This is a genomic window from Flavobacterium quisquiliarum (assembly GCF_019308285.1).
GTDB lineage: Bacteria > Bacteroidota > Bacteroidia > Flavobacteriales > Flavobacteriaceae > Flavobacterium > Flavobacterium quisquiliarum.
In genome coordinates this window covers 115,344-173,014 of the sequence record NZ_WWEM01000013.1, presented here as the reverse complement: position 1 = coordinate 173,014, position 57,671 = coordinate 115,344, and the positions used below count along the sequence as shown (strand labels likewise).

The 57,671-nt window shown below is 33.0% G+C and carries 56 protein-coding genes and 1 tRNA gene (2 of these 57 cut by a window edge); 25 read left to right on the top strand and 32 right to left on the bottom strand.

Translation table 11 applies throughout. The annotated features are described in order from the left end of the window. The 3 genes from GSY47_RS05800 to ribD form a co-directional block, all read right to left on the bottom strand. Positions 1–302, bottom strand: partial view of an IMPACT family protein gene (locus GSY47_RS05800; RefSeq protein ID WP_179002399.1) — the start only. It extends 331 nt beyond the left edge of the window; only the first 302 of its 633 coding nucleotides appear in the window; the start codon lies at positions 300–302; its stop codon lies beyond the left edge, outside the window. A 192-nt stretch (positions 303–494) separates the two neighbouring features. Further along, the gene (locus GSY47_RS05795) at positions 495–1,097 is read right to left on the bottom strand and encodes an HAD family hydrolase (RefSeq protein ID WP_179002398.1); all 603 of its coding nucleotides are present in this window, start codon (positions 1,095–1,097) and stop codon (positions 495–497) included. After that, positions 1,090–2,139, bottom strand: coding sequence for a bifunctional diaminohydroxyphosphoribosylaminopyrimidine deaminase/5-amino-6-(5-phosphoribosylamino)uracil reductase RibD (gene ribD / locus GSY47_RS05790; RefSeq protein ID WP_179002397.1), 1,050 nt, complete (start codon positions 2,137–2,139; stop codon positions 1,090–1,092). The genes GSY47_RS05795 and ribD overlap by 8 nt, the downstream gene beginning before the upstream one ends. A gap of 131 nt (positions 2,140–2,270) precedes the next feature. On the opposite strand from ribD, the gene GSY47_RS05785 reads away from it, so the two are divergent. Both GSY47_RS05785 and prmC read left to right on the top strand, forming a co-directional pair. Further along, positions 2,271–2,756: a GNAT family N-acetyltransferase gene (locus tag GSY47_RS05785; RefSeq protein WP_179002396.1), complete on the top strand. Its 486-nt coding sequence runs from the start codon at positions 2,271–2,273 to the stop codon at positions 2,754–2,756. Between the two features lie 88 nt (positions 2,757–2,844). Then, positions 2,845–3,711 (top strand): peptide chain release factor N(5)-glutamine methyltransferase, encoded by an 867-nt coding sequence (gene prmC / locus GSY47_RS05780; RefSeq protein ID WP_179002395.1) that lies wholly within the window; start codon positions 2,845–2,847, stop codon positions 3,709–3,711. Positions 3,712–3,899: 188 nt separating this feature from the next. Here the strand turns inward: prmC and GSY47_RS05775 are convergent, their stop codons facing one another. After that, complete coding sequence (locus GSY47_RS05775; protein ID WP_179002394.1) at positions 3,900–5,144, bottom strand: ABC transporter permease; 1,245 nt, start codon at positions 5,142–5,144, stop codon at positions 3,900–3,902. 198 nt (positions 5,145–5,342) lie between these two features. Between GSY47_RS05775 and hisS the strand changes: the two genes are divergently transcribed. The 12 genes from hisS to GSY47_RS05715 all read left to right on the top strand — a co-directional run bounded on the left by hisS (position 5,343) and on the right by GSY47_RS05715 (position 16,409). Continuing rightward, positions 5,343–6,770, top strand: a complete 1,428-nt coding sequence (gene hisS / locus GSY47_RS05770) for a histidine--tRNA ligase (RefSeq protein WP_179002393.1) — start codon at positions 5,343–5,345, stop codon at positions 6,768–6,770. 277 nt (positions 6,771–7,047) lie between these two features. After that, a tRNA-Trp gene (locus tag GSY47_RS05765) sits at positions 7,048–7,118 on the top strand. Positions 7,119–7,609: 491 nt separating this feature from the next. Next, positions 7,610–8,188, top strand: coding sequence for a nucleotide exchange factor GrpE (locus GSY47_RS05760; protein WP_179002392.1), 579 nt, complete (start codon positions 7,610–7,612; stop codon positions 8,186–8,188). 94 nt (positions 8,189–8,282) lie between these two features. Beyond that, positions 8,283–9,392, top strand: coding sequence for a molecular chaperone DnaJ (gene dnaJ, locus GSY47_RS05755; protein ID WP_179002391.1), 1,110 nt, complete (start codon positions 8,283–8,285; stop codon positions 9,390–9,392). 161 nt (positions 9,393–9,553) lie between these two features. Beyond that, a complete protein-coding gene (locus GSY47_RS05750) occupies positions 9,554–10,483 on the top strand; it encodes an ABC transporter ATP-binding protein (RefSeq protein WP_179002390.1) in 930 nt (309 codons plus the stop codon). Between the two features lie 78 nt (positions 10,484–10,561). Beyond that, the gene (locus GSY47_RS05745) at positions 10,562–11,878 is read left to right on the top strand and encodes an ABC transporter permease (RefSeq protein WP_219071140.1); all 1,317 of its coding nucleotides are present in this window, start codon (positions 10,562–10,564) and stop codon (positions 11,876–11,878) included. A gap of 100 nt (positions 11,879–11,978) precedes the next feature. Then, entirely contained in the window at positions 11,979–13,142 is a 1,164-nt protein-coding gene (locus GSY47_RS05740; RefSeq protein WP_179002388.1) for a sigma-54-dependent transcriptional regulator, read from the top strand. A 44-nt stretch (positions 13,143–13,186) separates the two neighbouring features. Then, on the top strand, positions 13,187–13,846 hold the full coding sequence (locus GSY47_RS05735) for a DEAD/DEAH box helicase (RefSeq protein WP_179002387.1): 660 nt from the start codon (positions 13,187–13,189) through the stop codon (positions 13,844–13,846). Between the two features lie 83 nt (positions 13,847–13,929). Then, positions 13,930–14,745, top strand: coding sequence for an alpha/beta hydrolase (locus GSY47_RS05730; RefSeq protein WP_179002386.1), 816 nt, complete (start codon positions 13,930–13,932; stop codon positions 14,743–14,745). A gap of 10 nt (positions 14,746–14,755) precedes the next feature. Next, positions 14,756–14,974, top strand: coding sequence for a putative signal transducing protein (locus tag GSY47_RS05725; protein WP_144218269.1), 219 nt, complete (start codon positions 14,756–14,758; stop codon positions 14,972–14,974). Positions 14,975–15,069: 95 nt separating this feature from the next. Then, positions 15,070–15,873 (top strand): Cof-type HAD-IIB family hydrolase, encoded by an 804-nt coding sequence (locus tag GSY47_RS05720; RefSeq protein ID WP_179002385.1) that lies wholly within the window; start codon positions 15,070–15,072, stop codon positions 15,871–15,873. 5 nt (positions 15,874–15,878) lie between these two features. Next, on the top strand, positions 15,879–16,409 hold the full coding sequence (locus GSY47_RS05715) for a GNAT family N-acetyltransferase (RefSeq protein ID WP_179002384.1): 531 nt from the start codon (positions 15,879–15,881) through the stop codon (positions 16,407–16,409). 68 nt (positions 16,410–16,477) lie between these two features. On the opposite strand, the gene GSY47_RS05710 is transcribed toward GSY47_RS05715, so the two are convergent. Next, positions 16,478–17,002, bottom strand: coding sequence for a hypothetical protein (locus tag GSY47_RS05710; protein WP_179002383.1), 525 nt, complete (start codon positions 17,000–17,002; stop codon positions 16,478–16,480). A gap of 486 nt (positions 17,003–17,488) precedes the next feature. Between GSY47_RS05710 and mtaB the strand changes: the two genes are divergently transcribed. Beyond that, entirely contained in the window at positions 17,489–18,823 is a 1,335-nt protein-coding gene (gene mtaB / locus GSY47_RS05705) for a tRNA (N(6)-L-threonylcarbamoyladenosine(37)-C(2))-methylthiotransferase MtaB (RefSeq protein WP_179002382.1), read from the top strand. Positions 18,824–19,004: 181 nt separating this feature from the next. On the opposite strand, the gene GSY47_RS05700 is transcribed toward mtaB, so the two are convergent. From GSY47_RS05700 to GSY47_RS05660, 9 genes are all read right to left on the bottom strand, one after another. Further along, positions 19,005–19,514 (bottom strand): hypothetical protein, encoded by a 510-nt coding sequence (locus tag GSY47_RS05700; RefSeq protein ID WP_179002381.1) that lies wholly within the window; start codon positions 19,512–19,514, stop codon positions 19,005–19,007. Positions 19,515–19,633: 119 nt separating this feature from the next. Then, the gene (locus GSY47_RS05695) at positions 19,634–20,350 is read right to left on the bottom strand and encodes a 3-ketoacyl-ACP reductase (protein ID WP_179002380.1); all 717 of its coding nucleotides are present in this window, start codon (positions 20,348–20,350) and stop codon (positions 19,634–19,636) included. 115 nt (positions 20,351–20,465) lie between these two features. After that, complete coding sequence (locus GSY47_RS05690; RefSeq protein ID WP_179002379.1) at positions 20,466–21,053, bottom strand: LURP-one-related/scramblase family protein; 588 nt, start codon at positions 21,051–21,053, stop codon at positions 20,466–20,468. A gap of 125 nt (positions 21,054–21,178) precedes the next feature. Continuing rightward, positions 21,179–21,529 (bottom strand): hypothetical protein, encoded by a 351-nt coding sequence (locus GSY47_RS05685; protein ID WP_179002378.1) that lies wholly within the window; start codon positions 21,527–21,529, stop codon positions 21,179–21,181. A 9-nt stretch (positions 21,530–21,538) separates the two neighbouring features. Further along, complete coding sequence (locus GSY47_RS05680) at positions 21,539–23,665, bottom strand: vWA domain-containing protein (RefSeq protein ID WP_219071139.1); 2,127 nt, start codon at positions 23,663–23,665, stop codon at positions 21,539–21,541. A 71-nt stretch (positions 23,666–23,736) separates the two neighbouring features. After that, positions 23,737–24,702 carry a hypothetical protein gene (locus GSY47_RS05675; protein WP_179002376.1) on the bottom strand — a complete coding sequence of 322 codons (966 nt, stop codon included), beginning with the start codon at positions 24,700–24,702 and terminating at the stop codon, positions 23,737–23,739. Between the two features lie 2 nt (positions 24,703–24,704). Continuing rightward, positions 24,705–25,205, bottom strand: a complete 501-nt coding sequence (locus GSY47_RS05670; RefSeq protein WP_179002375.1) for an RNA polymerase sigma factor — start codon at positions 25,203–25,205, stop codon at positions 24,705–24,707. A gap of 260 nt (positions 25,206–25,465) precedes the next feature. Beyond that, positions 25,466–26,302: a DUF6929 family protein gene (locus GSY47_RS05665; RefSeq protein WP_179002374.1), complete on the bottom strand. Its 837-nt coding sequence runs from the start codon at positions 26,300–26,302 to the stop codon at positions 25,466–25,468. Positions 26,303–26,318: 16 nt separating this feature from the next. Further along, entirely contained in the window at positions 26,319–26,792 is a 474-nt protein-coding gene (locus GSY47_RS05660; RefSeq protein ID WP_179002373.1) for a hypothetical protein, read from the bottom strand. A 261-nt stretch (positions 26,793–27,053) separates the two neighbouring features. Between GSY47_RS05660 and GSY47_RS05655 the strand changes: the two genes are divergently transcribed. After that, positions 27,054–27,932 (top strand): PPK2 family polyphosphate kinase, encoded by an 879-nt coding sequence (locus GSY47_RS05655; protein ID WP_179002372.1) that lies wholly within the window; start codon positions 27,054–27,056, stop codon positions 27,930–27,932. Between the two features lie 176 nt (positions 27,933–28,108). Here the strand turns inward: GSY47_RS05655 and GSY47_RS05650 are convergent, their stop codons facing one another. Further along, entirely contained in the window at positions 28,109–28,627 is a 519-nt protein-coding gene (locus GSY47_RS05650; RefSeq protein ID WP_179002371.1) for a hypothetical protein, read from the bottom strand. A gap of 190 nt (positions 28,628–28,817) precedes the next feature. Here GSY47_RS05650 and GSY47_RS05645 point away from each other — a divergent pair, with 190 nt between their 5' ends. The 3 genes from GSY47_RS05645 to GSY47_RS05635 all read left to right on the top strand — a co-directional run bounded on the left by GSY47_RS05645 (position 28,818) and on the right by GSY47_RS05635 (position 32,516). Then, on the top strand, positions 28,818–30,203 hold the full coding sequence (locus GSY47_RS05645) for an MATE family efflux transporter (protein WP_179002370.1): 1,386 nt from the start codon (positions 28,818–28,820) through the stop codon (positions 30,201–30,203). An 89-nt stretch (positions 30,204–30,292) separates the two neighbouring features. Next, a complete protein-coding gene (locus GSY47_RS05640; RefSeq protein ID WP_179002369.1) occupies positions 30,293–30,520 on the top strand; it encodes a hypothetical protein in 228 nt (75 codons plus the stop codon). A 61-nt stretch (positions 30,521–30,581) separates the two neighbouring features. Beyond that, on the top strand, positions 30,582–32,516 hold the full coding sequence (locus tag GSY47_RS05635) for an LTA synthase family protein (RefSeq protein WP_179002368.1): 1,935 nt from the start codon (positions 30,582–30,584) through the stop codon (positions 32,514–32,516). An 89-nt stretch (positions 32,517–32,605) separates the two neighbouring features. Here the strand turns inward: GSY47_RS05635 and meaB are convergent, their stop codons facing one another. The 3 genes from meaB to GSY47_RS05620 all read right to left on the bottom strand — a co-directional run bounded on the left by meaB (position 32,606) and on the right by GSY47_RS05620 (position 35,075). Continuing rightward, on the bottom strand, positions 32,606–33,697 hold the full coding sequence (meaB, locus tag GSY47_RS05630) for a methylmalonyl Co-A mutase-associated GTPase MeaB (RefSeq protein ID WP_179002367.1): 1,092 nt from the start codon (positions 33,695–33,697) through the stop codon (positions 32,606–32,608). 271 nt (positions 33,698–33,968) lie between these two features. Then, positions 33,969–34,610 (bottom strand): NAD(P)-dependent oxidoreductase, encoded by a 642-nt coding sequence (locus GSY47_RS05625; protein WP_179002366.1) that lies wholly within the window; start codon positions 34,608–34,610, stop codon positions 33,969–33,971. Between the two features lie 57 nt (positions 34,611–34,667). After that, complete coding sequence (locus GSY47_RS05620; protein ID WP_109194644.1) at positions 34,668–35,075, bottom strand: RrF2 family transcriptional regulator; 408 nt, start codon at positions 35,073–35,075, stop codon at positions 34,668–34,670. Between the two features lie 286 nt (positions 35,076–35,361). Between GSY47_RS05620 and GSY47_RS05615 the strand changes: the two genes are divergently transcribed. Both GSY47_RS05615 and GSY47_RS05610 read left to right on the top strand, forming a co-directional pair. Beyond that, positions 35,362–36,273: an AEC family transporter gene (locus GSY47_RS05615; protein WP_179002365.1), complete on the top strand. Its 912-nt coding sequence runs from the start codon at positions 35,362–35,364 to the stop codon at positions 36,271–36,273. 112 nt (positions 36,274–36,385) lie between these two features. Beyond that, entirely contained in the window at positions 36,386–37,024 is a 639-nt protein-coding gene (locus GSY47_RS05610) for a peroxiredoxin (RefSeq protein WP_091492334.1), read from the top strand. Between the two features lie 180 nt (positions 37,025–37,204). On the opposite strand, the gene GSY47_RS05605 is transcribed toward GSY47_RS05610, so the two are convergent. The 3 genes from GSY47_RS05605 to GSY47_RS05595 form a co-directional block, all read right to left on the bottom strand. Beyond that, positions 37,205–39,442 carry a cation:proton antiporter domain-containing protein gene (locus GSY47_RS05605; protein WP_179002364.1) on the bottom strand — a complete coding sequence of 746 codons (2,238 nt, stop codon included), beginning with the start codon at positions 39,440–39,442 and terminating at the stop codon, positions 37,205–37,207. A 170-nt stretch (positions 39,443–39,612) separates the two neighbouring features. Next, entirely contained in the window at positions 39,613–40,959 is a 1,347-nt protein-coding gene (purB, locus tag GSY47_RS05600; protein ID WP_179002363.1) for an adenylosuccinate lyase, read from the bottom strand. A 79-nt stretch (positions 40,960–41,038) separates the two neighbouring features. Then, positions 41,039–41,728 (bottom strand): SIR2 family NAD-dependent protein deacylase, encoded by a 690-nt coding sequence (locus GSY47_RS05595; protein WP_179002362.1) that lies wholly within the window; start codon positions 41,726–41,728, stop codon positions 41,039–41,041. 137 nt (positions 41,729–41,865) lie between these two features. Here GSY47_RS05595 and GSY47_RS05590 point away from each other — a divergent pair, with 137 nt between their 5' ends. After that, positions 41,866–42,528, top strand: a complete 663-nt coding sequence (locus tag GSY47_RS05590) for a TrmH family RNA methyltransferase (protein WP_179002361.1) — start codon at positions 41,866–41,868, stop codon at positions 42,526–42,528. A gap of 156 nt (positions 42,529–42,684) precedes the next feature. On the opposite strand, the gene secA is transcribed toward GSY47_RS05590, so the two are convergent. From secA to GSY47_RS05565, 5 genes are all read right to left on the bottom strand, one after another. Beyond that, entirely contained in the window at positions 42,685–46,032 is a 3,348-nt protein-coding gene (gene secA / locus GSY47_RS05585) for a preprotein translocase subunit SecA (RefSeq protein WP_179002360.1), read from the bottom strand. An 86-nt stretch (positions 46,033–46,118) separates the two neighbouring features. Next, positions 46,119–46,340, bottom strand: coding sequence for a DUF2795 domain-containing protein (locus GSY47_RS05580; protein ID WP_007138072.1), 222 nt, complete (start codon positions 46,338–46,340; stop codon positions 46,119–46,121). A gap of 238 nt (positions 46,341–46,578) precedes the next feature. Next, positions 46,579–47,148: a cob(I)yrinic acid a,c-diamide adenosyltransferase gene (locus GSY47_RS05575; RefSeq protein WP_179002359.1), complete on the bottom strand. Its 570-nt coding sequence runs from the start codon at positions 47,146–47,148 to the stop codon at positions 46,579–46,581. A 64-nt stretch (positions 47,149–47,212) separates the two neighbouring features. Beyond that, a complete protein-coding gene (locus GSY47_RS05570) occupies positions 47,213–47,890 on the bottom strand; it encodes a transglutaminase domain-containing protein (protein WP_219071138.1) in 678 nt (225 codons plus the stop codon). Between the two features lie 33 nt (positions 47,891–47,923). Then, on the bottom strand, positions 47,924–48,610 hold the full coding sequence (locus tag GSY47_RS05565; protein ID WP_179002357.1) for an ABC transporter ATP-binding protein: 687 nt from the start codon (positions 48,608–48,610) through the stop codon (positions 47,924–47,926). Between the two features lie 293 nt (positions 48,611–48,903). Here GSY47_RS05565 and GSY47_RS05560 point away from each other — a divergent pair, with 293 nt between their 5' ends. Beyond that, positions 48,904–49,563, top strand: a complete 660-nt coding sequence (locus tag GSY47_RS05560) for a DUF6565 domain-containing protein (RefSeq protein ID WP_179002356.1) — start codon at positions 48,904–48,906, stop codon at positions 49,561–49,563. A gap of 53 nt (positions 49,564–49,616) precedes the next feature. On the opposite strand, the gene GSY47_RS05555 is transcribed toward GSY47_RS05560, so the two are convergent. The 4 genes from GSY47_RS05555 to GSY47_RS05540 form a co-directional block, all read right to left on the bottom strand. Beyond that, a complete protein-coding gene (locus GSY47_RS05555) occupies positions 49,617–50,396 on the bottom strand; it encodes an O-methyltransferase (RefSeq protein ID WP_179002355.1) in 780 nt (259 codons plus the stop codon). A gap of 19 nt (positions 50,397–50,415) precedes the next feature. Beyond that, complete coding sequence (locus GSY47_RS05550; protein ID WP_091492205.1) at positions 50,416–50,880, bottom strand: FKBP-type peptidyl-prolyl cis-trans isomerase; 465 nt, start codon at positions 50,878–50,880, stop codon at positions 50,416–50,418. Positions 50,881–50,994: 114 nt separating this feature from the next. Further along, positions 50,995–52,857, bottom strand: a complete 1,863-nt coding sequence (locus tag GSY47_RS05545) for an ABC-F family ATP-binding cassette domain-containing protein (protein ID WP_179002354.1) — start codon at positions 52,855–52,857, stop codon at positions 50,995–50,997. Positions 52,858–52,906: 49 nt separating this feature from the next. Then, on the bottom strand, positions 52,907–53,872 hold the full coding sequence (locus tag GSY47_RS05540; protein WP_179002353.1) for a T9SS C-terminal target domain-containing protein: 966 nt from the start codon (positions 53,870–53,872) through the stop codon (positions 52,907–52,909). A 135-nt stretch (positions 53,873–54,007) separates the two neighbouring features. Here GSY47_RS05540 and GSY47_RS05535 point away from each other — a divergent pair, with 135 nt between their 5' ends. Then, the gene (locus GSY47_RS05535; RefSeq protein WP_179002352.1) at positions 54,008–55,426 is read left to right on the top strand and encodes an undecaprenyl-phosphate glucose phosphotransferase; all 1,419 of its coding nucleotides are present in this window, start codon (positions 54,008–54,010) and stop codon (positions 55,424–55,426) included. A 5-nt stretch (positions 55,427–55,431) separates the two neighbouring features. Here GSY47_RS05535 and GSY47_RS05530 read toward each other — a convergent pair whose 3' ends face one another. Beyond that, complete coding sequence (locus tag GSY47_RS05530) at positions 55,432–56,169, bottom strand: tyrosine-protein phosphatase (RefSeq protein WP_179002351.1); 738 nt, start codon at positions 56,167–56,169, stop codon at positions 55,432–55,434. 111 nt (positions 56,170–56,280) lie between these two features. Between GSY47_RS05530 and GSY47_RS05525 the strand changes: the two genes are divergently transcribed. Further along, the gene (locus GSY47_RS05525) at positions 56,281–57,471 is read left to right on the top strand and encodes a DUF5009 domain-containing protein (protein WP_179002350.1); all 1,191 of its coding nucleotides are present in this window, start codon (positions 56,281–56,283) and stop codon (positions 57,469–57,471) included. Positions 57,472–57,531: 60 nt separating this feature from the next. On the opposite strand, the gene GSY47_RS05520 is transcribed toward GSY47_RS05525, so the two are convergent. Beyond that, positions 57,532–57,671: the end of a hypothetical protein gene (locus GSY47_RS05520; protein WP_179002349.1), read on the bottom strand. Its footprint extends 475 nt past the window's final position; 140 of the gene's 615 nt are visible here — the last part of the coding sequence; the start codon falls outside the window, past its right edge — the gene reads right to left on this strand; its stop codon occupies positions 57,532–57,534.

Here is a 57,671-nt window from a genome sequence, read left to right as displayed (position 1 = left end):
ACAACAAGAACGTTAGTTACACCAAAAGATTGTATCTGACCGTAAATTGGAGCTCCGGCTGTATTACTAGGTTCTCCATCGTCATTGGCGCGATAAGAAATTTTATTTCCAACGCCCAATTGATACGCATAACAATAATGTACGGCATGCGGATGCTGTTTTTTGAGATCTTCAATAATTGGTTTTACTTGATCTTCATGGTCTATCGGAAATGCATAGCCAAAGAATTTGCTGCCTTTTTCTTTAAACAGTATTTCTTCAGATGCAGATGCAATAGTTTGATAAGTATCGTTAATTTCCAAAATTTAAGCTTTAATTTTTTTAGCCACAGATTATAATGATTTCCATAGATTTTTTTTTGCCACGAATTACACAGATTTCCCCGAATTTTAGTTTCAATTTTAAAACCAATTCAATTGGTACAAATTTGTGTAATTTGTGGCAACATATTTTTTAATCCTTTTAATTCTTTTAATCTGTGGCTAAAATATTTTTTATAATAATCCTTTGCTAAATAAATCCACAACATCTTCTTTTCCAACTTGAAGATTCCAAACTTTAATTCCTAAAGTGGCCGCGCTGTCGGTGTTTTCTTTTTTATCATCTACAAACAAAGTGTTTTCTGGAACTAGGTTGTGTTTGTCTAAAAGAACTTGATAAATTTTTGGGTCAGGTTTTCTTAATCCCATTTGAAAAGAAAAATAAACCTTCTCAAAACAGTTGTAAAAATCTTTGTAAAAAGAAACACCGCTCTTTTGTTCAAAAGTATTGATGTGAATAGAATCGGTATTACTCAATAAAAACAAACGATATTTTTTTGATAATTCTTGAAGAAATTCCAAACGATAAAAAGGGAAATCTGCCAAAACAGCATTCCATGCTTTTAGAATATCTTCTTTTGAAGCATTTGGTAATTGTTTTTGAAAACCTCCAATAAAATCTTCAGGAGAGATACCTCCCACTTCAAATGAAAAGTTTAACTGATCAAAGTCGGCATTCCATTCTTTCATTCCTAATTTTTGTAAACCAGAAATGGTAGCCTGTTTGTCTAAATTGATAAAAATATCTCCGAAATCAAAAATTATTGCATCAATCATGATTTTTAATCTGTATTAATTCGTCACTTAAAATATTTGTTTTTATACTGTTTTTTCTTGAAATAATTGGTGCTTTTTTTCCGTTTAAAAAACTTGATTTTCCAACAAAAACTCTTGCTTCGTCCCAAAGATTTTCATCAATAAAAGATTGTAAAGTTTGCCTGCCGCCTTCAATTATTATCGATTGAATTTGATTTTGATATAAAACTTCTAAAATCTGCGGCATAATATTTTTATTAAAATCTATTATTTTAAATTGAGTGTTTTCAGTTGATGATTTTATATTCTCATTCACAAAAACAATAGTTTTGGCGGAATCATCCAAAACAAAACTGTTATTTTCAATTCTATTATTTCGATCAATAATTACTCGAACAGGATTATTTCCGCTCCAGTCTCTGGCATTTAATTTAGGATTGTCGTCTATAACAGTTTGAGTTCCGACTAATATAGCCTGTTCCTCAGTTCTCCATTTATGAACTAATTGACGGGAATATTGATTCGTAATCCAAATTGGTTTTCGATCTTGATTTGAAACTTTTTCAGGAGACAAAAATCCGTCTTGACTTTCTGCCCATTTTAAAATGATATAAGGTCTTTTCTTTTGATGAAAGGTAAAAAAACGTTTATTCAATTCGTTGCATTCTTCTTCCAAAACGCCAACGGTAACATTTGCTCCAGCTTCAATTAGTTTTAAAATGCCTTTTCCAGCTACTTTTTCATTTGGGTCGACTGTTCCAACGACTACATTCGGAATTTCATTTGCAATAATCAAATCACAGCAGGGAGGTGTTTTTCCAAAATGACTGCAAGGTTCTAAGCTTACATAAATAGTAGCTTTTTTTAACAGCGATTTGTCTTTTACAGATTTTACTGCATTTACTTCCGCATGTGGTTCTCCTGCTTTCTTATGCCAGCCTTCGCCAATAATTTTACCTTCGTAAACAATTACGCTTCCAACCATGGGATTTGGATATGTTGTTCCAAGCCCATTTTGTGCTAGCTCTATACAGCGTTTTATGTATTTTTCATGTATATTCACAGTGCAAAAGTAGTTATTTTTGAATTTATCCCTAACTGAAAACACTTAAGTTGTGAAACAATACAGTCAGTTGTAATAGTATCGAAAAACTATAATTACTTTTGTATGTATAATGATTTAGAATAAAAAAAATGGTAAATTGGCTTATACGAGCAATTGAAAAAGAAGACAATCAGTCAGTTGCGAGTTTAATTAGATCAGTTTTTGACGAAATGGAAATACCAAAAGTCGGAACTGCGTACGAAGATCCTTATTTGGATTTGATGTTTGAAGAATATAGTAAAGCAAAATCTGCGTATTTTGTGGTTGAAAGTGATGGTGAAATTGTGGGCTGTGCCGGAGTTGCGCCTTTGGAAAATGGCGATCCTAAAATTTGTGAGTTGCAGAAAATGTATTTTCTTCCAAAAACACGAGGTTTAGGAATTGGAACTAAAATGATGGAAGAATGTTTGGAACAAGCCAGGGATTTTGGTTTTGAAAAATGTTATATCGAAACGATGCCTTTTATGCATGCGGCACAAAAATTATATAAAAAATCTGGTTTTGAATATTTAGATGCTCCGTTAGGTTCCACTGGGCATAATTCTTGCCCGGTATGGATGTTGAAGGTTTTGTAAAAAAGATGTAACAAATCTTAATGAACGAGACTTATTTAAAAGTTAAAAAATCAGCTGTAGCTGCATAATGGATGTTCAAAAAAATAAAATGAAAATTAAACAATACCGCACTCAATTTATTAAAGAATTATCGCCTTTTTACGATGCGTACGAAGCGGAAAGTTTTTTTTATTTAATTCTGGAAGAAAAACATAAACTTCGACAGATCGATTTGGCTTTAAATCATGAACTGACATTTGAAGAGAATGATTTTATTATTTGGGATGAAATCTTAAAGCATTTAAAGAAAGAAGTTCCAATTCAATATCTATTAGGAAAAACACATTTTTACGGTTTAGATTTCGAAGTAAACGAAAACGTCTTAATTCCAAGACCAGAAACTGAGGAATTGGTGGAATGGATTATTAATGAAAATGCAAATCGGGAAAGATCTAAAAAAATAAAAATTTTGGACATTGGAACAGGAAGTGGCTGTATTGCCATTTCTTTAGCTAAAAATTTACCAAATGCAGAAGTTGTAGCAATTGATGTTTCTAAAAAAGCAATTGAAACGGCTAAAAGAAATGCTATTAGAAATAATGTAGATGTGACTTTTGTATTGGCGGATATTTTGAAAGAAGAAGAATTAAGATGTGAATTTGATATTATTGTTTCAAATCCGCCATATGTGCGAAATTTGGAAAAAGTAGAAATCAAGAAAAATGTACTGGATTACGAACCACATTTAGCGCTTTTTGTAGAAGATACTGATGCTTTGATTTTTTACAGAAAAATTGCTTCTCTGGCAAAAAAAGCTCTTTTTGGAACGGGTAAACTATATTTTGAAATCAATCAATATCTCGGAAAAGAAATGGTTGATTTGTTAGAAAGTATGAATTTTAAAAGTGTGGAGATCAGAAAAGATATTTACGACAACGATCGCATGATTTCCTGCAAGGTTTCCAAAACCTTGTAGGTATTATTTAAGCAGTATTGTTTTTAGTTTATAATAGATATAGCAAAAGAAAATTATTGAAAAAATGAAAGATCTAATCTAGCCCCGATAGCAGTGAAAATCCTTTTGTATTGGGGTTCAATACAAAAGATTGCAACGGATAGCGGGACAAGTGGTTCTTTTGAACCGATTATTGCTGCTTCAAACAATTATTCGTAACGCAACGCTTCAATCGGGTCTAATTTAGAAGCCTTAATTGCTGGATATAAACCAGAAACTAGCGCAACACAAAAACTAGTTGCAAACGCGGCAAAAATTGCCATCCACGGAATTACAAATACAAAACTCATGGCAGTGGCTATTCCGAAACCAAGAAGAATTCCAAGGAAAATTCCAACTAATCCGCCAATTTGTCCAATTAATAATGTTTCTATAAAAAACTGAAAAGCCACAGTTGATCTTTTGGCTCCTAAAGCTTTACGGACACCAATTTCACGAGTACGTTCAGTAACCGAAACAATCATAATATTCATCAAAGCGATTGAAGATCCTAAAATGGTAATAACGGAGATAATCCACGCCGCCCAGCCTAAATATTTTGTAATTCCTAAAATACGGTTGATTAAATCGTCGCTTCGCCCAATGCCAAAATTATTATCGCGCACCGGACTCAGTTTTCGAACTCTTCTCATGGTGCTTGTGGCATTGTCAACAGCTTCGTCTAAAAGCTCTTTTTTAGAAACCATTACGCTGACAGTATAGTTAATATTTGGAGCAGTAAATAAAGATCTTGCCACCTGAATTGGAATCAAAACACGTAAATCCTGACTGTTTCCAAAAGTGGAACCTTTTTCTTTTAAAACACCAATAACTTTAAAACGTGCGCCACGAATCGAAATAATTTTATCTATCGGATTCACATCTTTCAATAGTCCTTTTTCGAAATCGGAACCTACGACACAAGAATAGGTGTTGTTTTCAATATCAAATTGATTAAAAGAACGCCCCAAAGTAGTTTCTAAACCAGAATTAGTAATGAAATGTTCATCGACGCCCACTACTGTGATTTCTGGATCTGTTTTAGTGTCTAGATATTTTACTTCAGCTTTTGAAGTTGCCGTAAAAGAAAGCGAAGTTTCTGTAAATGGATATTTGTATTTGTTTTTAAAAGCAACCGCTTCCGGATAAGAAATAATCGGATTAATCACTTCACGTTCTTTTCCACCACGATTACGAACATTGTTTTCGTATTGATTAATATTGAAAGTGTTAGCTCCCATTGAAGCAAAATTGGTAGAAATGGTATTCTCTAAAGCAGAAACTACAGTAAGGATTCCGACCAATGCTGTAATACCAATAGCAATAATTAAAACGGTAAGAATAGTACGCAATAATTGTGTTTTGATGGAACCAAACGCAATTCGGATATTTTCTTTAAATAATTTTAGCATCATGACCAATTTGTCACGAAAATACGTTTTTTGTTACAAGTTTGCTTTCAATGTGCTATTATTTATTTTAAAAAGTAAGATATTTGCAGGCGATTTGTAATTTTAATAAATCCACAGAAATAACTTAAACGAGTTTTATTTTTTAAGATTTCAAAAGAATCTAAAATCTAAAATCAGAAATTTAAAATAAAAAAAAAGAAGATGGCTTCAAAACCAAGTATTCCACAAGGAACAAGAGATTTTTCGCCTGCCGAGGTGTCAAAACGTCAATATATTATTCAGGCAATAAAAGCTAATTTTGAGAAATTTGGTTTTCAGCCAATAGAAACTCCTTCGTTTGAAAATTCAGATACTTTGATGGGAAAATATGGAGAAGAAGGAGATCGCTTGATTTTTAAAATTTTGAATTCAGGGAATTTTTTCTTCAATAAAAATAAAATTGAACTACCAGAATCTTTAGAAGCACTTCAGACAAATTCAGCCGAAACAATCAGTTTAGAGCAAAGAATTGAATTGAATAAATTCACAGGAAGAATTTCTGAAAAAGCCTTGCGTTATGATTTAACTGTGCCGTTTGCAAGATATGTGGTACAGCACCAAAATGAAATTGAGTTTCCTTTCAAAAGATATCAAATTCAACCTGTTTGGAGAGCAGATCGTCCGCAGAAAGGCCGTTACAGAGAATTTTTTCAATGTGATGCTGATGTTGTGGGTTCTAAGTCACTTTGGCAGGAAGTAGAATTGGTTCAGTTGTATGATACCGTTTTTACATCGTTAGGTTTAGAAGGTGTAACCATTAAAATCAATAACAGAAAAATTTTATCTGGAATTGCTGAAGTTATTGGCGCTTCAGATAAATTAATCGATTTTACCGTTGCGCTTGATAAACTGGATAAAATTGGAGAAGACGGCGTTAAAAAAGAAATGATCGAAAAAGGAATTTCTGAAGAAGCTTTAGTGAAAGTGCAGCCGCTTTTTAGTTTCTCTGGAACTTTTGCAGACAAAATCAACCAGCTTTCAGAATTATTGTCTTCATCAGAAGAAGGAATGAAAGGTGTGGAAGAACTGAAATTCATTTGTGACAATGTTGCCGATTTAGGATTGTCAACAGCAGTTTTAGACTTAGATGTAACTTTGGCACGTGGATTAAATTACTATACTGGGGCTATTTTTGAAGTGGCGGCGCCAAAAACGGTTTCGATTGGTTCAATTGGCGGTGGTGGAAGATACGACGATTTGACTGGTATTTTTGGTTTAAAAAATATGAGTGGTGTTGGGATTTCTTTTGGTTTGGATAGAATTTATTTGGTTTTGGAAGAATTAAACCTGTTTCCTGAAACAGTTGCGGCAACTTCAAAAGCAATATTTTTAAATTTTGGAGACAAAGAAGCTCTGTACGCTTCAAAAGCAATTCAGAAATTAAGACAAGAAAATATAAAAGTAGAATTGTACCCAGATAACGTAAAAGTGGGAAAACAGTTTCAGTACGCAGATAAACGTTTGATTCCGTTTGCGGTAATTACAGGGGATCAGGAAATTGCTTCTAATACTTATGCGCTTAAAAATTTAGTAACGGGAGAACAGGTTTCTGTAGATTTCGAAGGATTGAAAAATGCTTTATTAGATTAACTATTTGAAATGAAGGATTTGCTACAGATTTAAAGGATTTTTATATTTCACGCAGATTCGGCAGATTAGAGCAGATTTAATTTGATTTTATATAAAATAATCTGCTCTAATCTGCCTAAATCTTTTTAAAATCTGCGTGAAATAAAAATGTATGTTAACTGTTTGAAATAAAGGTTTTTGCTTCGGACATATCGTGTTCAAAGGAATTTCTTTTGAAATCTCTGCAAGAAATAGTTGTCGGAGAAGAAAAAATACTTTTAATTTGCGACCTCAAGTTACGGGCGTAGTTCAAGGGTAGAATAGCGGTCTCCAAAACCGTTGATGGGGGTTCGAATCCCTCCGCCCGTGCAATTGTTTTTTATCGCAAAGAACGCAAGATTTTTATCTAAGAATAATTTTAAAAAAGTTCGCAAAGCTATCTATACAAAGCTTTGCGAACTTTTTTATTTTTTATAAAAATTTGAGAGTAAAAAACCTTGCGTTCTTTTCGTTAATTTTTTTTGCTATTCAGGTTTTGTCATTCCATTAATAGATTTAAAGATGAGGAAAACATAAAAAAAAGCTTCGTCTCTATAGGCGAAGCTTTTTTTAATATAAGGTAAATTTGAATTAATAATTATTTTGAGGCCAAAGCCAACCCTTAAATTCAATTTTGGTGGTAAAAATTTTTGTTTTTCTCAATCAAAGATAAAACAAACTATAACGTAATAGTCTTAAAATTATACTAAATTTTATTTGACTATTTTCGCTTTTTAAAAGTCTCATAATTAATAAAGTGACAATTTGACATTTTATAAGATTTGGCAGTACTTTTGCAATCTAACACCAAAGAAATAAAAATGAAGTTTAAAAATATTTTTAAAAATAAAAGTAATATGACTACGGAAAATACAGAATTCGATCAGGAATTAGACGATGTAACGTTAGAAAAAAATGCCAACGGAGAGCAGTTAATTGTTGAAGAATTAAGTGTTGAAGAGCAATTAGCTCAAGACTTGGCTAAAGAAAAAGATAAGTTTTTGAGATTATTCGCTGAATTTGAAAATTACAAAAAAAGAACTTCAAAAGAGCGTCTTGAATTATTTAAAACAGCAAACCAAGAAGTTTTATTGGCAATGCTTCCAGTTTTAGATGATTTTGATAGAGCAGCTGTAGAAATCAACAAATCTGATGATGAGAATTTGAAGAAAGGTGTTGAATTAATTCACGAAAAATTAAAAAGCACTTTAGTTTCTAAAGGATTAGAGCAAGTTGAAATACAGGCAGGCGATGCATTTAATGCTGATGTTGCTGAAGCAATTACCCAAATTCCAGCTCCGTCTGACAAATTAAAAGGTAAAATTGTTGATGTAATTGAAAAAGGATACAAATTAGGAGACAAAATCATTCGTTTCCCTAAAGTTGTAGTTGGAAACTAAAATGCAAATAAAAATTTCGAATCCGTTTTAGGTTTTGGAATTTTAAAATTTGGACTAGAGCGCTAGCGAATGGCGTAGCAATTTAAACCTAATTATGAAAAAAGATTTTTACGAAATACTAGGCATTTCAAAAAATGCTGATGCTGCCGAAATTAAAAAAGCTTACAGAAAAAGTGCTTTGAAATATCACCCGGATAAAAACCCAGGCGACAAAGAGGCAGAAGAAAACTTTAAACTTGCGGCAGAAGCTTATGAAGTTTTAAGTGATCCACAGAAAAAAGCGAAATACGATCAATATGGTCATCAAGCATTTGATGGTTCTGGCGGATTTGGCGGTGGTCATGGCGGGATGAACATGGATGACATTTTCAGCCAGTTTGGTGATATTTTTGGTGGCGGATTTGGCGGTTTCGGAGGCGGAGGCGGAGGTCCTCGCCGTGCAAAAGGAAGCAATCTTCGAATTAAAGTAAAATTGACTTTAGAAGAAATTGCAAATGGAGTGGAGAAAAAAGTAAAAGTAAAACGTAAAGTTCAGGCTAAAGGCGTAACCTATAAAACATGTACAACTTGTAACGGTCAAGGTCAGGTTATGCGTGTAACCAATACCATTTTAGGAAGAATGCAATCTGCGTCAACTTGTCCTACTTGTGGTGGTTCTGGTCAGATCTTAGATAAAAAACCTTCTGAAGCAGATGGACAGGGAATGGTTCAGGAAGATGAAACAGTATCAATCAAAATTCCTGCTGGAGTTGTTGACGGAATGCAGTTAAAAGTTGCTAACAAAGGTAACGATGCACCAGGAAACAGTATTCCTGGAGATTTAATTGTGGCAATTGAAGAGATTGAGCACGAATTCTTGAAGCGTGAAGGTGAAAACGTTCACTTTGATTTGTACATCAGTTTCCCTGAAGCTGTTTTGGGAGCTTCAAAAGATATTGAAGCAATCAACGGAAAAGTTCGTATTAAATTAGAAGAAGGTATTCAGTCTGGAAAAATCTTAAGATTAAAAGGAAAAGGAATTCCAAGTTTAAACGGTTACGGAAGCGGAGATTTATTGGTTCACGTAAATGTTTGGACACCAAAAACATTGAACAAAGAACAAAAACAATTTTTTGAAAATGCTTTAAACAACGAGCATTTTGCTCCAAGTCCAGAGAAATCTGAGAAATCATTCTTTGAAAAAGTAAAAGATATGTTCTCATAATCTATACTTTTTTTAAAAGTCTAAATACATTTAAAACCCATTCTAAGTACAAATTAGAATGGGTTTTTTGTTTAATATGACATAAATTCATTTCGAATTATTTACTTTTACAGTCGCTGAACCAGAATTGGCAAAGCAACGCAGTAAATCAACAAAATAGCATGAGTAACTTACTTGAAGTACATAAGGTCGTAAAACAATACGGCGATTATGTAGCGCTTAACGAAGTTTCATTAAATGTGCCCAAAGGCAGTATATATGGACTTTTAGGTCCTAATGGAGCTGGAAAAACTTCCCTTATCAGAATCATTAATCAAATTACGTTGCCAGACAGTGGCGAAGTAATTTTGGATGGAGAAAAATTGCATCCAAAACACGTACAAACTATTGGTTATCTTCCAGAAGAAAGAGGTTTGTATAGTTCTATGAAAGTAGGAGAGCAGTGTTTGTATTTGGCGCAAATGAAAGGACTTTCTAAAGCCGAAGCCAAAAAACAATTGGATTATTGGTTTGATCGTTTAGGAATTCAAGGCTGGTGGAATAAAAAAATTCAAGAACTTTCTAAAGGAATGGCGCAGAAAATCCAGTTTGTCGTTTGTGTTTTACATAAACCTAAATTGTTGATTTTAGATGAACCCTTTTCTGGATTTGATCCTGTAAATGCTAATATTATTAAAGATGAAATTTTAGCTTTGAAAGAACAAGGTTCTACAATTATTTTCTCGACGCACAGAATGGAAAGTGTTGAAGAAATGTGTGAGTATATAGCTTTAATTCATAAATCAAATAAATTGATTGAAGGTAAAGTGGCAGATGTAAAACGCCAATTTAGAACCAATAGTTTTGAAGTAGGAATTTTGACCAATAATGTTGAAGGCCTAATGTATGATATTACACAAAAATTTACGGTTTCGCCTGCTAATTTTAAATCGTTGAATGATGATTTGAAATTGAATATCGAAATTGGAAATGCCGCACCAAATGAATTACTAAATGTTTTGACACAGCGTGGACAAGTAACACATTTCGTAGAGAAAATTCCAAGTATAAACGATATTTTTATTCAAACAGTTACTGAAAATAAAGTTTAGATTTCAGATTTTAGATTTCAGAATTAATCCTGAAATTTAAAAATCTAAAGTCAACAATCTAAAATCTAAAATCAAGAAATGAGTATTATTTCATTAATTATAAAAAGAGAATTTATTGCCAAAGTCCGCAATAAATCTTTTGTTGTCATGACTTTTTTGAGTCCGCTTTTATTTGTGGCGATTGCGGTATTTATTGGTTATTTGAGTTCAATGAAAGCGGAAATCAAACGAATTGCTATTCATGATGAAACCGGAATTTTTGTCTCAGATTTTTTAAAGGAAAATAAAAAAGGAGCGGAATTTAAATACTATAATTTATCTGAAATTGAAGTAAAAGCTTTAAAAGACAGTATTACAAAAGAAAATTTCAGCGGTTTAATTGTGATTCCAAAAACAGCTAATGTTAATGACTTAGAAAGTAAAATTGAATTTATTTCTAATAACAGTCCAAGTATTTCTTTTATTGAAAGCACGCAGGATATTATTGGCGAAAAAATCACAAAACTAAATCTGGAAGAAGCAAAACTAGACACTTTGGCAATTCAGAAAGCACAGTCAAAAGTAAATATTCATTTGGTTAAAGCTTCTGGAGAAGAGAGTTTAAAAGGTTTGAATGAAATTAAAATTGGTATCGGTGGTGCTTTTGGATATCTTATTATGATGTTTATTATCATCTACGGAAATATGGTCATGCGAAGTGTAATCGAAGAGAAAACAAATCGTATTATCGAAATCATTATTTCATCAGTAAAACCATTTCAGTTAATGATTGGAAAAATTGTAGGAACTTCATTAGCCGGAATTCTTCAGTTTATGATTTGGGCGATTATCGGTCTGGGATTAATGTTTGCTGCTTCTGCATTTTTTGGTGTTAATGTTGGGCCAACTGCAAGAATTTCGCCAGAAATGATGCAGTCAGCGCAGCATCAATTATCAGGATCGGCACAAATGTATATTGCTGAAATGTGGAATCTGCCAATCGCAAGTATTTTAATTGGATTTGTAGTTTATTTTATTGGAGGTTATTTCTTGTACAGTTCATTTTATGCAGCAATTGGAGCTGCAGTAGACAATCAAACCGATTCACAGCAATTTTTACTGCCAATCATAATGCCATTAATTTTAAGTGTATATATTGGATTCTTTACAGTGGTAAACGATCCGCATGGAAGTATAGCAGTTATATTTTCTATGATTCCGCTTACTTCGCCAATTGTAATGTTAATGCGTATTCCGTTTGGCGTGCCGTGGTGGCAAATTGCAATTTCGGTATCATTATTGTTTGCAACCTTTTTCCTTGTCGTTTGGTTTGCGGCAAAAATTTACCGTGTAGGTATTTTAATGTATGGTAAAAAACCAAGCTGGAAGGAATTGTATAAATGGCTTAAATATTAACTTAGAGATTCTAAGTTTCTAAGATTCTGAGATGCTAAGATTTTAGCTGAAAAAAAACTCAGAATCTCAGAATCTTAGCATCTTAGTATCTTAAAAAAGAATGAGTAAAATACTAATTGTCGAAGACGAAGCAGCAATCAGAAGAGTTTTGGTAAAAATTTTATCAGAAGAAAATGATTCGTATCAGGTTGATGAAGCTGAAGATGGTGTTGCTGGACTTGAAAAAATAAAAAACAACGATTACGATTTGGTTTTGTGTGATATCAAAATGCCAAAAATGGATGGTGTTGAGGTTTTAGAAGAAGTAAAAAAAATAAAACCAGAAATTCCGATGGTTATGATTTCAGGCCACGGAGATATGGAAACGGCTATTCAAACCATGCGTTTAGGAGCTTTTGATTATATCTCAAAACCACCAGATTTAAATCGTTTGCTGAATACAGTGCGTAATGCTTTAGACAAAAAACAATTAGTTGTTGAAAATAAAATCCTAAAGAAAAAAGTCAGTAAGAATTACGAAATGATCGGAGAAAGCGAATCTATCAATCACATTAAAGTAATGATTGATAAAGTAGCTCCAACCGAAGCCCGAGTTTTAATTACAGGCCCAAACGGAACAGGAAAAGAATTAGTAGCACATCAATTACACGAAAAAAGTGAGCGTTCTAGTTTTCCTTTAATCGAAGTAAACTGTGCGGCGATTCCAAGTGAATTGATCGAAAGTGAATTGTTTGGACATGTAAAAGGTGCTTTTACATCGGCAGTGAAAGATCGTGCAGGAAAATTTGAAGCAGCAGACAAAGGAACTATTTTCTTGGATGAAATTGGAGACATGAGTCTTTCGGCGCAAGCTAAAGTTTTAAGAGCGCTTCAAGAAAGTATGATTACAAGAGTTGGTGCCGATAAAGATATTAAAGTGGACGTTCGCGTTGTTGCGGCAACTAATAAAGATTTGAAAACAGAAATTGCTGAAGGTCGTTTCCGCGAAGATTTATACCATCGTCTGGCTGTAATTTTAATTAAAGTACCGCCATTGAATGAAAGACGTGATGATATTCCAGCCTTAATTAAGCATTTTGCAGAGAAGATTGCTTCGGAGCAAGGAAACGCTGTAAAAGGATTTTCGGCGCAAGCCATACAATTATTACAGGAATACGATTGGACAGGAAATATTCGTGAACTGCGAAATGTAGTAGAAAGATTAATCATTTTAGGAGGAAGCGAAATCTCTGAAAGTGATGTGAAAATGTTCGCAAGCAAATAATGATTTAGAATCTAAATTCTAAAATCATAAATCTAAAATTAAGCATGAAACTAAAAAAAATAAACGAAAAATTACAAGACGGATTAATCGAAAATGGTTTGACCGAAGCGAATGCTTTGCAGATGGAAACTTTCTCGACCATAAAAAGTGGAGCCGACTGTGTAATTGTTTCGCCAAAAGGAAGTGGAAAAACAACTACGATTGTTTTAAATGTGATTCAGCAATTGGCTGGTAAAACAGAAGAATCGCCTCGTGCGTTGATTTTTGTTGAAGACAAAGCGAAGGTTTTGGAAATGGTTGCGCTTTTTGAAAAGTATGGAAAATACACCAACTTGGAAGTTTATGGTGTAAACGAAAAAGGAGACATGGATTACGATAAAAACTATGTTTCTACAGGAATAGATGTTTTGATTGGAACGCCAACCAAATTAAACGATATGTTTAGCACGGCGGGTTATAACGTAAACCGCTTAAAAATGCTTATTTTGGATGATGCAGATCCTATTTTGAGACTGCGCCACGAAACAAAAATTATGCGTATTTCAGGTAGTATTGCCAAAACACAGCGTTTGATCTTTACAGAAACCTTAACTGAACGTATCGAAATTTTGGCAGATAAGATGTTAGTTGAGCCTTATTTATTTGATATGGATGAGGATGGAGAGGAGCTTGATGAAGAAGAAGACGATATCGAAGAAGAATAATTTATAGTTACAGTTTGCAGTGGCAGTTTACATTAAATATTGTAAGCTGCCACTTTTATTTAAAACTTAATAAGATAAACTTAATGGAGATTTTTAAAACACTTAAATTCTTATCAATGGTACTTTTGTGCTTTTTTGTAATTATTTATCTTTTAATAATTTCTTATGTTTATTTCAATCAAGTCGGTTTAGTTTTTCACGCATCAAGATTACCAAAAGATTATAAGTTTGATTATCAGCATAAATTTGAAGAAATCAATATCAAATCATTTGATGGAGCTGTTTTGAATGGATTGTTATTCAAAGCTGAAAATTCAAAAGGCTTAGTTTTTTATCTTCATGGAAATGCTGGGACATTAGAAACTTGGGGTAAAATAGCTAAAATTTATACATCATTAGGTTATGATATTTTTATTTTAGACTATAGAAGTTTCGGCAAAAGTGAAGGCGAAATTGAAAATGAAGAGCAAGTAAGTAAAGATATATCTATTGTATATAAATCTTTATTAAAACGATATTCTGAAAACAAAATTATAATTGCAGGATATTCCATAGGTTCCGGCTTTGCAGCAAAATTGGCTTCAGAAAATAAAGCAAAAGCTTTGATTCTTCAAGCTCCGTATTATAATTTTTTAGAATTATCAAGTTCAAGAGTGCCACTCTTTCCTGATTTCATGAAGAAATTTAGTTTAGAGACCAATGAATACCTGCCAAAAATCAAAACGCCAATTTATATTTTTCATGGAACGGATGATCAGTTAATTCCTTGTGAAAATTCGATTAGATTGAAAAAGCTTTTAAAATCAAATGCTTATTTTTATCCATTGAAAAATCAGGAGCATATTGGTGTAAACGAAAATGAAGATTTTCAAAAACAATTAAAAATAATATTAGAATAAAATAAATATCATGGGATTAATGAAGGTGTTTTCGGGCAGTGAAATATTAGCAATTGCTTTACAAGAAAGATTAGAAGAAGCGGGTGTAGAAACCGTAAAAAAAGATAATATTCAATCGGCTCGTTTAGGAGGTTTTGGACAAACAGATTTGGCTGTTGAGGTTTTTATTCAAGAAACTGATTTTGCAAAAGCAAATCCTGTTATTGAAGAATTTAGAATGAGTCTTTAAATAGTATTCAGTGTTCAGCATTTAGTCACAGTTTTATGCTGTAATTCGAAACTACGACTGAATACTAAATACTGAATACTGGAAACTAAAAAAATATGCAATACAAAATGTTAGTGCTCGACATGGATGATACCTTGTTGACAGACGATCATAGAATTTCAGCCTTAAACAAAAAAGTTATCCTGGAAGCACAGGCAAAAGGAGTGTATGTGGTTTTGGCTTCTGGCCGACCTACAATTGCTATGACGGCTTATGCTAAGGAATTGGAATTAGATTTAAACGATTCGTATATTATCTCGTTTAATGGCGCTATAATAAGCCGTGTAAAAGACGATTTGGTTTTGTTTGAACAAAAGCTTACTGTAGAGCAAATTCATGCTTTATACGATTACAGCGTTAAAATGAAAACAGATATTATCACTTATTTAAATGATGAAATTATAAGTGAGACAGATTCTGAATACATTGAAGTCGAAAAAGAAATTACAGGAATGACACATCGTAAAGTGACAAGCTTTAAAGAGTATGTAGACCGACCTGCGGTAAAATGTATTTTACTTGAAAAACCTTCCTATTTAAAAACAGTCGAAAATTATTTAATAGAAGCGATGCCACATTTAAGTGTTTCGATGTCGAAACCTTTTTTCTTAGAAGCGGCACAGCAAGGAATTGATAAAGCGGCAAGTTTGAAATATTTGGCTGATAAGCTGGGAATTCTTCAAAGTGAAATTATTGCCGTAGGAAATGCAGGAAATGACTTAACAATGATTGAATATGCTGGTTTGGGAGTTTGGGTGGACAATGTAACGCCGGAACTGCGTGATAAAGCCGATTTAATTGTAGCTTCAAATAATAATGATGGTGTTGCTGAGGTAGTACAACGTTATATTTTAAATTAGAAAAAATGAAGAATCCAATAGAAACCGAACGTTTGATTTTAAGAGAATTAATACTTTCTGATGCAGGCGGCATGTTTGAATTGGATTCGAACCCGAATGTGCATCTTTTTGTTGGAAACAATCCCGTAAAGAATATTCAGGAGAGTATTGATATGATTGAGAATATTCAGAAACAATATGCTGATTTTGGAACTGGTCGCTGGGCTGTAGTTCTAAAAGAAAATAATGAATTTATTGGCTGGTCTGGAATAAAATATATTACCAATGAAATCAATAATCATAAAAACTTTTACGAATTAGGATATCGTTTTATTGAAAAATATTGGAGAAAAGGATATGCTTCTGAAGCTGGAAAAGCTTTTGTCGATTACGCTTTTAACGAAATGAAAGTAGAAAAACTTTATGCTTACGCTGATGCAGGAAATGAAAACTCAAGAAAAATTTTAGAAAAACTAGGTTTCCATTTTGTGAATTCTTTCGAATATGAAGGAGAAATCGAAGTTTGGTACGAACTCACAAATCCAAACTCAAACTAAGAAATGCATTCCAAATCTTTACATACTTACAAAGTCAGTAAAGATTTGGAAACAAATCAGAGTTATAATTATTTTTTAGCTACAGAAACGAAGTATTTGTTTCCGTCACCCATAGTTAATTTTACACGCTCGTCGCAAAGGTCGATTGCAAAATTAGCACTTTCGTAACAGCTGCAAGTAGTATTTTTGTCTTTAGACATTTCTGTTTTACAGTTGTTATTTTTAAAAGTACTCAATTGCGGAGTATATAAACTCACTAAATCAGTAGAAGCAGTAACTAATGAGATAATACTTGCCGAATTATTGTTTGTAATTCTGTACACAATTCTATCCGTATAGTTTACATCGTTAACCGTTACTTTACGAATGTAGGTATAAGCTGTTGATCCTTCACCTGGTTCTTTAACTTCAAATTTAAATCCAACTGCACGAATAGCAACATCAAATTGTTGTTGAGAGTTCAAGCTCGCCCAATTTGTTAATGTACTAATAGAAGGAAATGGATTTGCATTTGCAGCAGGGGCATTAGTTTGCGCTTGCGAACTAAAAATGGTTAAGAACATCAAGCAGATTGTGGGTAAAAATGCTTTCATAAAGTGGTATTTGTTATTATAATTGTTGCCTACTCTCTTTGGTTTTCGGCTTTCCCATTTCATTTTGTAACACAAAACAACAACATAACGGTTAAAATTCAAAATTGTTATGTCTGAATTATTATTAAATTAATTTAAGCGTGTTAAAATTCTTAAATCTGAATTTAATTTACCAAAGAATTATAACAAAGGTAAATGTAAGAAATTTTGAATCTATATTAATAAAAAATGTACTTAATCGATTAATTTTGCATTTAATCGATTATTTTGTCATTTTATTCTTATTGAATTGTTAAAAAGTGAAGCCTGAAAAGTGAAGATTTATAAAAAAAATGCAGTATTTAGCCTTTTTTGAATGTTTCTAAATTAACAGTAGATGCAATTTATTGATTCGAAGTAAATTAATCGCTTTCTTTTGATGAATATTGTTTGTAAATTTGCAGCCTTAAATTTTTTGACAACGATTTCATTAATTTAAGACAAGTTATGGAAAATAGAAAAAAAGTAGCCTTTTATACGCTGGGTTGTAAACTGAATTTTTCAGAAACCTCTACAATTGCCAGAAGTTTTAATGACGAAGGTTTTGACCGCGTCGATTTTGAAGATGTTGCAGATATTTATGTCATCAATACCTGCTCTGTAACAGAAAATGCCGATAAACAATTTAAACAGGTTGTCAAAAAAGCAATGAAGCTAAATGAAAAAGCTTTTGTTGCCGCTGTTGGTTGTTATGCGCAATTAAAACCAGAAGAACTAGCATCAGTTGATGGAGTTGATTTGGTTTTAGGAGCTACAGAAAAATTTAAAATTACAGACTATATCCATGATTTGAGCAAGAACGATATGGGAGAAGTTCACTCTTGCGAAATTGCTGAAGCCGATTTCTATGTAGGAAGTTATTCTATAGGAGATCGTACAAGAGCATTTTTAAAAGTGCAGGATGGATGTGATTATAAATGTACCTATTGTACTATTCCATTAGCAAGAGGAATTTCTAGAAGTGATGCTTTAGAAAATGTATTGAAAAATGCCAAAGAAATCTCAGCACAGAATATCCGTGAAATTGTTTTAACTGGTGTAAATATTGGAGATTATGGAAAAGGCGAATTCGGAAATAAAAAACACGAACATACTTTTTTAGATTTAGTTCAGGCCTTAGATAAAGTAGAAGGAATTGAACGTTTAAGAATTTCTTCAATCGAACCGAATTTATTGAAAAACGAAACAATAGAATTTGTTTCTAAAAGCCGCACTTTTGTACCGCACTTTCATATTCCGTTGCAATCTGGAAGCAATGATATTTTGAAGTTAATGAAACGTCGTTATCTACGTGAAGTGTATATTGATCGTGTTAATAAAATTCGTGAAGTAATGCCTCACGCCTGTATTGGAGTTGATGTAATTGTTGGTTTTCCTGGAGAAACAGATGAGCACTTTTTAGAAACCTATCATTTCTTAAATGATTTAGATATTTCGTATTTACACGTTTTTACCTATTCAGAAAGAGATAACACTGAAGCGGTAGATATGGAAGGTGTTGTTCCTTCAAATGTAAGAGCAAAACGCAGTAAAATGCTCCGCGGGTTATCCGTTAAAAAACGTCGTGCTTTTTACGAAAGTCAGTTAGGTACAAACAGAACGGTTCTTTTTGAAAGCGAAAATAAAGAAGGATACATTCACGGTTTTACTGAAAACTACGTAAAAGTAAAAACACCTTGGAATCCAGAATTGGTCAATACTTTACAGGAAATCAATTTAACAAAAATAGACGAAGACGGAAGTGTTCGTTTAAAGTTTTTAAATAAATTGGCGGAAGCTTAAAAATAAACATACTCTAAGTATTGTCATTTCGACCTAAGGGAGAAATCACACGAGAAATTCCACATGCATAATCGCCAATCTTTGTCGATTTTCTAGTGCGATTTCTCCCTTCGGTCGAAATGACAAAAACCTCATAGTTTTTCTTTAAAACTATGAGGTTTTTTTTTATTACATGAAAAATCTATTTCTGATCCTCAGAAACCACCAATTTCAAAGAATTAATATAATCCGTATCAAATTCAATAACTCGAATTTTTTCCGGATTAAAGCTCAACTCTCCTCCAAATTGACCGCGAGTATCTAAAAAGTTAATGTTCAATTCTTCCTCATTTAATTCTATTAATTTTCCTAAATAAGCTGATTTTGATGATTTTTTGGCAATCTGAAAAACGCCATATTTCTCAGAAACGTAATTAATTATTGAAGCTAAATCTTTGATTGGAATAATATCGTCAGAATTAATTTTTAATCCTTTCAGACGAATTACTTTTTCTGTAAAAGCCAAATCATGATCACGATTTACAGCTTCAATATTTTTATTTCTCAAAATAACAAAACCGTCCAAAACAAAATCTACTGGATTATTTCGGAGTAAAATCCAATCATCAGAATAATCAATTAAAAATCCGCTGAAGATTTCTTTCTTATCCTGAAATTCTATTTCGACCAATTGTCTTAAATATTGTTCCATCATAATTGTTTTTAAATTGCTTCGCCAGTTCGCTGACACTCGTGTCAAATACTAAAATTCCAAATTCCAATTACTTTGAGATTGGAATTTGGAATTTCAAAAAATTGGAATTTAATTTTTTAAGGATTAGTAGACCAAATACTGCTGTTTTTGATAAATACTCTTCTGTTTAATTTTAACTGTGCAATAATCAAATCGGCCATGTCTTCAGATTGCATTACTTTTTCTGGGTTTCCGTCGGTTAAGTTTAAGTCTTTTGCCATGTCTGTCGCAACGGTACTTGGCGTTAAAGCCGTAACACGAATATTGTGTTTTCTCATTTCCTGCATCAAAGAATCGGTTAAACCTAAAACAGCAAATTTTGAAGCACTGTAAGCACTTGTCAAAGCGTTTCCGTTTAAACCTGCAGTTGAAGAAATATTAATAATATCTCCAGTTTGTCTTTCAATCATATTTGGGATAACGGCACGAGTGGTGTAGTAAGTTCCCATTAAATTTACCTGAATAATTCTTTCCCATGCTTCTGGTTCTAACTCTAAGAATTTTCCAAAAGAAGCAATTCCAGCACTGTTAATTAGGATGTCAATACTTTTAAATTCGGCAATTGCTTTTTCAATAGCTGAATTGATAGAAGCGATATCAGAAACATCAGCAGAAAGAGCCAAAGTTTTTACGCCTAGTTTTGCAGTTTCTTCTGCCAATTGGTCAATATCACTTTTGGTTCTAGAAACTAAAATAAGATTTACACCTTCTTTTGCCAATGCAATGGCAACAGCTTTTCCAATTCCTTTTCCAGCACCTGTAATAAGTGCATTTTTATTTTTTAAGTCGGTCATGATGGTAATTTTTTGAAATGCAGAAAGCATCATTTTAAGTCTTACAAAAATAAGCTTTTGCAAACTAAAATGATGCTTTAAAGTGTTTTCTTAATCTAAGTTTAACAACTTTTCGTTATTCTTTCAGAACCATGTCAATGCACATGACAGCTCCTAAAATCAATTGTCTCAACGGGCTATCAGCAGCTACATTCTCTTCAATTTGAAGAACGTAATTATCAGCACTTGTAAAAAACTCTTTTCCTAATCCCGCCCATTTTTTACTTACTTGAGCCAATTGTTTGTTTTCATGCGAGAATTTAAAATCCCATCCTGTCCATTTTCCTTGTAAAGTAGCAACAGGTCTTTCATTTTTATCTAAGATTTCAAATTTTCCTCCTATAGAAAAGAATTTTTGTTTGAAAGTTCCAATCAAACGATCTTTTTCGTCAAGGACTTCCACTGTCGATCTAAAGATGGCAACGCCTCTTCTTACAGTAATTATCTTTTCGCCAGATGCGGTTGTGATTTCAATATTAAATGGAGTAGCTCTTTTATAATCTGTAAAACGCAATACTTTGGTAAAGAAACCAAGATTGTTTTCACGGCAGTTCATAATGATTTGATTCGTCTGCGGATCGTAAATGTCGTAGTTGTTAGCAGCTTTAAACATTCCGACATGTTCTTTTACTAAAAATAGATTTTGGCTTAAAATAGGGTTCATATGAGTGTAAAAAATTAATATTTTGAAAAAAGCCCAAATGTAATACAATATTTATTAATTATTGTAATTTACAATTTGGGCTAAGAACATTAAACGTCTATTGTAGAATAGAAATTATTTTTAGTTTATTTTTTGCTGGTCAGAATAATTGCTCCGTTTGCTCCTCGTTCTCCATAAATTGATTTTGCTTCGTTCATCTTTAACGCCTTTACAGATTCAATAGTTTTGGGATTGATTTTACTAAATTCTACTTTGTCAATAATCTTTCCGTCTAAAACGTATACAATTTGCATAAGCTCAGATTTAGAAGGAGCACATATTATGATTTTAGTAGGTTGAACAGGCTTAGGTTCTGTAATAGATGAAATCTTTGTCTCACGAATCGTGTCTTTTGTTTGTTTAGAAGCAGATTTATCTTGCGCCTTTGCCACATAACTAAACAGAAAAAAGAATAAAAGAAGGTTTATAGTTTTCATTGTCAGTAATTAATTAAATTGTTTTGCACCTTCCACCAAACGAATAAACTCCGCTTTGTAACCTTCGCCATCATTTGAATTTCCTTGTTTTGCCAGTTTTGCAATTTCTTCTGATGATTTGTCAGCAATTAATTTTGAATCTCTTAATTTCAATCCGAACCAAGCTACCGCAGTACTAAATTTCATATCATCACTCGCCTTATTCAAAGCAATTGATTTATTCTCGATTACCTGAACCATTTCGATGCTTTTTTCGCCATCAGGTTTTTTGTAACGGAATTTTACTGTTGCCAATTCATTGCTGTAATTACTAGAATTGGTTTCCGTTTTAGTGTATTTTAAATCATCTGTTTGTGCTGTTAAATAATCGCTTTTTACACCAGCAGGGATAATTTCATACAAAGCCGTTACGGTATGATTACTTCCTAATTCTCCAGCATCAATGGCATCATTTTTAAAATCTTCTGGACGCAGTTTTCTATTTTCATAACCAATCAAACGATACGATTGCACTTGTTTGGGGTTGAATTCAATCTGGATTTTTACATCTTTCGCGATAGCAAACATTGAACCTTTAAATTCTTTTCCTAAAAAACGATTCGCTTCCTGAATGTTGTCGATGTACGCGTAATTTCCATTTCCTTTATCGGCAAGGATTTCCATTTTGCTGTCTTTGTAATTCCCCATTCCATAACCTAAACAAGTCAGGAAAACACCCGTTTTTCTTTTTTCTTCAATTAATTTTTCCATATCTGAGTTGGAAGAACTTCCTACGTTAAAATCTCCGTCAGTTGCCAGAATTACACGATTGTTGCCACCTTTAATGAAATTTTCCGTTGCTGTTTTGTAAGCCAGTTCAATTCCTGCTCCTCCCGCCGTGCTTCCTCCAGATTCTAATTTGTCTAAAGCGTCAATGATTGTTTTCTTTTCTTCTCCAGAAGTTGGAGGTAAAACCATTCCTGCTGCGCCGGCATAAACTACAATTGCCACTTTGTCTTTTGGACGTAATTCGTTTACCAATATTTTAAAAGATTGTTTCAATAATGGCAGTTTGTTTAAATCACTCATAGAACCCGAAACATCAATCAGAAAAACAAGATTTGAGGCTGGTAAATCATCAGTAGGAATGTTTTTTCCTTGTAAACCAATTTTTAGGATTTTATTATTTGAATTCCAAGGCGAATCGCTCAGTTCTGTATTAATCGAAAACGGATGTTCATTTTTTGGCTGTGGGTAAGTGTATTTGAAAAAATTAACCATTTCTTCTACACGAACGGCATCTTTTGGAACTTGCTGGCCATTGTTTAAAAAGCGTCTGATATTCGTATAAGAAGCATTATCAACATCGATAGAAAAAGTAGAAAGCGGTGCTGTTTTTGGATTTTCAAAAGCATTTTCTACAAAAGCATCATAATCTTCCTGAGTTGGTTCGGCTGGAATTGGCAGAATGTTTAATTTTTGATCTAATTCTTTTTCTGAAAGGTTTTTATAAAGGTTGTTTTTAGTAGAAATAACAACAACTCCATTTGAAGCTTTGCTGCCATAAATCGAGGTTGCCGACTGATCTTTTAAAACCGAAACATTATCAATATCATTCGGATTAATTTTTGCCATTTGATTGGCTTTTGCAGGAAGTCCGTCAATAATGTATAAAGGTTCGTTTTTTGGAGAAACAGTGGCGGTTCCGCGAATAGCAATAGTTGGACTTGGACTGGCAAGATAACCAACACCATTTTGAACTTGTACACCTGAACCTGTACTTCGAACCATTGCTACCGAACCGGTTATCATTTGTTTTTTAACAGCGTGATAACCTGTAACAACAACTTCACTAAGTTGATTAGAATTTTCTTTTAATGTAGCGTTTATTGTATTTGAATTTTTAACGTAAATAGTTTGAGAATCCATTCCTATAAAACTAAAGACTAAAGCATCTCCTTTTTTAGCTTGAATAGAATAGTTTCCTTCATAATCTGTCAGGCTGTTTTTTTTAGTGCCTTTAATCGTTATCTGAACACCAGGAAGCGGTGAATTAGATTCATCTGTAACAGTTCCAGTAATTGTTCTTTCTTGTGCCATGGTTACGAAACATATAAGCATAGCAATGGCTGATGAAATAAGTTTTAAACTTTTCATGATAATAATTTTTAAGAATTAATATTCGGATTTTGCTTTGTCAAAGCTGCAGACTTTGACAAAGCAGCGTATTATTTTTTCAGAGTTGGTTTTCCTGTTTTTGTAGTAATGATAACAACTCCTTTTTTACCTTTTTCGCCATATTTCTCGGTAGCTTCAAGGTCTTGCAAAATGGTTATGGTTTTAATGTCTTGTTTGTCTAAAGGCGCATACGGACTCGTTGGGTTATTGCCAAACAAATCATTTTCAGAATAATAAATTCCGTCAATGATGTACAATGGTTCATCCAAAACTACCAGTGAATCTACATTTTCAGGATTTAGATTTGGAATTTCCCTTTGGATCATTTTGTCTTTTTTGGCATCATCGCTATGAGCCATTGCAGTTCCGTTTAGCACTACCAAAGGGTTGCTTTTTTTGGTTTTAGGCGCATTTTTTTCAGCAAAAGCAACTTTCGCAGATTCTCTTTTAGGATTGCTTGAATATCCCATTTGATAAGTGACTTCTTTTTCAGAATTAATACTGTTGTCGTCTTCTGTTGATTCTGCTGCACGTATTGGCGATGCCGACATTATAGCATCATAATTAGCTCTTTCGGTCACAATAGGAGGAGGGGCAATTGCTTTTGGAGTAGATTGTATTTCATGTACAGCTACTTTTTCCTGCTGTTTGATCTGTTTGTCTAAAATTTCAACAGCTTCTTCTTTTGGAACTAATGGTGTATCTGAAGAAACAACTGTTTCATTATTCTCTGCTGCTGGAGTTTCAATGTTTTCTTTTTCGTTAACTACAACTTTTGGGGTTTCGTTTACGTCCTCTTTACTTGTATGTAAAAATTGTGAACCCAAAGAGATTAATAAAAGAAGAGAAGCCGCAACAGCAATTTTTTTCCACAATACAATTGTCTTTTTATCTTCTTTTTTGTCCAGTTTATCTTCAACACGCGACCAGACTTTTTCCATTCCCGGAAAGTCTTTAAACTCGGCATTTTGCGAAGCTTGTTTTATTTTATCGAATAATTTATCTTGATTGTCCATGACTATTTTGCTTTTTGATAATACAGTTTATTAACCAGTTCTTTCAGTTTGGTCTTAGCGGCATTCAATTGTGATTTCGAGGTGCCTTCGGAGATCTTCAGCATTTCGGCTATTTCTTTGTGAGCATAACCTTCAATTACAAAAAGGTTGAACACAGTTTTACAGCCGTCCGGAATGTGGTTTAATAAATTAAGTAAATCTTCTTCCTCTAATGTATTCAGTTCGTCGACAGAAGGCTGCGAAAGCAGTTTCACATCGTCTAAATACATGTTGAAGTTGGTTTCTTTACGAATCGTCGCCAAACAATGGTTTACAGTTATGCGTCTTGCCCAGGCTTCAAATGCATAAGCTTCTTTTAACTGATCCAGTTTGGTGAAAATGGTAAAGAAAGAATCGGCCAGAGCTTCTTCAATTTCTTCTTCCTTTTTTAAATATCTTTTACAAAGGCGGTACAACTTTGGCGCCATGTATTCGTACACTTGACGTTGGGCATCGCGGTGCATCTTTTTACAATTTGTTATTTGAGTTTCGTTTATCACAATTGTTGTCTTTCTTATATAGAGAGATAAAAAGATAAAAAGGTTGGGACGGGTTAAAAAAAAGTTTTTTTTAAAGGTTCAAAGTTGCAAAGAAACAAAGTTACAAAGGTTTTCTATTGTAGAGACGCACGGCAGTGCGTCTCTACGTTATATTGTAATCGCAAGTTTTATGTTTCTCTGCGAAAATCTTTGCGAATAATTTTTTCACAAAGGTTCACTAAGTTTTATTTAATCGGCAATGTCAATTTATAAATTTTAGTTTCTAAAAGTTCCGTGTCGTTATCTTCGCAAAGTAAAAACTCGATTTTATTGTTTTCTTTTTTATAGAAAGTCAAACCTTCAAATTTATTGGTTGAAGTAATTTTTTGAGTAAAATCGATTTTCATGGTTTTAGCATCGATTCGGCCAATGAAACTTCCCAGAATTTCACCATCATCGTAAGTTGATTTCGTGTCTTCTACAGTAGAAAGAAAATAGATTTTATCTTCAACCAAAATGGCATCAGTAAAACTGGAACGAATGCCTTTTATTTTTGGAAGTTTATAATTAACAGCAATTAAAGCAAATTCTTCATCCAGCTTTTTGGCGTGAATCGTAAAAATCGTGTTTTTATTTGAAATACCATTTCCTCGATTGAATAAATACCAGTTTTCTCCATCGAAAATAGCGCCTTCTAAATTGAAATCTTCGGGTTTTATTTCGCCGAAACTTTGCATTAAAGCATATAAATCGACTAGATTGTTTTGCTGCAAAACAGTTTTAGACTTCAAATCAAACTCAATCATTTTATTTCTGTTTTCGGTGGAACCAGAACCAAAAACATACAATGTGTCATTATGATTTGTTAAGGATTCAAAATCAGGTTTTAAGTTTTTTGGAATATTCTGCGTCGGATTATCAATTAAAGCGTGCTGATTTAATTGCTGATTCTGCATATTGTATTCGTATAAGAATCCGCTGTTGTCGCCAATTACATAAAGTGCATCGTTGTTAAAAAATAATCCTGATGCCGAACCGATTCCGATAATTTGAAATAATATTTCTAAGGTGAATTTTTCCATGAAAAGAGTTAATTTTTTATTTTTTAGATTTTATAAGTCTTGTAGTTTCATTATTTACAACTTCTTGAATTCTGTCCAAGGTACTAGATGAAATGCATTCTGCAACACTTATATACACTAATTTATTGTCATCTTTTAAATTAATGTTCTTTATCAATGCTTTATCTGAACTATTCATTCCGCTTATTAAATATATTGGAGTTTCGTTTTTATAAAGTAATGTAGCAATTTCAACTGCTCTTTTTAAAATCGCATTTTGGATTTTCTCTTCGTATTCTACATACTGTACATAACGAACGCACTGATATAAACTGCAAAATGGTATTTTGTTTAATTTGGCTCTATTTTTAACTTCAGGAAGTGGCTTTAACTGTGAGAAACATTTTCCAAAACTCTCAACATAAATTTGATCTTCAAGTGAATCAATTTCGTTTTGAGAGAAGCCTTGAAATCCTAATAAAAGTAGAATTATTATAATTTTCTTTTTCATTCTTTAAATATAAATTCTAAAAATTACAGGTAAAAGTTCTTTTGAAAATGACTGCCTAGCCCTGATAGTCCCGAAGCTTCGGGAGAAATACTTTGAAAAGAAATGGCATTTTTTCCTGACAGAACAAAGCGACTCCCGATGCATCGGGATAAGCTCTTGTTATGGCTTTGGAAAAAAGCAATTTATTGAAAAGTATTGCAATGAATAGCAGGATTATGCTATGTAAAAGTAGTATATTTATGATAATTAAAAATGCGAAATATGAAATCAATAGACCCGAAAGATTTTAGAGTTACAGATAAAATCAAGTTAAGTAAACTTCCAACTTTATTAAAAGTAGATGCAGATGATGATGAAAAAGAAGAAAAACTCGATAAGGTTCAGGCGAAATTAAGTGAATTACAGGATGTGATGTATGCGCATAATAAATACGCTGTTTTAATCTGTCTTCAGGGAATGGACACTTCGGGAAAAGATAGTTTGATTCGGGAAGTTTTTAAAGAGTTTAATCCACGTGGAGTAGTGGTGCATAGTTTTAAAACACCAAATTCAAGTGAGTTGGAGCATGATTATTTATGGCGCCATTATATTTCTTTGCCAGAAAAAGGAAAGTTTGCGATTTTTAACAGAACACATTACGAGAATGTTTTGGTAACACGAGTGCATCCTGAATATATTTTGTCTGAGAATTTACCGGATATTAATTCAGTAGATGATATTACAGAGGATTTTTGGGAAGATAGAATTAAACAGATCAATAATTTTGAAAAACATATTGCTCAAAACGGAACAATTGTGATGAAGTTTTTCTTGCATTTGAGTAAAGAAGAACAACGCCAGCGTTTACTGAGACGTTTGGAAGAAGAAAAGCACAACTGGAAATTCTCGCCTGGAGATTTGAAAGAACGAGGTTATTGGGATGAATATATGGAGTATTACGAAGAGGCGATTAATAAGACTTCTACTAAACATGCTCCATGGTACATTGTTCCTGCAGATGACAAAGAAATGTCACGTTACATTGTGGCTAAAATTATCTGGGAAGAAATGAAAAAACACACTGATATTAAAGAACCTGAACTAGACGAAAAAACAAAACTGAATATTGAGCTGTATAAAAAAGAACTCGGTGAAAAATAAGTTGAGTTTAATTAGAAAATGAGTTAATTTGATAATTCTTATAACCCGACAGGTTTCTAAAATCAGTCGGGTTTAATTTTGTTTTGAAAACTAAACTTTATAAAATAAAAAAATCCGACAGTTATGCAGACTGTCGGATTTTTACCAAAAACAAAATAATAAATTAAACCTATTTTTTATAGTTTAAAACCATAAGCAACACGCAGTGCTACTTGATTGGTTCTAAAATCTTTATAATCTTCGTAACGAACGCTCAAATCAATATATTTGTTAGCGTATCCAATTCCTGGAGCCCATAAAAATGTCGTTTTATCGTAACCATTTGTTACAGCAAAACCAGCACCTAATTCTCCTAAAACATAAAACTGATCTTTTAAAACAAAAGCTTTAAAACCTGCTTTAGCAGGAATAAATCCAACATCTTTTATGTTATTTCCCAAATCATCTTTTCCCATAAATAAGTTTGTAAAACCTGTAGTTAAGGTTAAAGAGGCTTTTTTAGAAAGATCGTATTGTAAACGAACGTCTCCGCCAAGAGCCCAGTCGTAATCGCCATCGGTCGGTAATCCTCCATTTAAACCGAATCCTAATCTAAATCCCTGATCGTAATTTGTTGCTTCTGTTTCTTGAGCGAAAGTGTTGTTGGAGAATAAAAAAGCAAAAGCAGCTAGGCAAATAATCTGTAATTTTTTCATGGCTTATATATTTGAATTATTAATAATGTAAAAGTAAAACGGAGGTATTTCGAGTTTGTTATACAATTTTTAAAAATCTTTATATAATATTGAGTTCGTCTTATTTTTTGCTTAAAATTGGTATATAATATTATTAATAGGATAGAATTCGAAGCTTCTGATTATCTTTGCCGACTAAAATTGATTACAAGTGAATTTAAAGCAGTACACCCAAGAGTTTTCGTATAATTTAAGACTGGCTTACCCTGTTATTTTAGGAATGGTCGGGCATACCTTAATTGGTATTGTCGATAATATTATGGTGGGAAAAATTGGGAGTACAGAACTGGCTGCGGTTTCTCTTGGTAATAGTATGATTTTTATTGCAATGTCTCTGGGAATTGGATTTTCAACGGCTATTACTCCAATTGTTGCTGAAGGCGATGCAGAGAAAAACGATATTAAAATTCGTTCTGCATTTCATCACGGTTTGTTTCTTTGTACAATTCTTGGTTTGATACTTTTTAGTGTCATAATGTGCGCAAAACCCATAATGGAATTGCTAAAACAGCCGGAAGATGTTATTGTTTTGGCAAAACCATATTTAGGCTGGGTGGCTTTTTCATTGATCCCATTAGTAATGTATCAAGGCTATAAACAATTTGCAGACGGAATGTCATTAACGAAATATTCGATGTATGCCATGGTAATGGCCAATGTATTGCACGTTGGAATCAATTATGTTTTGATCTATGGAATTTGGTTTTTTCCTAAAATGGGAATTATTGGTGCAGCATTGGGTACCGTGATTTCAAGAATCTTTTTGGTCATGTTTATGCATATTATGCTTTCGCGAAGAGAAGATTTAAAGCGTTTTTTCAAAGGGTTTAGTTTTAATGAAATTAAAAAAGCAACTATAAAGAAAATTATCAGCATTGGTTTTCCATCAGCCATGCAAATGTTGTTTGAAGTGGTTTTGTTTACAGCTTCGATCTGGCTTTGCGGGAATATTGGAAAAACAAGTCAGGCGGCAAATCAAATTGCACTGAGTTTGGCTTCGCTTACTTTTATGTTTGCAATGGGATTAAGCGTAACTTCGATGATTCGTGTGAGTAATCAAAGAGGCTTGATGGATTATAAAAAACTACTTGTTGTAGCGAGATCTATTTTCCTGCTGGCTATTGTTTTAGAAGTTTTCTTTGCTTTGGTTTTCATTGCTTTTCATACTGTTTTGCCTCATATTTTCTTGAATATGGAAAACACAATTCAGCTTACGGATAATACAGAGGTAATTGCAATTGCTTCGAAATTATTACTGATAGCGGCTGTTTTTCAGATTTCCGACGGAATTCAGGTTGTAGTTTTAGGAGCGCTAAGAGGATTACAGGATGTTAAAATTCCAATGTATATTACGTTTGTGGCGTATTGGGTAATTGGTTTTCCGATTTCTTATTATTTGGGGGAACATACCGAATTGAAAGCGCAAGGAGTTTGGATTGGACTTTTAGCAGGTCTAACCGCTGCGGCTGTGATGTTGTATTTACGCTTTAATTATCTGACTAAGAAATTAATTACAAATTCGGTTTCAAATAACTAAATTTGGATCTAAAATAAGTCACTTTTGATAAAGAAATCTTTTTAATCTGTGGCAAAAAATAAAAATAACCATTAATAAAAAAAATAAATATGGAATTACCTAAATTTTTACTTGGAGACAATACTGATTTTCCAGATGATATCTTTATCATTCATCTTGATTATCCAAGATTTATTATCAATTTGAAAGACGATGAGGTTGAGTTTTTAGAAGAACCTGAAGATCTTGATGAAGCAGAATTAAATGCCGAAATGGAAAGTTTAATTGAGAAAGCGAATGAGTTTTATGATCGCGAAGTAAATCGTTACGAAGAGTAAAAGATGCCTCTTTTGCGTCTTTACTTTTAAGTTTATTTTTTACGTTCTTATTTTATTTCCAATGAAAAAATTAAGTTTTTTAAAACCGATTTTCAATTTTATTTTAATCGGTTTACTGATTACAACGCTAAGTCGAATATTTTTATTTTTTATTTTTAAAGAAAGAGTAGAACAGACACCCGATTTCTGGTATATTTTTCCAATCGGACTTCGAATGGATTTGATATTATTGTGTTATTTATCGTTTCTTCCTGCGTTACTAATCACTTTTTTACCCAATAAATGGCTGAAATTCACGAATAGGTTTCTTGTAACCTACAGTTTTTTATTCCTGTTTTTAATTCTGTTTGTAGAATTAGCTTCGCCAGATTTTGTAAAACAATACGATACACGTCCCAATAAGATTTTCTTAGATTATCTGATCTATCCAAAAGAAGTTGTTGGCATGCTTTTAAAAAGTTATCTGACTTCAATAATTGTGACATTTCTTATTTTGGGATTGGTGCTTTATTTTGCTTTCAAAAAAGGGAAAAAGTTTTTTTATACAGCAAGTGCAGATTATAAGTTTAAATTGATGATTTTTCCATTGCTGGCTTTTTTATTGTTTTTTGGAGCACGTTCGAGTTTGACTTCCAAACGTCCAATTAATGCTAGTAATGCTGTTTTCTCTACAGATCAACTGACGAATACTCTTGGTTTAAATTCGTTTTATACCGTTGCTTTTGCTGCTTATTCGATTAAAAACGAAGGGAACACCAAAATGTATGGTAAAATGGATGAAGCCGAAGCAATCGCTCGTGTAAAAAAATACATGATTGCTGGTCCAAATGATTTTACAGATGCAACAATTCCATTTTTGCATGTGCAGCAACCAGATTCTATTAGGAATAAACCTTATAATTTGGTTATTTTTCTCCAAGAGAGTTTAGGTGCAGAGTATGTTGGGATTTTAGGAGGAAAACCATTAACTCCTGAATTTGATAAATTATCTAAAGAAGGAACTTTATTTACCAATTTATACTGTACGGGAACAAGAAGCGTCCGCGGAATTGAAGCAGTTGTAACTGGATTTTTACCTTCACCATCAGAAAGTGTTGTAAAACTTGGAAACTCGCAGCAAGGCTTTTTTACTTTAGCGGAAGCGTTAAAACAAAAAGGTTACGAGACCAGTTTTATTTACGGCGGAATGGCGAATTTTGATAATATGGCTTCATTTTTTAATGGAAATGGTTTCAGCGATATTGTAGATCAAGAAGATTTTGATTCTGATGGGAATAAATATGCTTTCAAAGGAACTTGGGGTTATTCTGATGAAGATTTGGTAACCAAAGCCAATCAATATTTCAAGTCAAAAGGAGATAAACCATTTTTCTCTCTGATGTTCTCAACTTCAAATCATGAACCGTTTGAATATCCAGCAGGAAGAATCAAACCTTATGATAAAAAGCCTGCAACAGTAAATAATGCGATGAAATATGCCGATTTTTCTATTGGTAAATTCTTCGAATTGGCAAAAAAAGAAGCTTATTTTAAAAACACTATTTTCATCGTAATTGCGGATCACAATACCAGAACATACGGAAAGAATTTAGTGCCAATAAATAAATTTCATATTCCAGCATTTATAATGGGACCAGGAGTTCCAAAAAATGCGGTATATGATAGATTGTCAAGTCAGATTGATATTCCGCCGACTTTATTAAGTTATTTAGGACTTCCTTTCGAAACCCCAATGGTTGGTAGAAATTTGAGCAAATTAGATCCAAAAGTGCAGGGTAGAGCAATCATGCAGTTTAATGATATCAATGCTTTTAGAGTTGAAAATCAGGTCGTAATTATGCAACCTAATTTGAAACCACTGCAGTTTGAAATCAAAAACGATACGACTTTAATTCCTGTGAAATTAAATGAAGAATTAGCAAAAGATGCTTTGGCGCATGTCATTACAGCTGGGAATTTGTATAAAGAGAGCAAATATAAACTGCGAAAGAAATAATTTCCCACGATATAAGTAATGTAAGTTCATTTAAACAGCATGAGCTAAAACTTAAATTTTCTTATGTTACTTATATGGTTTAAATAAAGTTACTGTTTTTTAAAGTACAGTTGTAACAAATCCTGAGCAGCTGCAAAAGATGAAATTTCATTATTTTGCACTGCTTTTTTATTTTTTTCTAAAAGTGAAATAATTTCAGGCTGATTGTAGAAATTTTGTTTCAATTGCTCGTTGATGGTTTCCATCATCCAGAAATGATTCTGTTCGTTTCTTTTTTCTTGAAAGAACCCCGTTTCTTTAGTCATTTCAAAATAATCAGAAATAGTATTCCAGATTTCAGAAATACCTTCTTTTGTGACAGAACTGCAAGTTGTTACTTTTGGCTCCCAGTTTGATTTTTTGGGAGGAAATAAATGCAAAGCTCGATTAAACTCCACTTTCGCTTGATTGGCTTTCTTAATATTGTCTCCGTCTGCTTTGTTGATGACAATAGCATCTGCCATTTCCATAATGCCACGTTTGATACCTTGAAGTTCGTCGCCGGCACCAGAGATTTTTAATAAAAGAAAAAAATCAACCATACTGTGAACAGCGGTTTCACTTTGGCCGACACCAACGGTTTCAATAATAATAGTATCAAAACCTGCTGCTTCGCAAAGAATAATGGTTTCTCTTGTTTTGCGTGCAACACCACCTAAAGTATCTCCAGAAGCACTTGGTCTAATAAAAGCATTTTCGTCTTTTACCAATTCTTCCATTCGGGTTTTATCGCCCAAAATACTTCCATGCGAAAGAGAACTACTTGGATCAACCGCTAAAACGGCTACTTTTTTTCCTAACTGTGTGAGATGTTTTCCAAAAGCTTCAATAAAAGTACTTTTTCCAACGCCGGGAACGCCTGTAATTCCAATACGAATGGACTTATTGGCATGTTGTAAACAGCCTTGAACGACAGCACTGGCTTTTTCAAAATGATCTGGATTTGTACTTTCAATTAGAGTGATCGCTCGGCTTAAAGAAGTTCTGTTTCCTTCCAGAATACCTTTGATTAATTCTTCAGAAGAAGGCTGTTGTCTACGTTTGTTTTTAATTTGATTAATAGCCGATATATTGGTGATTTCGGGAGATGAAATCCCAGGTTTTTCAGAGATGTTTCCAGCTTGTTTATTCAAATTTGACAAAATGCACTTTTTAGAAATGTAAAAGTACTGAAAACAAAAACAGTTTCAAAAGACAAAACTTCCTTTGAAACTGCATAAATTTATTTGCCACGAATTCACGAATTATTGTTGCATTTTTTGTTAATCTAATCGAAGCCGAATGACACAAAAGTAGCTCGTCAACGATTGATAATTTTGATTAAATAATTATTCGTGTAATTTTTACTTTCGTCAAAATGAAATATAGAATTCTATTAAAAAATAATTCGTGAATTCGTGGCTAAAAAAAAAATTAGTAACCCGCCGTAAAGCGAACCTGATGATGTTTTGGAGTTTCTACTTCATCAGCAATAACAACCGCTAAATCTTCAACAGATAAAATACTTCTTTGCTCCTCATTGAAAACAGGATTTTCTAAACCTAGACGGTATTTTCCAGTTCTTCCAGTTTTAGTTCCAGCATGCATTTCAAATGCTGGACTGAAAAATGCCCAATCCAGATCTTTTTCTTCTTTAATGATATTTAAATAATGTCTTGCAGCGTTTGCACCAGGATAAATTTCTTTAGGGAAATCTGGAGTATCAACCGCTTGTAAATCTGGAGCTACAAATAAACTTCCTGCCCCGCCAATAGTGATAAAACGTTTTACGCCTGATTTTTTAACCGCTTCCTGAATTGCTTTTGAACCAGCTAAAAAGTCATCGTAAATGTTTGGGTTTGTCCATCCCGGGTTGTAAGCGTTAACAACAGCATCATGACCTTTTAAGATTTCTGTCAAGGCGTCAACGTTAAAAATATCTGCTGCTACCCAAGTAGCGTTTGCTGTGTCTTTTGGAGTTCTTGCAATAGCAGTAATTTCATGTTTTCTGTCTGCTAATTCGTTTAAAATTGCTGAGCCAACAAATCCAGTAGCTCCAATAAGTGCGATTTTCATAATATATAAATTTATTTAGTAATAAAAAATGTTACAGTTTTGGCTAAAAAAATAGTTTTAAAATTGATTCGAAAAATCTTCTAATGAAATTCCTTCCAGTTGTGCACTGACTTTTTGATTCATTTCGCTGTATAAAGCTTCCAAATGCTGATTAATGTTTTTTCCAACGGGACAATCAGGATTTGGCTGATTCTTTGCAAAACCTAAACCAATGCTTTCAAAGGTCATTTCGAATATTTGTTTTAAAGTCAGTTCAGCAGCGTTGACTGCCAATTTTGTACCGCCATTTTTTCCTTCTTTACTTTCTACGATATGATGTGCTTTTAAATTGGCAATTTCTTTTCGAACCAAAACAGGATTTAGATTAATACTTCCTGCAATAAATTCCGATGATAAAAAATCATTAGGGAATTTATGGAGCAAAGTAAGAATGTGAATCGTTATGGCAAATTTACCTGAAATCATACTGTAATAAAATATGTTACAAATTTATGCTTTTTTGTAACACAAAATACTAATTTAACTTTTTTTTAGTGATTAGTGAATAGTCTTTAGTAGTTAGTCCTTAGTGATTAGTCTTTTAGCTTTTAATGCTTAGTAATTATTACTTTTGCTTGTAAATTAGTAAAATACTATTAGTGTGATTGAGAATTTTAGCAGAAGGATTGTGAGTATTGATCTTAGATCCTGAAAAATTTATTACTGAAAATACATTACTATTTACTAAGGACTAATTACTAAGGACTAATTAATGAACAACTTTCTTCTAATATTTTTATTTCTTGCACTCGGTTTAGTTTTACAGAGAGTAAAACAATTTCCGACTCATATCTATAAGACATTAAATAAAATTGTTATTTATTTCTGCCTTCCAGCAATTACACTTTATCATATTCCTAAGATTAAATGGAGTAATGAATTACTGTTTCCAATAGGAGCGGGCTGGATTACTTATATTTTAGCTTTTCTATTTTTTCATATTTTAGGAAGAAGAAAAGGCTGGTCAAATAAATTGATTGGCTGTCTGATTTTGACTGCCGGATTAAGTAATAGTTCCTTTTTGGGTTATCCAATCATTGAAGCTTTGTTTGGAAAAAAAGGATTAGAAACAGCAGTTTTAGTAGATCAGCCTGGAACTTTTGTGGTGGTTTCTACGCTTGGTGTTTTTACAGCAGCTTTTTATTCTAAAGGAAGTCCAAACTTTTTGGGAATTTTCAAGAAGATCATCACGTTTCCTCCATTTTTGATGTTTGTTTTAGCTTGTATTTTCAATGTTTTAAATTATGATTTACATGAAAATATTCAGGATATTTTACTTAAAATTGGAAGTTTAGTAACGCCGTTAGCATTGCTTTCAGTTGGTTTACAATTAACTTTTGATCGGAAAAGCCAGCATTGGAAATTCTTAAGACTGGGACTTTTCTTCAAGCTGATTTTAGTTCCATTTGTGATTTTTGTGCTCTATGTTTTTATTTTTAATCAGCGTTCGGAAGCTATAAAAATCACTTTAATGGAAACGGCAATGGCTCCCATGATCACAGGTGCAATTTTAGCTTCGACTTATGGCTTAAAGCCAAAATTAAGCAGTATGATGATTGGTTTTGGAATCCCGATTTCTTTCGTAACTCTTGCAATTTGGTACTTTATCTTAAGTTTTATTTAGTTCAAAATACTAATTAGATAGAGAAAGTAGAATTTTAACTTTTTTTTACCTTTTCAATGTTTTCTACATGCATTTTTTAGTTAATTTTAGAGGAACTAAAAAAAGATATATTATGTCAACATTAAGATTAGGCGATATAGCTCCAGATTTCAGCGCAGAAACCACGCAGGGACCAATCAATTTTCATGAATGGTTAGGAGATTCTTGGGGTGTTTTATTTTCGCATCCAGCAGATTTTACTCCTGTTTGTACAACTGAATTGGGAACTGTAGCGAATTATGTTCCTGAATTTACTAAAAGAAATACAAAAGTTATTGCTTTGAGTGTAGATGGTTTAGACTCGCATAAAGAGTGGATTAAAGACATTAACGAAACGCAAAATACAGAAGTTAATTTTCCAATTATTGCAGATGAAGATAAAAAAGTAGCGAATTTATACGATATGCTTCATCCAAATGCAAGTGACAAATTTACAGTGCGTTCTGTTTTTGTGATTGGCCCAGATAAAAAAATTAAATTGACTCTGACTTATCCAGCTTCAACAGGAAGAAATTTTGATGAATTGCTTCGTGTTATTGACAGTTTACAATTAACCGCAAATTACAGCGTTGCAACTCCTGCTAATTGGAAAGACGGAGAAGATGTAGTAATTGCGCCAGCAATTCCGGACAGCGACATTCCAGCAAAATTCCCAAAAGGACATACACCAATAAAACCTTATTTACGTTTGACTCCACAGCCAAATAAGTAATTTGAGGTTCTAAGATACTGAGATGCTAAGATTCTAAGTTTTTTTCTTAGAATTTTAGCATTTTTGCTTTTATGGAATAAAGTAAAAAAAAGCGTTGGAATTTTCACTTATGAAAATCTCAACGCTTTATAAAAAAAACTGAGAATCTTAGCATCTTAGAACCTTAGTATCTTAAAAAACTCACTTTGCAGATAATAAAGTATTCATTCTTTTTTTATCTCCAACAACCCAAAGAATATCATTTTTTTCTAAGATTAAACTGGATTCTGGATTTAGGATACGATTTCCGTTTCGTTCGATTCCTACAACCATTCCGTCGGTTTTGGCTCTAAATTGTCCTATGCTTTTTTGAATAAATTCATCTTGGGAAACTTCTAGTTGACGTAAAACAATATCTGTTTCTTCTACTTTCCCAGGAGCTTCAGTTTCATTTTGATTTAAATACTTTGTAAATTCAACAATTTGGGCATCGGTACCAATTACACAAATTTCGTCTCCTGGAAATAAACGTTCATTTTTGGTCGGTATTGGAATGGTTACTTCGCCGCGTTTGATGTAAGCAATGTTAATTCCTAATGATTCTCGGATCTTTAATTCCTGCAGTGTTTTTCCAACAAGATTCGATTCTTTTTTAATTTCAAAAAAGGACATGTGACCGTCCCACGGCATCAAATTAGCATATCTTCTATCAATCTTTTTGTTTTCACGATCGTTGAGGTTTTTCAAAAAGTGATTTTCGATTTTATGATATTGTTCATTTAATTTTTTAGGGAAAATTTGATAGGCTCCAATAGCGATAATAAGCGCTATAAAAGCAACCAAAGGCGAGAAGAAGATATTCAATAAAAAACCGACAAAGAATAATCCGAGACTCATCCTGATTAGAATAAGCATCAATAATGCCCCACGGTATTTACGCTCTTCCCAAAGTATTTCTACTTCATCTACTTTAACACGACGGAGTGACAATGCCCATAAAAATGGTGCAATAATCACTAAAGTCAATAAAGCAGCTAAAGTATTTCCAAATCTAGTATCGGCCACTAAAGGCGCAACGAATTTAGATGACAATAAAATAATTGCAGTAATAATAATAGTATGAAGGATAATTTGAGTAATAGAAGATCGCAATACAATCTGCCAAGTACTTACCGATTTGATTGCTTGGGCATTGACACTGTATCTGTTGATGTTTTTAACCCATCGTTTCGGCATTTTTGATTCTAAAAACAAAGCAAATCTTTCCGAATACTTAATTAAAAATGGAGTTGTAAACGTGGTTATTGCCGATACCGCTACGATAATTGGATACAAGAAATCACTGGTTACTTTCAGCGTCATTCCAAGTGTTGCAATGATAAAAGAGAACTCTCCAATTTGCGCCAAACTCATTCCTGTCTGTACAGACTGTTTAAGAGGCTGACCAGAAATTAAAGCTCCTATAGAAGAACTAAATGCTTTTCCGAAAATAGTTAAAAGTGTAATCAAACCAACTGGAAGCGCATAGGTCAATAGCGTTTCAGGATTAATTAACATTCCGACAGATACAAAGAAAACAGCGCCAAATAAATCTTTTACAGGCTGAATTAAATGCTCAATTTTTTCTGCCTGTGTAGTTTCAGCAATAATAGAACCCATTATAAAAGCGCCTAAAGCGGGAGAAAAACCAACATTTGCTGCAAACATTACCATCATCAAACACAATGCTAACGAAATAATAAGCAGCATTTCATCAGTTAAAAGATGCTTTGCTTTTTTCAAAATCGTTGGAATAATAAAAATTCCTCCTAAGAACCAAATGATCAAAAAGAATACTAATTTTAAAACAGACTGTAATAATTCGCCTCCAGAAACCTGATCGCTTACTGCAATTGTCGATAATAAAACAAGCATTAAAATGGCTACAATATCTTCAACAATTAAAGCTCCAAAAACAATTCCAACGAACTTTTTTCCTTTCACTCCCAATTCATCAAAAGCCCTGATAATAATCGTTGTGGAAGAAATAGAAAGTGTCGCTCCAAGGAAAATACTGTCCATTTTTCCCCAGCACATCCACTGGCCGACACAATAACCAATTAATGTCATAAACATAATTTGGGTTATAGCGGTAACAGAAGAGGTTCCTCCAACCTTCATAAGTTTCTTAAAGCTGAATTCGAGTCCTAAACTAAAAAGTAAAAATATAACCCCGATTTCTGCCCAAACTTCAACACTTTTCATGTCTGTTATAGAAGGGAAAAAATCAAAATGGTTTCCGGCTAAAAATCCTGCAATCAGGTAGCCTAGAACCAAAGGCTGTTTCATTTTTTTAAATAGTAGAACGGCAATTCCGGCAGTCATCAGGATTAATCCCAAATCACTAATTAAAGGTTGTAAGTGGTGTGTACTTTCGGCAGCGGCATTTAATGCAATCATATAAAAACGTGGTATTTTTTTAAGGAGCTGATCCAGCTTTTCATTGTAATGAAATCCACTGCACTTTTATAAGAATAAATGGCTAGGTAATACTGGTTTAGCTCCGAATTAAATAAAAAAAGCTATCTCGATAAAGATAGCTTTTTTTGACAAAATATTTGGTATTTTCTTTAGATTCCTGTGTAATTACTAGGAGTTATTGCTAATAATTCTGCTCTAACAGCATCTGAAACTTCTAAAGTTGCAATAAAATTATGAATTGCATTTTTATCAATAGCTTCATTTGTTCTTGTTAGGCCTTTTAAAGCTTCGTAAGGGTTTGGATACGCTTCGCGACGTAAAATAGTCTGAATTGCTTCAGCCACAACGGCCCAGTTTCTTTCTAAATCTTCAGCAAATTTACTTTCGTTTAAAAGTAATTTATTTAAACCTTTTAGAGTTGCTTCAAAAGCGATAATGGTATGTCCAAATGGCACACCAACGTTTCTTAAAACCGTACTGTCCGTTAAATCACGCTGTAATCTTGAGATTGGTAATTTTGCAGAAAGATGTTCAAAAATAGCATTTGCAATTCCTAAGTTTCCTTCAGAGTTTTCAAAGTCAATTGGATTTACTTTGTGTGGCATTGCAGAAGAACCAATTTCCCCAGCTTTGATTTTTTGTTTGAAATAGTCCATTGACACATAAGTCCAAATATCACGGTCTAAGTCTATAATAATAGTATTGATTCTTTTTAAAGCATCGAAAAAAGCAGCAAAATGATCGTAATGCTCAATTTGTGTTGTTGGGAAGGAATGCTGTAAACCAAGATCTGTTTCAACAAATTTATTTCCGAACTGTTTCCAGTCAATTTGCGGATACGCTACATGATGAGCATTGAAGTTTCCTGTTGCACCACCAAATTTAGCTGCAAATGGAACATTAAATAACAAACGCATCTGCTCTTCTAAACGCTCTACGAAAACCAAAATCTCTTTTCCTAAACGAGTAGGAGAGGCAGGTTGTCCGTGTGTACGTGCCAGCATTGGAATATCCTTCCATTCAACGCTTAATTCTTTTAATTTGGCAATTACAGCAACTAAAGTCGGCATATAAACTTGCTCAAATGCTTCTTTTGTCGAAAGCGGAATAGCAGTATTATTGATATCTTGAGACGTTAATCCGAAATGAATGAACTCTTTGTATTGAGATAAGCCTAATTTTTCAAAAGCATCTTTGATAAAGTATTCTACCGCTTTTACGTCGTGGTTGGTTACTTTTTCTGTTTCTTTAATCCAAAGCGCATCTTCAGTTGAAAAATTTTTGTAGATGTTTCTCAAGCTTTCAAACAAACTTGCGTCAATACCTTGTAGTTGAGGTAATGGAATTTGGCATAAAGCAATGAAGTATTCCACTTCAACTAAAACACGATATTTTATTAAAGCTTCTTCAGAGAAAAAAGGTGCTAAATTTTGAGTTTTATTTCTATATCTTCCATCAATTGGAGAAATAGCATTCAATTCGTTTAGAGTAGTCATTGTTATGTTGTTTTTTCGAAAGGTGCAAATATAAACAGAATTTGGCGATTACAGGCAATTAAAACGCGCATTTGTGCATTCAAAATGAATTTAATCGCGTTCTCAAGTCTGCTACTCCTTCGGATGCAAATTTGGCAATCGTTTCTACTTTATTTCGGATATTCGGAATTGCAATTGGTTTGGGATCAATGTAAAAAATAGGAGTTGTACTCGGAACATAAGCTGTCAATCCTGCAGCAGGATAAACTTGAAGCGAAGTCCCAATTACGGCAAAATAATCTGCAGTTTCGGTTATGTCAATCGCTTCTTCCAAGGCTGGAACTTCTTCGCCAAACCAAACAATATGCGGGCGCAATTGATGTCCGTTTGCATCAAGATCGCCAGTCTTTAAATCTTCTGTCCAGTCTAAAATTAGATTTTTATCCCGAACGCTTCGAACTTTTAATAATTCTCCATGCAAATGTAAAACCTTTGTGCTTCCAGCGCGTTCATGTAAATCGTCAACATTTTGAGTGATAACGTAAACATCAAAATCTTTTTCCAGCTCAGCCAAAATTATATGTCCTAAATTCGGATTGACCTCTTTTAACTGCTGACGGCGTTTGTTGTAAAAATCTAAAACTAATTCTTGATTTTTATGCCATCCTTCAGGAGTTGCAACTTCCATTACATCATGTCCTTCCCACAAACCATCACTGTCACGAAAGGTTTTGATGCCACTTTCAGCACTAATTCCAGCTCCGGTTAAAATAACAAGTTTCTTTTTCATTTTATATGAAGTTTTTTTTGATTCTTATTCAAAGATAATCAAATGAGATTTTTTTCAAATGAAATGGTTATTTTCGCAGACTTAAATTTCCTTAATGTAGACTGACGAACTTATAGTTAGTAATAAAAAGAATTAAAATGATTGATTTAGATTACCTCGCATTTTTAGAAAATATATTAACCGATAATAGAAAAGCTAATTTTTTAAAAGTTTTAGAAAATCGAACAAAACATTTTACTGTCGCTGTTGAAGATGTTTATCAGATGCACAATACAAGCGCAGTGATGCGAAGCTGTGAAGTTTTTGGAATTCAAGAATTGAATGTAATTGAGCAGCGTTTTGGAAAACGTATTGACAAAGAAATTGCGTTAGGTGCGCAAAAATGGGTTGACATCAATCGATTTGATTCGGTTTCTGGCTGTCTTTCTGATCTGAAAGGTAAAGGCTATCAAATCATTGCGACAACGCCGCATGAAAAAGACTGCATGTTGGAAGATTTTGATATTTCAAAGCCAAGTGCATTGTTTTTCGGAACTGAAAAGGAAGGTTTATCCAAAGAAATTATGGATAATGCTGATGGATTTTTAAAAATTCCAATGGTTGGTTTTACTGAAAGTTTGAATATTTCGGTTTCCGCAGCAATCATCATCCAAAGCTTAACTAACAGATTAAGAAGATCTGATATTAACTGGAAACTGACTGATGAAGAAATTTTGGTAAAACGTTTGCTTTGGGCAAAGAATTCTATAAAAGATATTAAAAGAATTGAAGAAAGATATTATCAGGATAACCCTAGATAAGTCTCAGTTTACAGTTTTCAGTCTCAGTTTGGAACCTGTAAATTAGTTTTTTAAATAACTTAAAAACAAAAGACCGACAGTTTTAAACTATCGGTCTTTTTTTTATTATTAAAGGATCAGTCTGTAAACTGTGACTGCAACTGAATACTTAAAAATTTATTCATTAACCAAAACCCAAGTTCCGGCAGCTAAAAGACTTTCAGCTTTTTTGAATTTCATTGTTTCTGTTTTACCAGTAGCAACTTCCTGAACTGTAACAGTATCATTTCTGTTGATTTTTGGTGTATCTCTAACGATAGTTTCTGTAACCTGACGCTGTTGAGTTTCTCCAGCTTCACGGTTGATGCTTTCGCTGTTTGGGATTTCGTCTTTACTTAATTGTAAATTTTCTTTTGGACGAGCTACTTCTCTTGCTTCGTGAATTTCAGGAGCGTTTTGAGCAGGTAAATCACCTTTGAATAAGAATGAAATAACTTCTTTATTAACGTTATCCAGCATTCCTCTAAACAAGTTGAAAGCTTCTAATTTGTAAATAAGCAATGGGTCTTTTTGCTCGTGAACAGCCAATTGAACAGATTGTTTCAATTCGTCCATTTTGCGTAAGTGTTTTTTCCAAGCTTCATCAACAATAGAAAGTGTTATGTTTTTCTCGAAATCAGCAATTAATTGAGCTCCTTCGCTGTCATAAGCTCTTTTCAAGTCAGTTACCACATTCAAAGTTTTGATTCCGTCTGTAAATGGAACTACGATTCTTTCAAAATGATTGTTAGGCTCTTCGTAAACTCCTTTGATAATTGGGAAAGCTTCTCTTGCGCTTCTTTCAGTTTTTTCTGTGTAGAAAGCTAAAGCTTCTTTGTATACTTTACCAGTAACTTCAATATCAGACAATTTTAAGAAATCTGCTTCTGAAATTGGAGACGTGATTCCGAAATAACGAATTAAATCAAATTCGTATCCTTTGAAATCATTTGCCACTTTACTGTTGCTAACGATTAATTCGCAAGTATCATAAAGCATATTCGCAATATCCAGTTTCAAACGCTCACCAAATAAAGCGTGACGACGACGTTTGTAAACTACTTCACGCTGAGAATTCATTACGTCATCATATTCTAATAAACGTTTACGAACACCAAAGTTATTTTCTTCTACTTTTTTCTGAGCACGTTCGATCGATTTAGTCATCATAGAATGCTGAATAACTTCACCTTCTTTCAATCCCATTCTGTCCATTACTTTCGCTACTCTTTCAGAACCGAATAAACGCATTAAGTTATCTTCAAGAGAAACATAAAATTGAGAACTTCCCGGATCTCCCTGACGACCAGAACGACCACGTAACTGTCTGTCAACACGACGTGAATCATGACGTTCTGTACCCACGATTGCTAAACCTCCCGCAGCTTTAACTTCTGGAGATAATTTAATATCGGTACCACGACCAGCCATGTTTGTTGCAATTGTTACCACTCCAGCTTTACCAGCTTCTTCAACGATTTGTGCTTCTTGCTTGTGCATTTTAGCATTCAATACGTTGTGCGTGATTCCTCTCATTTTAAGCATACGGCTCAATAATTCTGAAATCTCTACAGAAGTTGTTCCAATCAATACTGGTCTTCCAGCCTGTGATAATTCAGTAACGTCTTCGATAACAGCGTTGAATTTTTCACGTGTAGTTTTGTAGATATAATCTTCTTTGTCAATTCTTGCAATTCCACGGTTAGTTGGAATTTCAACAACGTCTAATTTATAAATCTGCCACAACTCGCCAGCTTCTGTAACAGCTGTCCCCGTCATACCAGCTAATTTGCTGTACATTCTGAAATAATTCTGTAATGTTACTGTTGCAAAAGTTTGTGTAGCAGCTTCGATTTTTACGTTTTCTTTAGCTTCGATCGCTTGGTGTAATCCGTCTGAGTAGCGACGACCATCCATGATACGACCGGTTTGCTCATCGACAATCATAATTTTGTTGTCCATGATCACATACTCTACATCTTTTTCGAATAAAGCATAAGCTTTTAAAAGTTGCGTTAAAGTGTGGATACGCTCGCTTTTTACTCCAAAATCTTGGAATAATCTTTCTTTAGCTTCCGCTTCCGCATCTTTATCTAATTTTTGTTTTTCGATAGCAGCGATTTCTGTTCCGATGTCTGGTAAAACGAAGAAATCGGCATCTGTATCTCCAGAAAGGTATTTGATACCGTTATCTGTTAACTCAACTTGATTGTTTTTTTCTTCAATCACAAAATATAAAGCTTCGTCAACTTTATGCATTTCGCGATTGTTATCCTGCATATATTGATTTTCAGTTTTTTGAAGCAATTGTTTAATTCCTTCTTCACTCAAAAATTTAATTAATGCTTTATTTTTAGGTAAAGATCTGTAAGCTCTTAATAATAAGAAACCTCCGTCTTTAGTATTTCCTTCTTTGATTAATTTTTTAGCTTCAGCTAAGAAACCATTTGCTAACTGACGTTGTTGTGCAACTAAGTTTTCGATTTTTGGTTTCAATTCGTTGAATTCGTGACGATCTCCCTGAGGAACCGGTCCAGAAATGATAAGCGGTGTTCTGGCATCATCAATTAATACAGAATCCACCTCGTCGACAATGGCAAAATTGTGTTTTCTCTGTACTAAATCGCTAGGAGAGTGTGCCATGTTATCTCTTAAGTAATCAAAACCAAATTCGTTATTGGTTCCGTAAGTGATATCAGCGTCGTATGCTTTCTTTCTTTGTTCAGTACTTGGCTGATGATTATCGATACAGTCAACAGATAAACCGTGGAATTCGAACAAAGGTGCTTTCCATGTGCTATCACGTTTTGCCAAGTAGTCATTCACTGTTACTAAGTGAACTCCATTTCCAGTCAAAGCATTTAAGTAAAGTGGAAGTGTAGCAACCAAAGTTTTACCTTCACCCGTTTGCATTTCGGCAACTTTACCTTCGTGTAAAACCATACCACCAATCAACTGAACATCATAGTGAATCATGTCCCAAGTGATGTCTTTTCCGGCAGCATTCCATTTATTAGCCCAAACCGATTTATCACCTTCAATAGTAATATATGGTTTTGTTGCAGAAAATTCACGGTCTTTTGCAGTTGCAGTAACCTCAATGTGAGAGTTTTCTTTGAAACGACGAGCCGTTTCTTTTACTACAGAAAAAGCTTCTGGAAGAATTTCCAATAAAGTTTTCTCAGAGATTTCATAAGCTTCTTTTTCAAGAGCATCTATAGCATCATAAAGATCTTCTCTTTTGTCGATGTCTTCGATGTTTTCTACTTCCGCTTTAAGCGCAGCAATTTTAGCATCTTTGTCAGCTCTGGCTTCTTTAATTCTGTCTTTAAAATAAACAGTTCTTCCTCTCAATTCGTCGTTAGTTAGACTCATTAAGGGAGCTTCGAATGTTTTAATTTTATTTAAGTAAGGTTGTAAAGCTTTGACATCTTTCTGTGATTTATCACCCACAAAGACTTTAATAATACTGTTTATGAAACTCATGATTTATTGTATTTCTTTATTATTTATATGTATTTGAACCAAAAAAAAAGCCTCTATGATGAGACTTTTTCCTTTGGTTTATTTTTTTAATATTCATCCTCATTCCAAAGATAATCTTCGTCTGTTGGATAATCAGGCCAAATTTCTTCCATTGATTCATATATCTCGCCTTCATCTTCGATTGATTGAAGGTTTTCTACTACTTCTAATGGAGCACCAGCTCTAATAGCGTAGTCAATAAGTTCATCTTTGTTAGCAGGCCATGGCGCATCACTTAAATAAGATGCTAATTCTAATGTCCAATACATCTGTTATCTGTTTAGTTTGTGCAAAAATAAATTTTTTACTGAAAAAGACAAGTAAATTTTGATTTATTTTAATAAAATTTAAGAACGTCCTTTGGTAAATCCCAATTTTTAAGTTTCAAATTCCAAAAAAGAAGCTTAAAACCTCCAATTTTACAGCTTTTACGCATAACTTAAATTCAAAGAATTTCAGTTTTTTATTGGAATTTGGGATTTCAAAAAATTGGAATTTTAAGAAAATTTACTTTCTCGGAATCCATTTCACTTCCTCCGCTTTAAGGTCTGAGGACAACTTTCGTGCCAAGACAAAAAGGTAGTCAGAAAGTCGGTTTAAGTACATAATTGCGATTTCTGGAACGTGCTCATTATGACTTAAATGTACTGCCAAACGTTCTGCGCGACGGCAAATACAGCGTGCTATATGACAATGTGACACGGTTGGATGTCCGCCAGGTAAAACAAAATGAGTCATTTGCGGAAGGCTTTCTTCCATTTTATCTATTTCGTTTTCGAGTAATTCAATATCAGATTCAATTATCCCCAAATTTTCTAAGCGAAGTTTTCCGTTTTTTAGCACTTCTTTTTCTTGTGGAGTTGCCAAAATGGCACCAACGGTAAAAAGACGATCCTGTATTTCTATTAAAATAGTTTTATAATGATGATCCATTTCCTGATCACGAATTAATCCAATGTATGAATTAAGTTCATCAACAGTTCCATAACTGTCAATTCTAATATGGTCTTTCGGTACGCGGGTTCCTCCAAAAAGAGCTGTTGTACCTTTGTCGCCGGTTTTGGTATATACTTTCATTTTTTTAAGATGCTAAGGTTCTGAGATTCTGAGATGCTAAGTTTCTTGGTTTGTAATTTCTATATTAAAGTTTAATTCTTTCCAGTCTTTTATTTTCCATTTCCGTACTAAAAAAAACATCCTTAGAAATTGGGTTTTCTAAAAGCTGCCATTCAGGTTTTTCAGGTAAATGTTCCAGGATAAAATCTTCGGGATTGTCTAGTAAGTAACGGACAGATAATTGTTTCTCAAAAAATAATTTTCCATCTTCATTTTCAAAGGCTCCACCAGCTCCCCAGGTTACATCTATAAATTCCCATTTGTCATACATTTTGACAGCATTCCAGGCGTGATTTGTTTCCTTTAGATATTCACCGTTATAATTATAACCTTTGCCATAACCTGTAATGACTTCACACTTTATTTTTAGATTAAGACAGATTTCCTGAAATAAATTTGAATAACCTGCACAAACTGATTTTCTGTCAGAAAAGGTAGTTTCAGCAGAAACATCATCTATTGTATTGTTTGCGTAAGATTCGATATCATAATCAATATTTAAACAAATCCAGTAATAAATTAATTGAACAAGTTCTTTTTTAGTTTTTGCTCCTCTTGCTAAATATTTGCTTAAATCTTCAATGTCTTTAGTTTCAGATTCAGGTGCTTTTTTGGCATATTCTATTAATCTGTAATACGTTTGATTTTGAGCACTAATTGAAATAGTGAAAAATAATACAAACGAGACGAGGATTTTTTTCACTCTGAAATTTATTTTTAATACAAAAATCTAAAATTATTTAGTCGTATCGCTTTCAATTAAACCATCACGCAAACGAATTACTCGATGTGCATAAGCAGCAATATCTTCTTCATGCGTTACTAGAATTACAGTGTTTCCTTGTGCGTGAATATCTCCGAAAAGCTTCATGATTTCTATAGAAGTTTTACTGTCTAAGTTTCCCGTTGGTTCATCGGCAAGAATAATCGAAGGCTTATTAACCAAAGCTCTGGCTACAGCAACACGCTGGCGTTGTCCTCCAGAAAGCTGATTCGGCTGGTGATCCATTCTATCGGCTAGATTTACTTGTTTTAGAACTTCGGTTGCACGTGCAATTCGGTCAGATTTTCCGTAACCGGCATAAATCATAGGAAGTGCTACATTATCTAATGCAGTTGTTCGGGGTAATAAATTAAAAGTCTGAAATACGAAGCCAATTTCTTTATTTCTGATTTCGGCCAATTCATCGTCTTTCATTTGGCTGACATCTTTTCCATTTAAGACATAACGTCCAGAAGTAGGTGTGTCTAAACAGCCTAATAAGTTCATTAAAGTTGATTTTCCGGATCCTGAAGGTCCCATTAATGCTACATATTCGCCTTTTTTTATTTCTAAATTAACTCCCTTTAAAACATAAACAATTTCGTTTCCTAAAACAAAATTTCGTCTGATATCGGTTATTTTAATTAATGGTTCAGCCATTTTAGTTTTCAATTTTGGATTTAAAAGTACAAAACACTTTTGAATAAAACTGATAAGTAGCTGATAATCGGTTTTTGTTACAAAAACATCATTTAGTTTATTGAAATAACAAAATAATCAACAATATATTTTTAAAGCCGTTATATCGTTGTGATGTTGTTTTGTATAATTATCATTATTTGGTTGAATTTATAAATTTATTATTTTATAAATCTTAAAAAGATGGGAATAATGTAATTTTAAGCATTTTCTTTTAAGTAAATTTGATATTATTAATTAAAACAATCAAAATTATGAAAAATATCAAAATAGCTACAGGAATTGCATTATTAGCGTTGAGCTTTACATCATGTAAAGACGAAAAACAAGAAAAGGCACAGAAAACAATTGATTCTTATGTAACCTACGTAGATTCGGTTAAAAATGTTAAAGCCGAAGATCTTAAAGAAAATTGGAATACTGTTGAATCGGAATACGATAGAAGAGCAGCAGAAGCTGATGCCGCTTTAGCAGATATTAAAGATAATACTGCCCAAACAGAGAAAATAAATGCAAGCAAAGCTAAGTATGAGGATTTTAAAAATGAAATGACCACCCTTCTTGCCCCACCGGCTCCAAGTCCTAAACAACAATTAAGAAATGCCTTATTTGGTGAAGGAAAAATTGGAGATGATATGAGCTTCAGCTGGGTAAACGCTCAGAATATTCATAGTGTGTACCAACAATTTGTTCATACGGTTGAAAATAATAAGGATAAATATTCTAGAGAAGACTGGGATGAAATTAAAGTATTGTATGAAGCACTTGACAGCAGAAAAAATACTGTTGAAAAAGAAGGTTTGACTGCAGCAGACAATAGAAAAATTGCTGGTTTGAAAATTAAGTTTGCGCCTATGTATACCGTAAATAGAATGGGAGCAAAAGCTGAAGAAAATAAAGAAGCAAAAAAATAAGCTTTAAGATTTTGAATTAGAAAAAAAGACGATCATTTATGATCGTCTTTTTTTTATGCCCTTATTATAAAATGTTCTTTTTCCTGTTCTCTTCTAAAAAACACAAATCCCCATTGAAAAGTATCAATAGTGACTTTTACTTTGGGATGATTCTTTATAATTTCCCAAGCTTCTTCCATTTCTTTTGACCAATGAATATCATCAAAAATCCAAATCGAATCATTATTGATTGTTGATAATAAAAGTTCAAAATAGGCTAAAGTTGCTTTTTTTGAATGATTGCCATCAAAATATATTAGATTGTATATTTTAGAATTTAGATTTTCTGAAACTAGAAAAGATTCAAATTCTGAAATGATATTTTCTACGTTTTTACAATCGAATTCATTTAGTTGATTTTGGGCAATACCAGCAGTATTCGGGCAACCTTCTATCGTAATTACTTTTGCTTTTGTATTTCCTAAAGCTAAAGCTGATGTTGCTAATCCTAAAGAGGTTCCTATTTCTAGAATAGTGTCAGGCTGAAAATAGCGAGTTACGCGAAATAATAATTCGGCTCTTTTTACCGAAATTCCAGCTGTTTGGGCAATTTTAGAAATCTGTCTTTGGTTTGATTTGAAGACTTTAGATCCTGCGCCAAAATCAGTTACTTCTATGAAGTTCTTGTTTTCTAAAAGTGATTTTCGATACTTTTTTAGAATAGCATATTCTGGTTTTGTCTTTCTATCGTAAAAACATTTTGTCAATAAATTAAAGACAAAAGGAGAATGCACCGCATGTTCATTTTTAGAATGCCAAAGAAATTTTAGATAAGATTGTATTTGAAAAAGCATTTAGAAACTTAGGAAGGAATTAATTTACTTTGATCAATTTTACATCAAAAATAAGTACAGAACCAGCTGGAATACCTGGTATACTAGTACTCCCGTAGCCTAAATGTGATGGGATAAGTAAGGTACCGCTTCCGCCTTCTTTAAATAACGGAATTCCTTCTGTCCAGCCTTGAATTACTCGGTTTAAAGGAAAAGTAGCTCCAGCACTTGTGCTTTGGTCAAAAGTTTTTCCGCTAGTGAAAGAACCTGTATAAGCAACCGTAACAGATGATGTTGCAGTTGGCTGTTTACCTGTTCCAGGTTCATCAATGATGTAATATAAACCAGAATCTGTTCGTACTGCTGTTAAATCGTTTTTAGCAATATAATCTTTAATCTCTTGCTCGTTTTCTTCTCTGTAATCTTTTGCTGGTGTTTCTTTGTCTGAACTTGAACACGAAATGAATAATGTTAAAGTAAATAATGCAGTTAATAATTTTTTCATGTAGTGTTTTATTTTTTTAATGCTGGTAAATATAGGGAAATTTAGTTTTTAGTCGCGGTCTCGGTTTTCAGTTTTTCTTAATTCTAAGTTGAAGCTGAAACCTGAAACTAAAACTTACCCTTCAAGTTTAGTCGAAAGTTCAAACCAGCGTTCTTCTTTTGTATCTATTTTTTTAATTATATTTTGAAGTTCATTTGCTTTTTTCTCGATGTCAGCATCTGCTACTTTTCCGTCAGAGAATAATTGTTCGATTTTAGTTTTTTCGATTTCCAAATCTTTTATTTCTCTTTCTATTTTCTGATATTCTTTTTGTTCGTTGAAAGTTAGGTTTCCAGTTGGATTATTTTGTTTCCAGTCTTTCTTTTCGGCTTTATTTTCTTCTTTTTGAGCAATATCGGCACTATCTTCGTAAGCTCTAAAGTCAGAATAGTTTCCTGGGAAATTTTCGATTTCGCCTTGTCCTCTAAAGACAAATAAGTGATCGACAATTTTATCCATAAAATAACGATCGTGAGAAACTACTAATAAACAGCCGGGATAATCTAAAAGAAAACTTTCCAGAACGTTTAATGTCACAATATCCAAATCGTTTGTAGGTTCATCGAGAATCAAAAAGTTCGGATTCTGAATTAAAACTGTACACAGGTATAAACGCTTTAATTCTCCTCCGCTTAGTTTTTCAACATAATCATATTGTTTTTTGGCATCAAAAAGGAAACGCTCTAATAATTGCGATGCTGAAATAATCTTTCCTTTTGCAAGCGGAATATATTCTCCGTATTCCTTAATAATATCAATAACACGCTGTCCTGGTTTAGGATTAATTCCAGATTGTGTATAGTAACCTACTTTTATGGTATCACCTTTTACAACACGTCCGCTGTCTGGCGGAATGGTTCCAGTCAATAAATTTAAGAAAGTAGATTTCCCAGTTCCGTTTTTACCAATAATTCCGATTCTTTCACCACGCTGAAAATCAAAGCTGAAATTGTCAAGAATAACTCGGTCTTTGAATTTTTTAGAAAGTTTATGAAGCTCGATAATCTTACTTCCCATTCTTTCCATATTAATTTCAAGCTCGACTTTGTTTTCTTTTCTTCGGCTCTGCGCTTTTTCTTTAATGATGTAAAAATCATCCTGACGAGATTTAGATTTTGTTGTTCTCGCTTTCGGCTGGCGGCGCATCCATTCTAATTCTTTTACAAATAAATTTTTTGCTTTGTCAATACTCGCATTTTCAGAAGTAATTCGTTCTTCTTTTTTCTCTAAGTAATAAGAATAGTTCCCTTTGTACTGATATAATTTTCCGTTATCTAATTCGATAATTTCATTACAAACACGCTCTAAGAAGAAACGGTCGTGTGTTACCATAAACAATGTAATGTTTTCTTTGGCAAAATAACTTTCCAACCATTCGATCATTTCAAGATCTAAGTGGTTGGTAGGCTCATCCAAAATCAATAAATCTGGGCGATTAATTAAAATGATAGCAAGAGAAAGACGTTTTTTTTGTCCTCCAGAAAGATTCTTTACTTTTAGTTTAAAATCTTCTAGTTTTAATTTGAAAAGTATCTGTTTGTACTGCGTTTCAAAATCCCAAGCATTGTGTTGATCCATTGCATCAAAAGCTTTTTGATAAGCCTCTGTGTCTTCAGGATTTTCTAGTGCTTTTTCGTATTTTTCGATTACTTTTAAAGTTTCATTATCTGAAGCGAAAATGCTCTCTTCAATCGTAAGTTCGTCCTGCAGATTATTATCTTGTGAAAGAAACGCCATTCTGATCCCTTTTCTCAAAACCACTTGCCCAGTATCAGGCTCTTCTTTACCATTGATGATGTTCATAATGGTTGTTTTTCCAGAACCGTTTTTAGCAATAAAAGCGATTTTTTGGTCTTTATTAATTCCAAAAGAAATGTTGTCAAAAAGGACTCTTTCGCCAAATGACTTTGAAATGTTTTCTACAGATAAATAGTTCACAAGAATAAAATTTTTTGCAAAAGTAAACTATTCTCTTACGATTTGCGAATTATTTATGGAGATACAAACCTAGTACCGAGCTGAGATCAAAATAATGTATTTGTTGTTTTACATTTATAACAGGTTTTCGAACCAGTGCTTCATTAGTTAAATAATAATGTAATCCATCTTTTGTTGCAATTCCTTCAATTTGATGAAAAGGAAATCTTAAATCTATTCGTCTTTTATTTCCAGACAAAAAATCTTGATTCTTGAAATCGTAAAGAAGATATAAAAATGGTTTTCCCATTTTAGTGTAGCCGCATAAGGTGATGAGGTTTTTATTTTCAAGATAAGTTCCTCCAGTTACTAAACCTTTTGTGTTCAAAGTTGATCTGAATTTTGCAACCTGATTCCCAGCCTGCTTTGACAAAGAATAAATAGCAGTTTTAGAAGATTTCCATTGTTTAGTAAACAGATAAATACTGTCTTTAGAAATGATAAAAGCCTCGCAGTCAAAATTGGTTTTGTTTGGTTTTGAAAGCGAAAAATCAGTTTGGTCAGAATAGGTAAAGAAGATGGTTTCGATTTTAGGTTTTTCTTCCAAAAACGATTTTTTTTCTATTTTAAGTATTTTTAGGTCTTTTCGATTTCCGGAATAATTATTTCCAAAATCGCCAATATATAAATAAAGATCGTCCTGCGTAATTTCTTCCCAATCGTGATTAATAACCTCAGGAAAGACAACTTTTCTTTTAATATTTCCTAAAGTATCAAGGCCATAAATTGTTGTGTCATGGTCGTCATTGTGTGTCCAAAGTAAATTATCAAAAGCAATTAATCCAGAAGTTTCACGAATTGAATCGCTTAAATGGGTGGAATGTTCAGGTTTTAATTTTAGATTTTTATAACTGCAGCTTCCGTTGTTCAATACAGCTTTTGAATCGTAGTTTTCAGCTTTTGGGTCTGTGCATCCTGAAATTTGAGCGTAGCAAGATGTTGTAATTGCAAGGAAGAAGAAAATAATTTTTATCATAATTGCAATATTATTTTTGTACAAGTTAAATGTAAAGTTTTAAATAATACAACAAAATAACTATAAAAAAATACAATTTAAATGTTACTTTGCATTCGTTAAGTTTTATTCTTTTAAGAATAGGATTACTCTGTTATGAAAATTTTACAAGAACTATCTCATTATCGAATTTCGCGTTATTTCAAACTTTTGTTTGTAATAGTAGATATTATATTGTTAAACCTAGCAACTTTACTTTCTTCTTTGGCAAGGTTTGGAAATTTGGATAAACTGCTTTCCAAAGAAGAACGTACCATTTCTCTTTTGGCTATTTTAATTTGGATAGCTCTGTTGTTGCAAAACGATTCAAATAGAAGCATTCGTGTAGAACCAATCGAAAAAATTTTATGGAGAACCATTAAGAAAATAGTAATTCATGCAGCGGTCGTTTCCATCTTTGTTGTGTATTTAAAATACGAGGAGATATCAAGACTTCGTATGGTATATTTTTACATGATCTTTTTTGGAATTTTAATGATTTCTAGATTTTTATCAATGAAGCTTCTAAAGTACATTAGAGCGCAGGGATATAATTTTAAAACCTTTATTATTGTTGGAGCTAATCAAAGTGGTGAAAGAATTCGAAAAGTTCTCGCGAAAGATCTTACCTACGGATACCGATTTTTAGGTTTTTTTGATAAAGGAGAAAATCTAACTGCCATTGATCCAGCTCTAATTGTAGGGCAGTTTGAAAACATCGAAAGATTTGTGATAGACAAAAAGATTGATGAAATGTATGTTGCACTGCATATCGAAAACATTCAGATTATAAATGAACTAATCCGAATCTGTGAACAAAATATGGTTCGTATTAAGTTTATTCCAGATTTTGAGCAATACACAAAAGCAAGCAAAGTTGAGGTTTCTTTTTATGAAAATATTCCTGTATTGATGTTTCGTACAGAACCTTTGGAATACGCTTCCAACAGGGTTGTAAAAAAAGTTTTTGATATTTTGTTTTCGAGTTTGGTAATTCTGTTTATTTTTCCGTGGCTGTTTCCTATTATTATGCTTATCATAAAATTGGAGTCACCAGGGCCTATATTTTTTAAGCAGGAAAGATCCGGAAGAGATAATGAAACTTTTATGTGTTTTAAGTTTAGAAGTATGTACGTTAATACTTTGGCACACAATAAGCAGGCCGAAAAAGGGGACAGTCGTATTACTAAATTTGGAGCTTTTATTCGTAAAACCAGTATTGACGAATTACCTCAGTTTTTTAATGTTTTTTGGGGAGATATGTCGGTTGTAGGTCCAAGACCACACATGATAAACCTTGCAAAAGAATATAGTGACTTAATTAATAATTATTTAGTGCGTCAATATGCTAAGCCAGGAATTACAGGCTGGGCACAGGTAAATGGTTTCAGGGGAGAAACCAAAGTTCTAAGCGATATGGAAAATCGCGTTGCTTATGATATTTGGTATATTGAGAATTGGAGTTTTCTACTGGATCTAAGAATAATTGTAAAAACAATGATCAATATATTTAAAGGAGAAGAAAACGCCTATTAGCAGTTTTAGAATCTAAAAAATTGATTGTTGGCAATAACCTCTTTCAATTGATCAATATTCCCAATTTTTATTTTTTTATCAAAAGAAGCAATGTGTTTTCTGTGATGAATATCGCTTCCGCAAAAATCGTACATTCCTTTTTTTAAAAGATCATCTGCTGTTTTTGCGATTTTTGTACCATAATAGTCTACAGTAGAAAGAAGATTCAACTGGAAAAGGCATCCGGCATTTTTTAGTTTTTCATATTCATTAAAATTATCATGAAAAAACACGTAACGTTCAGGATGTGCCAAAACAGGAATATAACCCGCTAATTGTATTTCAAAAATAGTTTTTAGGAGATTTATGGGAGCGCTTAAATACGATATTTCAACTAAAACGTAATTGTCTTTTAAAGTCAATAATTTTTCCTCTTTGAAATTGTTTTCAAACCAAAAGTCAATAAAATATTCTGCAGCAGCCTTAAAAGGAATCTTAATATTATTTGAAACTAATTCATTTTTAGTTTCCTCAAGTTTTGATTCTATTATTTCAGAAGTATTGTTCCAAACATAATGACTGATATGCGGTGTTGTAATAATTTGGGCAATTCCTAAATCTTGAAAAGATTGAGTAAGCTGTACAGATTTTGTTATGTTTTTAGCACCATCATCAATTCCTGGCAAAAGATGAGAATGTATATCTACAAAATCACCATTAAGCAGGTCTTTTAATATAGGTTTAGATTTGAAGAATGTAAACATGGGGCAAATGCGTGTAGCTCAAATTTATAAATTGCAAAATTAATGCAGAATTTCTAATAAGACATTTTAGAATTATACTATATTTGATTTTTAGTAAAAAAGTAAAAAATTATGAAAATAAAAGAGAATTTGTTTAATCAAAGGATTGTTTCTATCGATGCTTTACGTGGAATCACCATTTTTGTAATGATTTTTGTTAACGAATTGGCAAGTATTCAACATGTGCCACAATGGATGAGACATATGCCCGCCGATGCCGATGCCATGACTTTTGTTGATTTAGTTTTCCCTGCTTTTTTATTTATTGTTGGAATGTCGGTTCCATTTGCTTTTAATGCTAGGCTGATAAAAGGCGATAGTGCCAAAACCATTGGGACTCACACTTTAAAAAGAGCCTTTGCGCTTATTATTATTGGCGTTTTCATGGTTAATGCCGAATATGGTTTTGATGCTTCTAAAATGATAATTGCTCCAGCTCTCTGGGGACTTTTGGCCTATGCAATGCCAATCCTTATTTGGAATAAATACCCAAAAGATTTCCCTCTTTGGCTCAAAAGTGTATTGCAATATGGAGGGATTTTGGTTCTTATAACACTATACTTTTTATACATACAAGATACTGGTGAAAGAGGAATGACTCCAAAATGGTGGGGAATTCTAGGTTTAATTGGTTGGGCGTATCTTTTTACGGTTATTTATTATTGGCTGGTTTCAGGGAATTTATGGGCAATGATTGGTTTTTTAATTTTCAGTGTGGTAATGAATTCGTTAAATCTGACTGAAAATTCATTTGTTCAAAATACTTCATGGCTGAGTTTTATTGCTGGTCATCTTACACATGGCGCTTTGGTTTCAGCTGGAGTTGTAATCTCACTGCTCTTTTTTGATCGAAAAATCGAAAATAAAATCAACTGGCCTGTAATTACTTTTATAATATTGTTTTTTGCTGTTGGATTTGGTTTGAGGCCTTTATTCGGAATTTCAAAAATACATGGAACTCCATCGTGGACAATGATCTCAGCAGGAATCTGTACAATATTATTTTACTTTTTATATTGGTTAATGGAAGTTAAAAAACAAACGAAATGGAGCGAGTTTTTTATGCCAGCAGCAGCAAATCCGTTATTAATCTATATTTTACCAGGAGTAATTTATTATTTCTGTAAAACGATTGACATGCATATTATTCCAGGATACTTTAGGGTAGGCGTTCCAGGTATTATCTGGTCTTTAGTATTCTCTACAATTATGCTTTTCGTAATGAAAATCTTAAACAGGTATAAAATTCAATTGCATTTGTAATTTTTGAAATGAGAAGATTTTACCGAAAATCCTTAGCGCTCTTTGCGGTAAAAAAAACTTTCAATTTATAATAACTGACTTAATCTTCAGGATCGATCCGGAAATTGGATTGTAATTCACAAAATTGAACTTACATAAATTGTGAATATTCAGAAGTTTTCCATCAGGAAGTTCGTCTTGTTTAAAATCTGACCATGGAA

Coding starts and splice junctions, on each gene's coding strand:
- GSY47_RS05795 (WP_179002398.1), bottom strand. CDS start 1,097: ATGATTGATGCAATAATTTTTGATTTCGGAGATATTTTTATCAATTTA.
- GSY47_RS05785 (WP_179002396.1), top strand. CDS start 2,271: ATGGTAAATTGGCTTATACGAGCAATTGAAAAAGAAGACAATCAGTCA.
- prmC (WP_179002395.1), top strand. CDS start 2,845: ATGAAAATTAAACAATACCGCACTCAATTTATTAAAGAATTATCGCCT.
- GSY47_RS05775 (WP_179002394.1), bottom strand. CDS start 5,144: ATGATGCTAAAATTATTTAAAGAAAATATCCGAATTGCGTTTGGTTCC.
- hisS (WP_179002393.1), top strand. CDS start 5,343: ATGGCTTCAAAACCAAGTATTCCACAAGGAACAAGAGATTTTTCGCCT.
- GSY47_RS05760 (WP_179002392.1), top strand. CDS start 7,610: ATGAAGTTTAAAAATATTTTTAAAAATAAAAGTAATATGACTACGGAA.
- dnaJ (WP_179002391.1), top strand. CDS start 8,283: ATGAAAAAAGATTTTTACGAAATACTAGGCATTTCAAAAAATGCTGAT.
- GSY47_RS05750 (WP_179002390.1), top strand. CDS start 9,554: ATGAGTAACTTACTTGAAGTACATAAGGTCGTAAAACAATACGGCGAT.
- GSY47_RS05745 (WP_219071140.1), top strand. CDS start 10,562: ATGAGTATTATTTCATTAATTATAAAAAGAGAATTTATTGCCAAAGTC.
- GSY47_RS05740 (WP_179002388.1), top strand. CDS start 11,979: ATGAGTAAAATACTAATTGTCGAAGACGAAGCAGCAATCAGAAGAGTT.
- GSY47_RS05735 (WP_179002387.1), top strand. CDS start 13,187: ATGAAACTAAAAAAAATAAACGAAAAATTACAAGACGGATTAATCGAA.
- GSY47_RS05730 (WP_179002386.1), top strand. CDS start 13,930: ATGGAGATTTTTAAAACACTTAAATTCTTATCAATGGTACTTTTGTGC.
- GSY47_RS05725 (WP_144218269.1), top strand. CDS start 14,756: ATGGGATTAATGAAGGTGTTTTCGGGCAGTGAAATATTAGCAATTGCT.
- GSY47_RS05720 (WP_179002385.1), top strand. CDS start 15,070: ATGCAATACAAAATGTTAGTGCTCGACATGGATGATACCTTGTTGACA.
- GSY47_RS05715 (WP_179002384.1), top strand. CDS start 15,879: ATGAAGAATCCAATAGAAACCGAACGTTTGATTTTAAGAGAATTAATA.
- GSY47_RS05710 (WP_179002383.1), bottom strand. CDS start 17,002: ATGAAAGCATTTTTACCCACAATCTGCTTGATGTTCTTAACCATTTTT.
- mtaB (WP_179002382.1), top strand. CDS start 17,489: ATGGAAAATAGAAAAAAAGTAGCCTTTTATACGCTGGGTTGTAAACTG.
- GSY47_RS05700 (WP_179002381.1), bottom strand. CDS start 19,514: ATGGAACAATATTTAAGACAATTGGTCGAAATAGAATTTCAGGATAAG.
- GSY47_RS05695 (WP_179002380.1), bottom strand. CDS start 20,350: ATGACCGACTTAAAAAATAAAAATGCACTTATTACAGGTGCTGGAAAA.
- GSY47_RS05690 (WP_179002379.1), bottom strand. CDS start 21,053: ATGAACCCTATTTTAAGCCAAAATCTATTTTTAGTAAAAGAACATGTC.
- GSY47_RS05685 (WP_179002378.1), bottom strand. CDS start 21,529: ATGAAAACTATAAACCTTCTTTTATTCTTTTTTCTGTTTAGTTATGTG.
- GSY47_RS05680 (WP_219071139.1), bottom strand. CDS start 23,665: ATGAAAAGTTTAAAACTTATTTCATCAGCCATTGCTATGCTTATATGT.
- GSY47_RS05675 (WP_179002376.1), bottom strand. CDS start 24,702: ATGGACAATCAAGATAAATTATTCGATAAAATAAAACAAGCTTCGCAA.
- GSY47_RS05670 (WP_179002375.1), bottom strand. CDS start 25,205: ATGCACCGCGATGCCCAACGTCAAGTGTACGAATACATGGCGCCAAAG.
- GSY47_RS05665 (WP_179002374.1), bottom strand. CDS start 26,302: ATGGAAAAATTCACCTTAGAAATATTATTTCAAATTATCGGAATCGGT.
- GSY47_RS05660 (WP_179002373.1), bottom strand. CDS start 26,792: ATGAAAAAGAAAATTATAATAATTCTACTTTTATTAGGATTTCAAGGC.
- GSY47_RS05655 (WP_179002372.1), top strand. CDS start 27,054: ATGAAATCAATAGACCCGAAAGATTTTAGAGTTACAGATAAAATCAAG.
- GSY47_RS05650 (WP_179002371.1), bottom strand. CDS start 28,627: ATGAAAAAATTACAGATTATTTGCCTAGCTGCTTTTGCTTTTTTATTC.
- GSY47_RS05640 (WP_179002369.1), top strand. CDS start 30,293: ATGGAATTACCTAAATTTTTACTTGGAGACAATACTGATTTTCCAGAT.
- GSY47_RS05635 (WP_179002368.1), top strand. CDS start 30,582: ATGAAAAAATTAAGTTTTTTAAAACCGATTTTCAATTTTATTTTAATC.
- GSY47_RS05625 (WP_179002366.1), bottom strand. CDS start 34,610: ATGAAAATCGCACTTATTGGAGCTACTGGATTTGTTGGCTCAGCAATT.
- GSY47_RS05620 (WP_109194644.1), bottom strand. CDS start 35,075: ATGATTTCAGGTAAATTTGCCATAACGATTCACATTCTTACTTTGCTC.
- GSY47_RS05615 (WP_179002365.1), top strand. CDS start 35,362: ATGAACAACTTTCTTCTAATATTTTTATTTCTTGCACTCGGTTTAGTT.
- GSY47_RS05610 (WP_091492334.1), top strand. CDS start 36,386: ATGTCAACATTAAGATTAGGCGATATAGCTCCAGATTTCAGCGCAGAA.
- GSY47_RS05605 (WP_179002364.1), bottom strand. CDS start 39,442: ATGATTGCATTAAATGCCGCTGCCGAAAGTACACACCACTTACAACCT.
- purB (WP_179002363.1), bottom strand. CDS start 40,959: ATGACTACTCTAAACGAATTGAATGCTATTTCTCCAATTGATGGAAGA.
- GSY47_RS05595 (WP_179002362.1), bottom strand. CDS start 41,728: ATGAAAAAGAAACTTGTTATTTTAACCGGAGCTGGAATTAGTGCTGAA.
- GSY47_RS05590 (WP_179002361.1), top strand. CDS start 41,866: ATGATTGATTTAGATTACCTCGCATTTTTAGAAAATATATTAACCGAT.
- secA (WP_179002360.1), bottom strand. CDS start 46,032: ATGAGTTTCATAAACAGTATTATTAAAGTCTTTGTGGGTGATAAATCA.
- GSY47_RS05580 (WP_007138072.1), bottom strand. CDS start 46,340: ATGTATTGGACATTAGAATTAGCATCTTATTTAAGTGATGCGCCATGG.
- GSY47_RS05575 (WP_179002359.1), bottom strand. CDS start 47,148: ATGAAAGTATATACCAAAACCGGCGACAAAGGTACAACAGCTCTTTTT.
- GSY47_RS05565 (WP_179002357.1), bottom strand. CDS start 48,610: ATGGCTGAACCATTAATTAAAATAACCGATATCAGACGAAATTTTGTT.
- GSY47_RS05560 (WP_179002356.1), top strand. CDS start 48,904: ATGAAAAATATCAAAATAGCTACAGGAATTGCATTATTAGCGTTGAGC.
- GSY47_RS05555 (WP_179002355.1), bottom strand. CDS start 50,396: ATGCTTTTTCAAATACAATCTTATCTAAAATTTCTTTGGCATTCTAAA.
- GSY47_RS05550 (WP_091492205.1), bottom strand. CDS start 50,880: ATGAAAAAATTATTAACTGCATTATTTACTTTAACATTATTCATTTCG.
- GSY47_RS05540 (WP_179002353.1), bottom strand. CDS start 53,872: ATGATAAAAATTATTTTCTTCTTCCTTGCAATTACAACATCTTGCTAC.
- GSY47_RS05535 (WP_179002352.1), top strand. CDS start 54,008: ATGAAAATTTTACAAGAACTATCTCATTATCGAATTTCGCGTTATTTC.
- GSY47_RS05530 (WP_179002351.1), bottom strand. CDS start 56,169: ATGTTTACATTCTTCAAATCTAAACCTATATTAAAAGACCTGCTTAAT.
- GSY47_RS05525 (WP_179002350.1), top strand. CDS start 56,281: ATGAAAATAAAAGAGAATTTGTTTAATCAAAGGATTGTTTCTATCGAT.